The organism is Pseudoxanthomonas sp. PXM02 (assembly GCF_014851805.1).
Lineage (GTDB): Bacteria > Pseudomonadota > Gammaproteobacteria > Xanthomonadales > Xanthomonadaceae > Pseudoxanthomonas_A.
The window spans coordinates 260,149-317,591 of record NZ_JACVAK010000003.1 but is presented as its reverse complement, the minus strand read 5'-3'; the positions used below and the strand labels follow the sequence as shown (position 1 = coordinate 317,591).

The following is a 57,443-nucleotide window of genomic DNA, read 5'->3' as shown; positions in this document are numbered from 1 at the left end:
CCAGCGAGGCCGATACCGTGGCGAAGTCATCCTGGTAGAAGTTGTCGGTGCGGCTGACGCCGGCGTAGAACGAACTGCGGTAGCTGTAGTTGACGCGGGCGTTGAAGCGCGCGTTCTCGTACCAGGCCGAGAAGTTGTAGGTGTTCTCGGACGTGCCGTTAAGCGGCTTGCCGCCATCTGCCTCGCCATCCACGTACGTGTAGTTGGCGTTGATGCCGAAATTCTCGCCAATCGGCTGTTCGTAGGTCAGTTCGAGGCCGCGCGCCTTGCCGTTCGAGTTGACCGGGATCGACACCAAGTAGTCGCTGTAGACATCGGTGCCGGCATCCTGGCTTGCCTGCTGGTCCTTGTACTGCACGACGACGTTGTCGAAGTCGACATAGCCGTCCATGTCCATCGAGAACACGCTGGCGGACAGCAGGGCGCGCGGAGCGAAGTACCACTCCAGCGAGGCGTCGAAGTTGGTGGAGACCAACGGATCGAGGTTCGGGTTGCCGCCGCTGCCTTCGTGCGTCAGATCGTTAAGCGTCAGCGAGCCGGCCAGCGCCGAGAAGTCTGGACGGGTCATGGTCTTGCTGCCCGACACGCGCGCCACCAGGTTGTCGGTCAGCTCGAACTTGAAGTTCACGCTGGGCAGTAGCTCGTTGTAGTCGTTGTTGACCACGACAGGCAGGTAGTCGCCGAAGGCCGATCCCACCACTGCACCGGGAATGCCGGAGTTGGGCAGAAGTCCCTGGTTGTAGTGCACGTCCGTCTGCGTCTGCACGTAGCGCAGGCCGGCGTTGCCGCTCCAGCGGTCGCCGCGGAAGTTCAGCTGCGCGTAGACGGCATTGATGTCCTCGTTCACGCCGTACACGTCAGAGAAGTAGAAGCGCTCGGGGTTGTTGCGGTTGGCGAAGCGGGCGTTGATCTCCGCCAGCTGGGCGGGGGTGTAGTACCAGATACCCGACGGCACGTTGCCGCCCACGCCGAAGTCGCCGGGATAGGAGCCGCCCGCCCCCGGATAGGCGGTGATGTCCTGCCAGTTGCTGGCCCAGTTCGGCCCTTGCGCGAGCGAAAAATCGTTGCTGCGCTCATGGGTGGCGTAGCGGTAGCCGAAGTCGAGCGAGGACAGCACGTCGGACTGGAAGAAGAACTGGCCATCGGCCGAGGCCCAGTCTTCCTTGTCCAGCACGTCGATGCCCTGGGCGCCGAAGATCCAGCCGCTCTGGGGCAGGTGATTGGCCGCCGTATTGGTGCCGCCAAGCGACCAGTCGATCGGATTGCCCACGCCATTCATGCTCCAGCTCGCACCGGCGTTGCCGGCGATGCCGGTTTCCAACACGTCCTGGGTCGGGCTGGAGCCTGAGCCCTTGGTGGTGCCGGTCTGGAACACGAACTTCAGCGCATCGCTGGCATTCCACTCCGCGTCGAGCGCGATGTACTTCGAGGTGGAGACCGCGCCGGGCCGCGAGATCATGTCGTACACGCCGTACGGCGTGACCGTGCTGCTGGTGACCGGGTCATAGGTGGCGCTGGTCAGCACGCCATTGCGGACGGTGTAGCTGCTGGGCGTCTGCGAATTGACGAACTGGCTGGCCCACATCATGTAGTTGCGGTTGTAGTTGTCCGCTTCCAGCTTCGAGTAGAACGCGTTGACGTTCAGGGTCAGGTTGTCGGTGACCTTGGCTTCGATGTTGGCCACGCCACCCTTGCGCTTGCGCACCTGCTCGAACAGCGCGGCGCCGATCAGGTTGGGGTAGAGGACACCATTGAGCTCCGGATTGGTCGAGGTGATGGTGCCATAGCCGCCCACCACTTCCTGGCCATCGCGACGCAGGCTGCGCTCCTCATTGAACACCTGCACCATGAAGCCGGCGGTGCGCTCTTCGTTGCGCCAATTGAGCAGCGCATCGAGCTGCGGCTTGGTGTCTCCCGGCAGATCCGAATGCACGGCGCCGATCGAGCCCTGGATAGTGAGAGGCTCGGCGAACTGCAGCGGGCGACGGGTGATGATGTTCACCGAGCCGGCGGTGCCGCCTTCGACCAGTTTCGCTTCGGAGGTCTTGTGGACGACGACGCGGTCCACGATCTCGGATGGATACAGCGAATAGCTTACGCTGCGGCCGACGTTGCCTACCTGGCTGAGCACGAACCAGTCACCGGTGCCGATGGTGTGGCCGTTGACCAGGGTCTGGGTGAGGCTGGGGTTGGTGCCGCGCAGGCTGACGCGGTCCGCTTCGTCGAAGCCGCCTTCGCTGGCACTGGAGGATGCGATGTTGACGCCGGGCAGCTGGCGCAGCGTGTCGGCCACGTTCTTGGCCGGCAGCTTGCCCACGTCCTCGGCGGTGACGACTTCCACGTGCGTCGCAGCATCGCGCTTCGCATCGAGGGCTTTCTCGATGCTGCCGCGGATACCGGTCACGACGATGGTGTCGAGCTCGGTGGCGTCAGGCGTGGTGGCAGCGGGAGCGTCCTGTGCCTGCGCCTGTACGGCCATGCCAAGGCAGGTGACGATGGTGGCCGAAAGGATGGATCTGCGGTACTTCATGGTGTCTCTCCGATCTGCTTGAGTGTCGGCAGCCATCGCTTGCGCTGTTCCGCCGTGCCTGGTGTCGCGTTGTTCCATCGACGGCGTGCCAGCCCTGGCATCGCCGCTACCGCATGCGCCTGTGCCGGCGCCTCTTCTCACTCGCCCTGCTGGTGCTCCAGGTACCACCGTGCCGCACCGATCACGCCCAACTGCCCGTGTTCGACCAGCTTCACGGGAATGCGCTCAAGCGCTTCGCGCATCGATCCCTTGTTGAGGAACCGCGGCACGAAGCTGCTGGCAATCAGGACATCGCGGATCTTCGGCAGGATGCCGCCGGCGAGATACACGCCGCCTTGCACGCCGTAGAGCAACGCCATGTCGCCGACGACGCTGCCCAGTAGTCCGCAGAACACCTCCAGGCTCTCGCGCGCCAGCACGTCTTCGCCCGACTGCGCGGCGGCGGTGATCTCGCCCGGATGGGTATAGGGCGCCGGTGCCGTACCGCGTACGGCGCAAAGCGCGGTGTACAGGTTCATCAGGCCGGGACCCGACAGCGCCTGCTCGACCGGCACGTGCGTACGGGTCTTCAGCATCTCGCCGAGCAATGCCATTTCCAGCGCGTTGCCGGCGGTCAGTGCGGCCTGGCCGGCTTCCGTCGCCAACACCACGGCGCGCTTGCCGGTAGGAATCCACACGGCGGCGCCGAGGCCGGTGCCCGGGCCGAGGATCAGCGTGGGGCCATGCTTCGGTGCGATGGCGGGCCCGGTCAGCTGCAGCACCTCGCTGGCATCCATCTGCGCGGCGGCGTGCGCCACGGCTTCGAAATCGTTGACCAGGCGGACGTCGTCGAAGCCCAGCTGCGTGCGCAGCGCGGCCGGCGACAGGCGCCACGGCAGGTTGTTGGTGATGACGGTGCCGTCTTCCAGCGCGTAGCCGGCGCTGGCGATGACCGCGCGCGCCACCCGGGTCGCGCCCAGGCCGGCAATGAAGTCGGCCACGATGTCGCCGAGGCCGGCGTAATCGGCGCAGGCGTACTTGCGGTACTCCAGCACGTTGACCGGCGCGCCGGGGTCGCGGCTGCCGCGGACCAGGCCGATCCGGACATGGGTGCCGCCGACGTCCGCCGCGATGAAGGCGTCTTGCGCCCCGCTGATGGCATCCGTCGGCATTGGATTCGCTATGGCGACCACACGTCTCCCCACATGTTCGCGGCCGGGACTCCCGCATCCCGATATGGCCGGAGTGTGGAAAGTGTTTGACAACGTTGTCAAGGCTCTGTCATGAAATAGCCGTCCGGCAGGCGATGGGATGTCTTGAAACGGAAACAATTGCCGTATTCAGGAGATCATTGCTCGCAGGAATGGGGTTAATCATTGAATCGGAAGGGACATTCCGGGCTAGTCCGATGGGACTTGATGCTGCAGCGCACGACGCCTTCACAATCACATTGAGGATTGCAGGGGGTCATGGGCGGCGGCATTTCCCGGGTTGTCCGATTGGCTTTGACAACGTTGTTCCCGATGCCTGACGCTCTGGCGCCCGGTATCGCCAGCTCAAAGGGGAATCCATGACCACCGCAGCCGGTTCCAGTCCGCTCCGCTCGCTCGCCATCGTCGGCGTGCTGTTTTTCATCATCGGCTTCTTCACCTGGATCAACGGGCCGCTGATCACGTTCGTGCAACTCGCCTTCGACCTGGACGAAGTGAACGCCTTCCTGGTGCTGATGGTGTTCTACCTGTCGTACTTCTTCCTCGCCCTGCCCGCAGCGGCCTTGCTCAAACGCACGGGCATGAAGAAGGGCCTGGCGGCCAGCCTGTTCGTGATGGCGGTGGGCGCGGCGATGTTCGGCGAGTTCTCGACACAGCGCTGGTATCCCGGCGCGCTGTCCGGCCTGTTCGTGATCGGCGGCGGCCTGGCGTTGCTGCAGACGGCGGTGAATCCGTACGTCAGCATCCTCGGCCCCATCGAAAGCGCCGCCCAGCGCATCGCGCTGATGGGCATCTGCAACAAGGTCGCCGGCATGTTGGCGCCACTCGTGCTCGGCACGCTGGTGCTGCACGGCGTGGGCGACCTCGCCGCGCAGGTCGAGGCCGCCGATGCCGCCGGCAAGGCGGTACTGCTGGATGCGTTCGCGGCGAAGATCCACCTGCCGTACCTGGTGATGGCGGGCGTCCTGGTGGTGGTCGCCATCGGCATCCTGTTCTCGCCGTTGCCGGAGGTGAAGCCGTCGGAGGTCAACGCAGCGCCCATCGCAGGCGCCGCCAATGACGAGCGCGGCCTGTCGCGCTTCCCGCACCTGTGGCTGGGCGTGCTGTGCCTGTTCCTCTACGTGGGCGTGGAAGTATTGGCGGGTGATGCGATCGGAACGTATGGACGCGGCTTCGGATTGCCGCTGGACCAGACCAAGCTGTTCACCACCTACACGCTGTTCGCGATGCTGGCGGGCTATCTGGTCGGACTGGCGTTGATCCCGCGCGTCGTGTCGCAGGAGCGTTACCTGGCCATCTCCGCGACGCTGGGCGTGCTGTTCGCCCTCGGCGCACTGCTGACCCACGGCTACGTCTCGGTCGGTTTCGTCGCGGCGCTCGGCTTCGCCAACGCGATGATGTGGCCGGCGATCTTCCCGCTGGCGATCAAGGGACTTGGCCGGCATACCGAAACCGGCTCGGCGCTGCTGATCATGGGCATCGCCGGCGGGGCCGTCCTGCCGCAGGCCTTTGCGGTGCTTAAGCAGCACTACGACTTCCAGGTGGTGTTCGCCGGACTGGCCATCCCGGGCTATCTCTACATCCTCTATTACGCGCTCGCCGGGCACCGGGTGGGCACCGCGAAACGGGCGGCGACGGACGTCCCGGAACGCGGCATCATGGCGGACTCGCCTCCATGACGGAAACGCCCATGCGCCGACCCACCATCAAGGACGTCGCCGAACGCGCGAAGGTCTCGCTGAAGACCGTGTCCCGGGTCATCAACAACGAGCCATCGGTGCTGCAGGGCACGCGCGCGCGCGTGCTGCACGCGATCGCCGAGCTCGACTACGAGCCGGACCAGTCCGCGCGCAACCTGCGCAGCGGTACGCCGTTCGTGATCGGGCTGGTGTACGACAACCCCAACCCGTACCACATCATTGGCGTGCAGAACGGCGTGCTGGCGGCGTGCAAGGAAACCGGCTTCGGCCTGCAGATCCATCCCGTCGACTCCACCTCGCCGCTGCTGGCGGAGGAACTGGTGGAATTCGTGCAGCGCTCGCGTCTGGCCGGCCTGGTGTTGACCGCGCCGATGTCGGAGCGCGCCGACCTGGTCACCGCGCTCGCCGCACGCGGCGTGAAGCTGGTGCGCATCATCGCCGCCACCGAAGATCCTGACGACGGCCTGCCGTGCGTCTACGTGGACGACCGTGACGCCGCCTACGAGATCACCGAGCATCTGATCCAGCTCGGCCACCAGCGCATCGGCTTCCTGTGGGGCGGACTGGCGCACCGGTCGAGTACCGAGCGCTACGCCGGTTACGAGAAGGCGCTGAAGGACTACGGCATCACGCTCGACAAGCACCTGGTGGTGCCGGGCGACTACACCTTCGACGACGGCTTCCGCGGTGCGCGCCGACTGCTCGCGTTGCGCGAGCCGCCCACGGCGATCTTCGGCTCCAACGACGAAATCGCTGCCGGCGTACTGGCAGCGGCGAAGTCGGCCGGCATGAACGTGCCCTACGACCTGTCCATCGCCGGTTTCGAAGACAGTCCGTTCTCCAAGCAGTCGTGGCCGCCGCTGACCACGGCCAAGCAGGCCACGCAGGACATCGCCAAGCAGGCCGCGCGCTTGCTGATCGCCGGCCTGCGCACCGACGCCTACGACGACAATCCCACGCCCGTGCACAACCAGGGCTTCGTGCCGCAACTGGTGGTCCGCGGCTCCACTGCACCGGTCCGGCCGCGCGCCGACCGACCCGAACCCGCCTCGCCATGACCACATCGCTTCCCGCTCCCGCCGACACCCTGATGCACCAGGAGGCCGCGCAGGCGTCCTCGATCATCGCCGACCAGTACGCACGCAACGCCGCCACCGTGCAGGCCTTGGCCGCCGACCTTCGCCGCGCGCCGCCGCCGTTCGTCGTCACCTGCGCGCGCGGCAGTTCCGATCACGCCGCCACGTATGCGAAATACCTGTTCGAGACACAGCTCGGCGTGGTGACGGCGTCTGCTTCGCCCTCGGTCGGATCCGTGTATGAAGCGCGGCAACGACTGGAAGGTGCGCTGTACGTGGTGATCTCGCAGTCGGGCAAGAGTCCGGACCTGCTGCGCAACGCGACGGCTGCCAAGGAGGCTGGTGCACGCGTGGTTGCCATCGTCAACGTCGCGGATTCGCCGCTCGCGCAGCTGGCCGATACCGTGCTGCCGATGCACGCAGGTCCCGAGCGCAGCGTGGCGGCGACCAAGAGCTATCTCGGTTCGCTGGCGGCGATCCTGCAGCTGGCGGCGTACTGGAAGGACGAAGCGCCGTTGCACGATGCGGCCCTCGCGTTGCCCGGCGCGCTGCAGCGCGCGTGGCAGTCCGACTGGTCGCCGCTCACCGATGGGCTGGTGGAGGCACACAACCTGTTCGTGCTGGGCCGTGGCCTGGGCCTCGCCGCGGCGCAGGAAGCCGCGCTGAAATTCAAAGAGACCTGCGGCCTGCACGCCGAGGCCTACAGCTCGGCCGAAGTGAAGCACGGACCGATGGCCCTGGTGGGTCCCGGCTTCCCGGTGCTGTGCTTCGCGCAGCCGGACGAAACCGAAGCCGGCACGCTGGCGCTGGCGCAGGAATTCCGCGGCCGCGGGGCGCAGGTGTGGGTCGCGTCGCGTCAGGGTGATCTGCCGCTGGTGGAAGCGCCGCATCCCGCGTGCGCACCACTGTTGACCATCCAGAGCTTCTACCGCGCGATCAATGCGCTGGCGTTGCGTCGCGGACACAACCCCGACGTGCCGCCGCACCTCAACAAGGTCACCGAAACGGTATGAACACCCCGCATCCCGCCACCGCCCTCTGCAATGCGCGTGTGCTGACGCCCGACGGCTTCGTCGAGGGGCTGGCGGTGCTGATGCAGGGGGGCTTGATCGTCGATCTCGTCGCCGATGCCGCGCTGCCTGCCGATGCCGTCCGCCAGGACCTGCAGGGCGCGACGCTGGTACCGGGCTTCATCGATGCGCAGGTCAACGGCGGTGGCGGCGCACTGTTCAACAACGACACCAGCGTCGACGCGATCCGCACGATCGCCCAGGCGCATCGCCGCTTCGGCACCACCGGCCTGCTGCCGACCCTGATCAGCGACGATGCCGACGTGATGGCGCGTGCCATCGCGGCGACACGCGATGCCATCGAACAGGGCGTGCCCGGCGTGCTGGGCGTCCATCTGGAAGGTCCGTACATCGCGCCCGCGCGCAAGGGCACGCACGATGCTGGTAAGTTCCGCGTGCCGGATGCGGACGAAGTCGCCATGGCCACCTCGCTCGACAACGGCGTGACGTTGGTGACGCTGGCGCCGGAGCAGGTGCCGGTTGACACCATCCGCACGATGGTCGCGCGCGGCGCGATCGTGGTCGCCGGCCACACGGCGGCCACCTACGAACAGATCCGCGCCGGCATCGAGGCGGGCGTGTCGGGCTTCACCCATCTGTACAACGCGATGTCGCCATTGCAGGGACGCGAGCCCGGCGCGGTCGGCGCCGCGCTGGAAGAGGATGGCTGCTGGTGCGGCGTGATCGTGGACGGTGTGCATGTGCATCCGGCCAGCCTGCGCGTGGCGCTGGCGGCCAAGCCGTCCGGCAAGGTGTTCCTGGTGACGGATGCGATGCCGATGGTTGGCTCCGACGACCCGGCCTTCGATCTCTATGGCGAAACCATCACCGCCATCGACGGGGTAGTGCGCAACGCGGCGGGGTCGCTGGCGGGCTCTGCGTTGGACATGGCCACGGCCGTACGCAACAGCGTGCGGTTGGTCGGCCTGCCGCTGGAAGAGGCCGCGCGCATGGCCTCGACCTATCCCGCGGAATTCCTCGGACTCGGCGACTCGCACGGGCGCATCGCGCCCGGCTATCGCGCCGATCTGGTGGCGCTGGATGACGACCTGCAGGTGATCGGAACCTGGATCGGCGGCGAGTGACGGGCGCGCGATGAGTGCCGCGCCCCTTCGCTTCGCTTCGGTCGATGCCCTTCGCGGGCTGACCGTGGCGGCGATGTTGCTGGTCAACACGCCGGGTGACTGGTCGCATGTCTATGCGCCGCTGCTGCACGCGGAGTGGCATGGCATCACGCCGACCGACCTGGTGTTTCCGTTCTTCCTGTTCATCGTCGGCGTGTCGATTGCGCTGGGCGTCGTGCCGCGCGCGGAAGCGGGCGTGCCCCGGCCGGCGCTGGTGCGCGCCGTGCTGTGGCGGGCGGCAAAGATCATGTTGCTGGGGCTCGCGCTGCATCTGCTCGCGTTCTGGTTGCTGGATCGGCCTGCGTTCCGTCCATGGGGCGTGCTGCAGCGGATCGGTCTGTGCGTTGCGATCGTCGGCGTGGCGGTGTTGTATCTGCGGCCGCGTGCACAGTGGGCAGGGATCGTCGCGCTGCTCGCGGGCTACTGGGCGCTGATGGCGCCGTGGGGCTACGCACCGTTCACGAACCTCGCCGCGCGCGTCGACACCATGCTGTTCGGGCCGTGGCTGTACCAGTGGGATGCGGCGCTGGGACGCGGGCAGGATCCGGAAGGCCTGCTGAGCACGCTGCCGGCCATCGCCACCACGTTGCTCGGCGTGCGCATCGGCACGTGGCTGCGTGCGGGCGCGATCTCCATGATCGTGCGGACCGCCATCGGCATGATCCTGCTGGGCCTGGCATGGTCGCTGGTGTTCCCGCTGAACAAGGCGCTGTGGACCTCGTCGTACGTACTGGTCACGGCAGGCTGCACAGCGCTCGCGCTGATCGTCGCGCATGTCCTGGTCGACAGGCGCGGGTGGCCGGCGATCGGCCGGCGGTTCGGCGTGAACGCCATCGCGGCCTACGTGGGCGCCGCGGTCATGACGTACGTGCTACTCGGCGTTGGCCTGATGGGGCCGCTGTACGAGCAGGGCTTCGCGGCATGGATCACGCCCCGCTTCGGTCCCCAGGCGTCATCACTGGCGTTCGCGCTGGCGTTCGTCGGCGTGTGGTGGCTGGTCGTATGGGCGATGGATCGCCGTGGCTGGTACGTGAAGGTCTGAAGGCCGGCGGACCGTCACGCTTTTCTTCACGCCGGCGGCGTACAAAGGCAGCCACACCCGCCGGAGCCGCCCGCATGAGAGTGCCGTTGCTGCTTGCCTGCTGCCTGTGCCTGACGGCGTGCCAGCGCGCCACGCTCACGGAAGAGGGCGCGCACGTTGTGCTGGCGTCATCCGCCGAAGTGCCCACGCACGTTGCGGGTGCCGCGCCTGCCGTGGCCGCCGCCGAAGGACCGCGCGTCACCGGTGGCACGCAGCCTGCGCGCGCCGTGCCCGATCCCCCGTTCACCAGTACGCCGGTGGCCACGTTCAACGAGCCCTGGGCGATGACCTTCCTGCCCGATGGCCGACTGCTGGTGACCGAAAAGTCCGGCAAGTTGCGCCTGGCCAACGTGGCGACCGGACAGGTCGGCGAGATCGTTGGCGTGCCGGCGGTGGCGTACGGTGGGCAGGGCGGATTCGGCGATGTCGTGTTGCATCCACGCTTTGCCGACAACCGTTGGGTTTACCTCAGCTATGCGGAAGCTGGCAGTGGCGGTACACGCGGCGCGGCAGTGGCGCGTGCGACGCTGCAGCTCGATGCCAGCGGCAATGGCGGCAGCCTGTCCAACCTGCAGGTGATCTGGCGCCAGTTGCCCAAGGTCAATGGCGAAGGCCACTACGGGCACCGGCTTGCGTTCGGCGCGGATCGCAAGCTGTGGATCACCTCCAGCGATCGCCAGGCGATGACGCCGGCGCAGGACCTGCAGTCCGCGCTCGGCAAGCTGATCCGGCTCAACGACGACGGCAGTGTGCCACCCGACAATCCCTTCGCCGCGCAGGGCGGCATTGCCGCACAGGTGTGGACCCTGGGCCATCGCAACATGCTCGGCATCGCTTTCGATGGCGCCGGCCGGCTGTGGACGCACGAAATGGGCCCGGCGGGAGGTGACGAACTGAACCTGATCGAGCGCGGCACCAACTACGGTTGGCCTGTCGTTTCGAATGGCGACCATTACGGCGGGGAGCCGATCCCTGATCACCCGACCCGCCCAGACTTCAACGCGCCGGAGGCGTGGTGGACGCCGGTGATCGCACCGGCGGGCTTCGTCATCTATTCGGGCAATCTGTTCCCGTGGTTCCGCGGCAAGGGCTTCATCGGCGGCCTGGCGTCGCAGGCGCTTGTCGAGATCGAGTTCGATGGCACGCAGGCGCGCGAGGCGCGGCGCTATCCGATGGGCCGACGTATCCGCGAGGTCGAGCAGGGACCGGATGGCGCGCTGTGGCTGCTGGAAGACGGCGGTGGCGGACGCCTGCTGAAGCTCACGCCGAATCCCAGCTGATCAGCGCGCCGGGTGTCCCGGCACATCGCCCGACGCGAGCCGCTGTTCGCGGCCATGACGCACGTCGAGATACAGGCTGTACGCCGCAGTGAAGGCGGGCAGCAGGTTCTGCAGCACGCCCACCGCGTCCTGCTTCGACGAGAACAGGAAGTAGCTCAACGCCATCAGGCTGCCCGCCAGGCTCATGTACCAGAACAGGCGCGGGATCACCGGCCGTCGCGCGCGACGCGACGCGACGAACTGCACCAGCCAGCGTGCCCCGAACAGCGCCGCGCCGGTCAGGCCGATGAGCTTCCACGGCGTCATGTGCAGGCCGGTCCAGCCCAGCCACAGGATTTCCTGGTCCATCGCACTCATGGCTTGCGGCCGACGTTGAGCTCACTGATGGGCGTCACGTGGCTGCGCTGGATCAGCCAGGACACACCCATCAGATCGCGGATGCCGACCAGCGCTCGGCCGAGATTGGTGTACTTGGACTGTCCGGTGCCGCGCGGCCGATGCGAGACGGGCACGCTGACGGTCTTCCAGCCTGCACGCTGCATCAGCGCAGGCAGGTAGCGGTGCATGTGGTCGAAGTAGGGCAGTTCGAGGAACGCGGCGCGCTCGAACAGCTTGATGCCGCAACCGGTATCCGGCGTGTCGTCGTGCAGCAGGCGCTGGCGGATGCGGTTGGCCCAGCGCGACGCCCAGCGCTTGCTCGCCGTGTCCTTGCGCTCGACACGCCAGCCGGCGAACAGCTTGGTCTGCGGATCGCCGGCATCGCGTGCCGCCAGCAGCTTCAGGATATCGGCGGGATCGTTCTGTCCATCGCCGTCGAGGGTCGCGATCCATGGCGACAGCGCCTGCTTGGCGCCGGTACGGACAGCCGCGCTCTGGCCACTGCGCTGCTGGTGCACCAGCACCCGCAGCTCGGGGACTTCGGCCTTCAATGCCGCGAGTACGTCACGCGTGTCATCGTCGGAATGGTCGTCCACGCAGATCACGTCGAACGCCACGCGGCCGCGCAGGTGGCGCACGACCTCATGCACCAGCGGACCGATGTTGCCGCGTTCGTTGAAGGCCGGAATGACGACGGACAGGCTCATGACGGAAGGGGTTGGCGTGTTCAACATCAGCGTGCGCTCCTGCAGGTCAGGAAAATGTCGTAGTCCGGTCGGTACAGCGTTGTCTTCACGTCGGTAAGGCCGAGTACGGTGTGGAACAGGTCGTCGTGGGTACGTTCGCCGCGTGCCTGCTGCTGCAGGCAACGCTCGTCCAGGTGCGTGGATCGGCGCCAGCCGTCGGAGAACCACGCGACCATCGGGACTTCCAGCTGTTCGCGAGGGGCGATGGAGTACGGCATCCCGTGCAGGTACAGCCCCTTTTCGCCCAGCGATTCACCGTGGTCGGACACGTACAGCAGGGCAGTGTCGTAGCCGTCCAGGGCAGCCAGCCGGTCGATGGCGGAGGCCACTACGTGGTCGGTGTAGCGCAGCGCGTTGTCGTAAGCGTTGGTGATCTGCGCGCGTGAGCAGCGCCCAAGGTCGGAGGTCTCGCAGACCGGCTCGTAGGCCTTGAAGGAGGACGGGTAGCGCTCGGAGTAAGTCGGTCCGTGGTTGCCCAGCATGTGCAGCACCACGACCTGGTCGCCGTGATGGCGACGGACGGTGTCTTCCAGCCCGGACAGCAGGATCTCGTCGTAGCAGCGCTTGCCGTTGCAGAGATCCGCATCGGTGCGCGCATGCAGATCCTCGACGGCCAGGCCATCGCAGACACCCTTGCAGCCCGACTGGTTGTCGCGCCACAAGGTCTGCACGCCCGCCCGCTGCAGCACGTGCAGCAGCGACTGGTGGCTGCGGATCTCCGCTTCGTCGTAGTGCTCCCTGCCCAGCGGCGAGAACATGCACGGCAGCGAGACTTCGGTGCTGCTGCCGCAGGCGGTGACGTGCGGGAAGTTGAGCACGTTGCGCCTGGCGAGTTCCGGCGTCGTCTGGCGCGCATAGCCGTTGAGGCCCCAGCTCGCGGCGCGGGCGGTCTCGCCGACCACCAGCACCAGCAGGCGCGGCCGGCGCATGGTGGCCGCGGGCGACTGCACGGCGTCTTCGCCGATCGGCTGCAGAACGCGCTTGCGGCCGGGCGGATCCTCGCTGACCACCTTGGCCAGCGAGACCAGCACGTTGGCAGGCGTCACCAGGTAGCGCACTTCGCGCTGGTTGCGCAGGAACGCGGTCAGCTGCTGCGTGGACGGCAGGACACCGACCACGCCCGTCGCCACCATGCCGGCAAGGAAGACCAGCCTCACGCCGAACGTCCGAGACCAGCTTCGTTCCTTCAGGCGCACGCGCCAGATCAGCAGCAGGGCCGGCGCGGCGGCGAGCAGCGGCACCAGGATGTCGATGCCGGCCAGGTCGCTGGCCTCGCGCCAGTCGGTATGCAGCACGTTGCGGACCATGTCGGCGTCGATGTAGATGCCGTAGCTGGCCATGTAGTGACCCGCGAGCGCGGCCACCACCACCAGCGCGGACAGCACCACGCGTGCCGTGCGCCGCCACACCAGCAGCGACAGCCATACGCCGTGCACGCAGGTCACCAGCAGGAACAGCGAGAGCGTCCATCGCCACTGCGACCAGGGTTGCGGTGTGGCGGCCCGCCAGAAGGCCGCATTCGCGAACACGCTGAAGTACAGGCAGGCGACGAGGATCAACGCCTCGGAAGAGATCAAGGGACGTACGCCCAGCAGAGCGCGGATGCGCTGCCAGCGTGATGGCGTCGCCGCGCGACCGAGGACTGAAGCGTTCATGCCCGCCCCTCCGCCCCGGTCGCGGAGGCACGCCACGCGCCGACGCGGTCGACGATGCACGCGACCGTCCAGCAGATCGCCAGGCTGGCAATGTCGTGCGACAGGAAATGCGCGCCGCGCAGTTGTTGCGCCATCCCGAAGACGGCGCCCGCCAGCAGTCCCGCGGCCAATCCCAGGTGGCGCCAACGCGGTGCGGCCTGCAGGAAGAAGAAGTACAGCGCCACCCATGCATAGCCACTTGCGGCATGCGCGGCCGGAAAGCAGGCCGGCATGCCGAGCGTTGCCGGACGGTGTTCAAGCAGCGGCACGAACGGGCGCTGCCCACCGAAGCCGACGAGATCCCACGGACAGTCCATGTGCGTCGTCGCTTTCAGCACTGCCACGCAGGCGGTGGAGGCAAGTACGGCAATCAGCAGTCGCGCCGCGGGTCGGGTCCACCGGTCTGCGGCTCGCGTGCGCCACTGCGTCAGCGTGGCCACCAGCAGCCCGACCCAGGCCAGCTGGCTGAGCAGACGGCCACCCCGATGCAGCACGGTTTCCAGCACGACGCTGTGCTTCAGCGACCAGGCCTCTCCCTGCCAGCGGAACAGCCACGACGCCAGCGGCTGATCCAGCGACTGTGCGGCCATCCAGGCCGCCACCAGCAGGATCACCGAGACAGGAAGCAGACCGGAGAGGCGCTGCTCCGGCACGGCGGAAAAAGAGGGCGACGGTGCGGACATGCGGCGCGGGCCAGTGAGGGTGCGCGCATGCTCGTTGCCGCGATGTCGTAGCACGGTCGGACAGGTGTCGGAGCCGTGTTAAACGCCGGAGGTGCCGGCGTGGCGTTGTTCGAGGTTCAGTCTTCGCTGACGTCGGCGGACCAGGTGGAGGGCACGTCGCACCCTGCGATCCAGGCATCGCCACGCGCCAGGATCCACGCGCGCCGGTTGGACGCGCCGATGTCGATGACCTTGGCGGGGTCAAGACAAGGTCCGATGGCATCCTTGCGCAGGAACAGCCAGCGCTTGTCCGGCGCCGCCAGCAACCACGCATGCGCGTGCTGCCACTGGTCCACCCAGGGTTGCTTGAATCCGAAATCGGTCACCAGCCGGTCGGCCTGCAGCAGATGCTGCTCGCGCCAACCGAGCATCGCCAGCTCGGCGTCGGGACCGATCCGTTCGCCGACGCGCTGCATCAGCGCCCGGGCAGAACTGTCCGGGCTGATCGCGGGCATGAAGCCCATGCCATAGGCCGTCCACAACGCCCCCGTCACCGCGACCAGCGCGACCGCCACCCGCCGCCGTGCGGCGAGCATCACCGCGATCGCGACGACCGCGAAGCCGAGCAGCCATCGGCTCAGTTGCGCGACCGTGGCCATGTCCATGCCGCGGCCGTCGACCAGCGCATGCACGCGCTCGGGCGATGCTGTCAGCAGCCACAGTCCGAGCGCGCCGGCGACCGCCACCAGCACCGTCATGTAGGCCCACAACGTCGCACGCACGCCTCGGCGCCGCAGCAGGCCTGCCAGCAGCGGCGATGCTGCCACCGCGAGTGCAGGCAACATCGGGAAGATGTAGACCTCGCGCTTGCCCGGGCTGGCGCTGAAGAACACCAGCACCAGCAGCGCCCACACGAGCAGCAGCGCATAACGCGCATCGACGCGCCGCAGCCGTCGCCACCACGCGGGCAGCAGCCATGGTGCGAGCAGTACACCGGGCAGCCACAGCGTCAGCATCGTCTGCAGGTAATACCAGGCCGGCTTCACGTGATGCCACGCATTGGCGTAACGCGTGCCGGTCTGCTTGAACAGCATCTCGCGCGCGTAGGTATGCAGGGCGGGATCGGACGAGGACAGCGCGACGGACAGCATCGGTACCAGCCAGACGCCGGCACCCAACAGGAAGCCGGCCACGCCCGCCAGCGCATGCACGCCGCGGTGCGCGGGCAGGTCCTGTGCCGATTTCCACCGCACCCACAGCCACGGGATGAACACCAGCAGCGGCAGGAAGCCGACGCCCTTGGTCACCGTGCCCAGCCCGGCGGCGAACGTGCCCAGCGCGAGCAGCCACGCACTCGGCGTCTCCAACAGATAACGCAGCAAGGCCCACAGTGACAGGGTGGTCATGCCCACGAGCACCATGTCGATCTGCGCGCGCTTGGCCTGCAGGGCGAACTGCAGGCAGACGAACAGGCCGAACACCGCGTAGGGCACCGCACGGCGTCCCCACAGGCGACGTGCGAGATCGCCGGACAGCCACAGCGTCAGCAGCGCCGCCAGCAGCGACGGCAGCAGGAAGGCCACGTCCCAGCTGCGCACCAGCAGATAGCTGGTCGCCTGCAGCCACATGAACGTCGGCGGTTTCTCGGCGTAGAGCTCGATGCCGCGGTGGGGGAACAGCCATTGGCCCGTCTCCACCATCGTCTGCGCGGCGAGCACGAAGCGCGGCTCGTCGGCCGGCATCGGTTCGCGCAGGCCCAGCCCTGCCAGCAGGGCCCACACCATGAGGGCGACCAGCAGCGGGGTCTGCCAGCGGGAGGCGTGTCGGGAGCGCGCGGAAAGCATTGGCAGGGTCGGCCAGTCTGCAGGCGGGCGCACGATGGTGGATCATGGGGCGTAGGAGATTCGTCGGAATTCCGACGGTGCTTCGACGTCCGGCCTGCGATCCTGCCGGTCCTCCCTATTTGGCGCGGATGCTTCCGATGCGGCTGCTGGTGATCGAAGACAACCGGAACCTGGTGGCGAACCTGTTCGATTACTTCGAGGCGCGCGGCCACACGCTGGACGCCGCGCCCGACGGCGTGACCGGGCTGCACCTGGCGACGACGCAGACGTACGACGCCCTGGTGCTGGACTGGATGCTGCCGCGACTGGAAGGCCCCGAGGTCTTGCGTCGACTGCGCGAGGAGCACGACTCCAGCCTGCCGGTCATCATGCTGACCGCGCGCGACGAGCTGCCCGACAAGATCGCCGGCTTTCGTGCCGGCGCCGACGACTACCTGACCAAGCCCTTCGCGCTGCCGGAACTGGAAGTGCGGCTGGAAGCGTTGATGGTGCGTACGCAGGGCCGGCAACGGCGCAAGGTGCTGGAAGTGCACGACCTGAAGCTCGACCTTGCCACCCTGGAGGTCACGCGCGCTGGTCAAGCGCTGCACCTGTATCCCGCGTGCCGCAGGCTGCTGGAGACGCTGATGCAGGCCAGCCCCGCAGCAGTCACCCGGCAGCAGCTGGAGCACGCACTGTGGGGTGAGGATCCGCCCGACGGCGACATGCTCCGCTCGCATATCTATGAATTGCGGCGCAGCGTCGACGGCCCGTTTCCGGTCAAGCTGATCCAGACGCTGCCGCGTACCGGTTACCGGCTGGCGGTCCCGCACGAGGCACGCGACGCATGAAGGCCCATCGCAGCCTGCACGGGAAAATCCGGCGCCTGCTCGGCGGTTATGCCGTGCTGCTGGCGGCCGTCATCCTCCTCGTCTTCGCGGATGACTTTCTCGAGGACAGGGTGTGGAAATCGCTGCTCCAGCGCGAGATCGCAGAGCACGTGCAACGGCAGGCCGACGATCCGGCCTACGCATGGCGGGATACCGACACGCTGCAGATCTACCGCATGCCAGGTCGTCCACCGCCGCCCGAGCTGTCGATGTTGCCTTCGGGCGTCCACGATGATTTCTGGTTCAAGGGGCGGGAGAACGTCGTGCTGGTCCAGCGCCAGGGCGACGTGGACTATTTCGTCGTGCGCGACATCACCGGCATCGAGACGGTCGAGGACGCATTGCTGCTCGGATCGCTGGGACTCGCGGCCGTCGTCTTGGTGATCATCGGCGTGCTGGTCGCCCGCGGTGTACGCGACGCGCTGCGTCCTTTGTCGGACCTGGCCAGTGACATCGGAAAGCTGGCCCCCGACCATGCCGGCCAACGCGTGGCCGTGGCGGACGACGCCAGTTCCGAGCTGCACGTCATCACCAATGCCCTGAACGACTATCTTCGCCGCCAGGATGCCTTCGTCGAACGCGAGCGCGTCTTCATCGATACGACCAGCCACGAACTCCGCACGCCCATCGCCATCATCGCGGGTGCCAGCGAACTGGCGCTGGGTCGCGACGATCTGCCCGGCTCTGCACGTCAGCAGGTGCAGCGCATCCACCGGACCGCACGCGACGTGGAACAGCTGATTGCCCTGTTGCTGACCCTCGCCAAGGATCCCGCGCGCCTCTCGCGCAGCAACGAGGTCGTGCCGCTGCACGAGTTGCTGCCGGACATCATCGACGACCATCGCCACCTGATGGACGGCAAGGACCTGTCCGTCGTCATCGACGACCTTGCGCCGTGCAGCGTGTCCGCGCCGCTGCACATCGTGCAGGCGGCGATCGGCAACCTGCTGCGCAATGCCATCGAGAACAGCGACAACGGCGGGATCCACGTGAGCCTGGATGCGGATGCGACGGTGGTCGTGCGGGATCCGGGCCACGGCATGACGCCGGAAGAAATCAGTCGCCTGTACGCGCAGATGGCGCGAGGCGGCGGCCGCGAGGGCGGCGGCATCGGCCTCGACCTGCTGGCGCGCCTGTGCGAGCACCTGGGCTGGACGCTGTCGATCCAGTCGGCGCCAGGTCGCGGCACGATCAGCCGCCTGCGCCTGTCGCGCTGAAGGTCGCCGTCACGCCATCGGCGCTAGCATGCGCGCACACCCGTGCCGGAGGCTGTCGATGAAAGCGCCCCTGTCGTGCATCGTCCTGTTGCTGCTTGCCGGCTGCAAACCCGAGGGGGCCCCGCCGGTGGCCAACGCACCCGCCCCATCGTTGGCTGACACCACGCCGGCGGCGGCTCCCGCCGGCCCGGCCAACGCGGCGACGCCTGCAATAGCGCCACCCTCGTTCGACTGCGCCAAGGCCGCGAGCGAAGCGGAGAAGCTGGTGTGCAGCGATGCCGAACTTGCCGCGCTCGATCGCCGGCTGTCGGCGCGCTACCGCGAGGCCAAGGACGCGGATCCCGCGATCCAGCGGGGCTGGGCGAAGGGGCGGGATGACTGCTGGAAGGCGCAGGATGCGCGTCTGTGCGTACTGGAGGCGTACCAGACCCGCCTGGCCGAACTGGCCATCGCGGCACCCGGCATGGCAGTCCCGAAAAAGGTGGAGTACCGCTGCAGCGACAACCGCGCACCGTTCACCATGACGTACTACAACGATCTTGACCCGCCAGCCGCCATCATGGCGCTGGGCAACGACCAGGCCATCGTCTTCCCGCAACCGGCGGCCAGTGGTGCGAAGTATGGGCGCGTCGGCGTCGAGTACTGGGAGCACCAGGGCGAGGCCAGCGTCGATTTCTTCGGCACCAGGCTGAGCTGCACGCCTTTGCCGTGATCGCGATGCCGGTCGAGCGCGATGCGCGCCCGACCGGTCCACTAGGCACGTTACCGCACGCGGCGGTAACGCACCTCGTTCTGGCGGTCGCCTACCTGCGAGGTGACCAGTCCCTCGCGCGACTGGTCGATGTCGAACGTGGTGTCGCCGACATTGAGTCGCCCGTCGTTGATCCAGCCGTTAATCGTCTGGCCGCGTGATCGCGCGGTGGCACGTCCACCGGATTCGATCGTCAGGCTGACGTCCGCATCGTAGAGCGCGTTGTAGCCCTCGAAGGTGCCGATCATCCAGCTGGGCACATACGACGTGTGGCGCGCACCCTGGTAGCGGTCGTCGTCGTACTTGTCGTCCTTCTTGTGGGCGTTCGACGCGATGGCGCCCAGGATCGCGGCGCCGATCAGCATGCCGGCGGCCACCTTCGCATCATGATCGCTGTCGTGATGCCCCGACGAACTGGTGTGCACGCGGAAGCTCGCGCGGCAACCGTCATCGACCCAGATCTCGCGGCGGGTGTAGTCCCAGGTGCGACCCTGCGTGCAGGCGGTGCCGGACAGCTGGCGCTCCAGGGTGACGTAGCCGGCGGTGACGAGGGGGCAACTCTGGTAACGGTCGTTGCGGCTTTCGCAGGTGACGGTGTCGTCGGCCCGGGCCTCGAAGCCCCAGAGCCCGGCGCCGGCCAGGCAGGCATACAGCAGGGTGCGCGTGCAGTCCATGTCGATTCCCTTGCAAGGTGGCGTGCGGTGGCGCGGGGACCCGCGCCGCGAACGCGACGATACCCCGTGCGGGATCACGGCAGTGCGTGCGGATCAACCGCCGGTCTGACGGGCGCGATGCACCGCCGCCACGCGCGCGGCCTGTACCGCGGCCCCGATTTCCGGGCCGGTCATGCCGTCGCGGACGACGTCACGCGCACCGACCGCGCAGGCGGCCTCGTGCAGGCGGATCAACTCCCGGCCCTGCGGGTAGTCCGCTTCTTCGTTGCCGCCGCGGCCGCGCTTGTCCGCCTCGCAGACGGTCGCCAGCCATGGGATGCGTTCCGGCCGACGGAACGCGTCGCAACGGGCGAGCAGGTCGACCACGGTGGCATCGCGCAGCTCGGCAAGGCGGTGCACGTTGAGGTGTTCGCGGCAGGCCATCACCGCCAGTTCGCGATGATCGGCGGGCACCTTGAGCCGTTCGCACAACGCGATCACGGGTTTCACGCCGGCGTGTTCGTGGCCGATGTGCCTCGGCAGCACGTCGGCCGGCGTCAGCGCCTTGCCCAGGTCGTGCACCAGCGCAGCGAAGCCGATGAGTGCATCACCGGGCGCCAGGCGTGCCGCCATGTCGCTGACCATCTGCTGATGGATACCCGTGTCCACTTCCGGGTGGTACTCCGCGCGCTGCGGCACGCCGTACAGCGCGTCGACTTCGGGCAGCACCACGGCCAATGCATCGCAGGCGCGCAAGGTGGACAGGAAAGCCGACGGCGTCGCCGACGCCAGTGCGCGACGCAGCTCCTGCCAGACGCGCTCGGGGACCAGCGTGTCCAGCTCGCCACTGGCGACCATGTTCCGCATCAATGCCATGGTTTCCGGCGCGACCGTGAAGCCGAGCGACGCGAAGCGCGCCATGAAGCGCGCGGCACGCAAGACGCGCAGCGGGTCCTCGACGAAGGCGTCGCCCACATGGCGCAGCACGCGTGCGTCGATGTCGCGCGCGCCGCCGTAGGGATCGATCAGCCTACCGTCTTCGTCCTGCGCGATGGCGTTGAGGGTGAAGTCGCGACGCTGCAGGTCTTCCTCCAGCGTCACCGAAGGATCGGCATCGACGACGAAGCCGCGATAGCCGCGGCCGCTCTTGCGCTCGGTGCGCGCGAGGGCGTATTCCTCGCCGGTCTCCGGATGCAGGAGTACCGGAAAATCGCGACCCACCGCCTTGAAGCCGTCCGCCTCCATCTGCGCCTGGGTGGCGCCAACCACGACCCAGTCGCGATCGCCGGGCGCAAGGCCCAGCAATCGGTCACGCACCGCGCCGCCGACGAGATATGTTTTCATGGCCGCATGATGCCGGATAGGTCCCGCCAATGTCTGCGATGCGTGATGTGGGAGCGACGTGAGTCGCGAAGCGGGTACCCATGCCGCCATCGCGACTCACGTCGCTCCCACAAGAAAGCTGATCTTTGCTTCAGCTCTTCGGCATCTGCGCCGTCGGGCAGGTGAATGCCTTGCGCTTGGCCTGCACACGGCCCATCAGGCGGTCGCTGACCGGCAGTGCCGTGCCGTTGAGGCGCCAGTCGTAGATCACGCTGAAGGCAAGCACGCGTGCCACGTACTCGCGGGTCTCCTTGTAGCTGATCGTCTCGATCCAGATATCCGGATCGAAGCCCGGACGCTGCGACTGCCAGCGGGCGGTGGGCGCCGGGCCCGCGTTGTAGGCGGCGATGGCGACGTAGGGCACGCTGTACTTGTCCTCCATCTCGCGCAGGTACGCCGTACCGATGGCGATGTTGGTGTCCGCGTCGTACAGGCTCGCCGCACCTGCATACGGGATGCCCTGCCGCTGGGCAACGCCGGCTCCGGTGGAGGGCAGCACCTGCATCAGGCCCATCGCGTTCGCGCCCGAGCGTGCCTTCGGGTTGAAGATGCTCTCGGCGCGGATTTCCGCGGCGACCCAGGCCGGATCGATGTTCTGCTTCGCCGCTTCGCGCCGGATGGTGTCGCCGTGGTGCAACGGGAACCGCAACTGGTACAGGCGCTGTTCGTCAGGCTGCTTGCCCAGCGAGAACACCGCGCGATCGAACCAGCCGTTGTCCTGCGCCACTTCCACGGCGATGCGCCGCTGGGTGTCGTCGAAGCGCGACAGCGCGTCGTTCCACTCTGCCGTGGCCCAGCCCGGGCGTTCCAGCTGCCACAGCTCCATCGCGCGCACGATCGCGGGATCGCGTGCGATGGCTTGCTTCGCCGTCGAAGGATCGTTGGGGATCCAGGCGCACAGCGCGTACGGCTGCTCCAGGCGGTCGGCCGCCAGGAAGCCGTGGAAGGTCGGGCTGGACGCGGTTTCGCGGAACAGGCGCTGCGCACCGGCGCGATCGCCCGTCTTCTCGCTCATGCGCGCTTCGAAGTAGCGCCAGCGAGAATCGTTGCGCTGCGTCGGCGGCATCTTCTTCAGTGCAGCGAGCGCCGCTGGCCAATCGCCGCGCGACAGCGCCTCGCGCACGCGCCATTCGTGCAGGCGCTCGTCGTATGCCGACTCGGGCACGTTGCCCAGCCGGCGCGCGGAGTCCGGCCCATAGGAGGCGACCGTCCACAGCGCGATCTGGTACAGCACCTGGCCGCGTTCGGCTTCGCCCATGCCCAGTGCGTCCGCGTACTGCGGCAACAGGCGCTCTGCGGTGTCGGGATCGTTCTGTGCGAGTTTCGCCAGGCCGCGGGCCGCCATCCGCCGGCTGCGCTCGGTCCTGGGCCAGTTCATCGCGCGCGGATGGATCGCATCGATGAAAGCGGCATAGTCGTTGGCCAGCGCGGCCTCGTCGGCCGGCAGGCCGCGCGCCGCGCTGCGCATGACACCGGTCTGGCGCTCGGCAGCCGCGGCCTCGATGCGCTCCCAGCGCAGCGCCGGTGCCAGTGCGCCCTGGCTGGCCAGTACGTTGAACACCGGATCGCAGCCATCGGGCAAGGACTTGGCGCCCTTTCGCCAGATCGCCTGCGCCTGTTCCGTCCATGCCGCATCGGTGCGGCCGCTCGCCTGGCGCGCCTGCAACTGCGCGCATTGGAGCGCGATGCTGTCCGTCGGCTTCCAGGCGGCGAGGAAGGTCGTCCAGTCCTGGCGCCGGGCCAGTGATGCCAGCCACAGGTTGCGGAACTGGCTGGCGACGGCCTGGCCTTCATAGCGCGTGAGGAAAGCCTGCGCCTGCGTGTTCGACACCGCATCGGGATCGCGACGCAGGGCGGCGAACTCGATCCAGCCATACAGCGGGTGGCGGACCAGGGATGACGAGGCGGCGGCATCGAAGCGACCGGCTTCCGCCGCCGCGAGCGCATCGCGCACCGCAGGGCGCTGCGCGTCAAGCGACTGTGCATGCAGGACGGGTGCGGCACACAGGCCAGCGAACGCAGCGAGTACGATAACGGGAGAGAGACGGATCATGCCGGGACTATACCCAAGCCGCCTGAACCGACCCGTAGACAAGCCGTGGCAACGAGGTGGCGAGTGGAAGGTGTGTGGATTTTTCCCGTGCTTGGTGTACTGGCCGGTATTCTCGCGGGCCTGCTGGGCATCGGTGGTGGCCTGGTGCTGGTGGCTGCGCTCGCGTGGATCCTTCCCCTGCACGGCATTCCGAAAGAAGCGGCAATGCATGCGGCGTTGGCGAGTTCGTTGGCCAGCATCGTGTTGACGGCGACGTCGTCGGCGTATGCACACCATCGCCGTGGCAGCGTCCTGTGGCCCACGGTTGCATGGATGGTGCCGGGCCTCCTGCTGGGGGGCTGGCTCGGCAGCGGCCTGGCGGTGTATCTGGATGACGACATCCTGCGCTGGATCGTCGCGGGCTATTGCTTCATCGCGGGGGCGCAGATGGTGTTGGGTGGCAACGCGCATCCGGAGGGGCGAGGTGTGCCCGCGCCGCGCGGGCCGGTCATGAGCGCCGCCGGATCGTTGATCGGTGCCGTATCGGCTGTCGTCGGCATCGGCGGCGGCAGCATGACGGTGCCGCTGTTGGTGGCGCGAGGTGTCCAGCCGGTGCGCGCTGTGGGTACTTCCAGTGCGTGCGGCGTCGCCATCGGCATCGCCAGCGCATTCGGTTATGCCCTGCATGCGCCACCGGGTGCATTGCCGTCGCATGCGATCGGCTACATCTATCTGCCGGCGGCCATCGGCGTCGCGATTGCCTCGGTGCTCGCGGCGCCCTACGGCACCAAGCTCGCGCACCGGATCGGCGGCAAAGCGTTGAAGCGCGTGTTCGCCGTCTTCATGGTGGTCATGGGCATGGCCATCATCGCGAGTGGTTGATGATGGCTTCACGCGTTTAGCTGTTAACTCTCGTGAATATCGTGTGTAGAAACTTCGGGTAATCGTATTTAGTTGCGGATAATCGCCATTACCATCTTCAAAATGGTGACTTGTTTCCGTTGTCGCCGTTTTACCGATTCTTTACAACGAAGGACAAGCCGCTTTAGGCGTTTGCCGTGCGGCCCCACACCCTTTGGAGAGAGAATCATGAAAGTGCGCCGCCACACGCTGGCTTCGGCCATACGCATTGCCGTACTCCTCGCCCTGCCCGTCACCGCCGTGGCCCAGGAAGCCACCACGCTGGATACGCTCACCGTCACCGGCAGCCGCATCAAGCGAGCCGAGATGGAAGGCCGCGTTCCCGTGCAGACGCTGTCGCGCGAGGACATCGAACGCACGGGCATGACATCGATCGGCGAAATCCTGCAGGAGCTGACCGGCTCCGGTTCCGCGCTCAACACCAAGTTCAATTCTTCCGGCAACTTCGGCTTCTCGCCCAACGGCGACGGTGTGGGTGCGGGTTCGGCGCAGGTGGATCTGCGCAACCTTGGACCGAAGCGCGTGCTGGTGCTGGTCGATGGCATGCGCTGGGTCAACGAATCGTCCGCGTCGGGCGTCAGCGCGGCCGTGGATCTCAACACCATTCCGCTCGCGTTGGTTGAACGCATCGAAGTGCTGGAAGACGGCGCGTCCTCGCTGTACGGTTCGGACGCGATTGCGGGTGTGGTCAACATCATCACGCGCCGCAACTTCGACGGCGGCCAGGTCACGCTGAACTACGGCCAGTACGACAAGGGCGATGGGGAAATCACCGGCGCAGACTTCGCCTGGGGATTCGACAGCGACCGCAGCGACCTGTTTCTCAGCTTGAGCTACACCGAGCAGAAGGAAGTCAGTTCGGCAGACCGGCGCATCTCGGCAATCCCCATCCAGGGCGGCAGCTCACGTGTGCCCGGTGGCTTCTTCCGGTTCCGCGATCCCAATGGTGTGGAGTATCTGTTGACCTCGAATGCCGGGCAGACGAATCCCATCTACACGCCTGGCCTGCCGGACTGCGCCTCTGGCGTACCACGCACTGACGGCTTCCATTGCCTCGACCTTGGCACGGAGGCCTACAACTATGCGCCGTTCAACATGGTGATCACACCATCGAAGCGGATGGGTGTATTTGGCCAGTACCGGTTCGCCATCAGCGAACAACTGAACTTCTATGCAAAAGCGCTCTACAACCGGCGTGAATCGACCAACCGCGCCGCTCCCGAACCGATCGATCTGGGCCCCGGTGCGGGCAGCACCTACACGGCGAACCTGGTGATTCCTGCCAATCATCCTTTCAATCCGTTCGGTTTTGCGCTTGATGGCAACGAGGGAGGAAACCTGATCAGCTTCCGCCGCCGTCCCTATGAAGGCGGGCCACGCATCTTCGAACAGGAGGTCGACACGCGTTATGTCGCGGCGGGACTTGAAGGTTCGTTCGGCGGCGAGCGGCAATTCTTCTGGGACATCAACGCCGCGCACAGCAAGAATGAAGCGGAGCAGATCAATCGCGGCAGCTACAACGCGCGCAACATCGCCATTGCGCTCGGCGATCCCGCGGTGTGTGCAGCAACCAATGGCTGCACGCCGCTCGACATTTTCGGCTTCGACACCATCACGCCGGCGATGCTGGCCTACATCAGTCCGTTGTTCCGCGACCGCAGCGAGCAGAAGCTCACCCAGGTCACCGCCAACCTCAGTGGTGCGCTGTTCGAAGCGTGGGCGGGCGATATCGAGTTCGCCGCCGGCTACGAGTACCGCAAGTACGAAGGCAGCTACAACCCGGATCCGCAGACGGTGGCGGGCGAGTACAACGGCGTACCTTCCCTTCCGACATCGGGTGAGTACGACGTCAACGAGGCGTACCTCGAATTGAACGTGCCGTTGTACGCGCAGCAGGACGGTCCGGGCAGGTTCGACCTGAGCCTGGCAGGCCGGTACTCGGACTACTCCACGTTCGGCGGCGAGTTCACGCCCAAGTACGGCCTGCGCTGGCAGGTCGCGGAAGACCTGCTGCTGCGCGCGACGTACGCGGAAGGTTTCCGTGCGCCGTCGATCGGTGAGTTGTACGGCTCGCAGAGCCGCTTCGACGCGCAGCTCACCGATCCCTGCCTGGTGCAGCCCACTGCGCCCCCCGGCTCGGTCGCACCGGTTGCCTGTCCGGGCGTTCCTGTCGGTGCGCTCCAGAACGATCCGCAGATCCCGGTGCTGACGGGTGGCAACCCCGCATTGCAGCCGGAGACCGCGCGCAGCTTCAGTGCGGGATTGGTGTTCAGTCCGTCGTTCGCCGAGAACGTCACATGGTCGGACAAGCTGGACTTCGAAGTGACCTACTATCGTCATGACCTCGAGGGCCCGATCCAGGCCATCGATGCGCAGACGCAACTGAACCTGTGCGCCACCACGCAGGACCCGCAGTACTGCACCGGCATCAGTCGCCTCGCCTCGGGCGAGATCGACACGTTCGCCAATTTCCTGGTCAACCTCGGTTCGATCAAGACCGACGGCTGGGATGCGGACGTGTTCTGGACGCTGCCGGAAACCCGCGCTGGCCGTTTCAAGCTGAGCTGGCAGAACACGTTCGTGACCCGCTATGAGGCGCGTGGTGCCGGTGGCCAGGTGCAGCCTCAGGGTCCTGGCATCGTGGTGACCGACACCGCCATTCCGGAATGGACCTCCACCGCCACGCTCGACTGGAAGCAAGGAAACTGGAATGCCGCCTGGAGCGTCCGTCACCTGTCCGAGATGGAGGAGGCCTGCGCGGCGGTGGATACCGCGGCGTACTGCAGCAGCGCCACCACCAATACGCTGGCCGCGACCACGTACCACGACCTGCAGCTGGGCTACGACTTCGCCTGGTTCAAGGGCCTGCAGCTGACCGGGGGCGTCAACAACGTGTTCGACGAGGATCCGCCGGTCTGCACGTCCTGCTCCCTAAATGGCTACGAGGCCTCCACCTACGACATCCCGGGTGGCCGCTTTTTCTACGTGAGGGCAAACCTGCGGTTCTGATCCCCAGCGAGGGATCGACGAAGAAGCCGGCGAAAGCCGGCTTTTTTGTGTTCGACGGCGCCCTGATGCAAAGGGTTGTCCGGGCTGCCCAGCGAATCTGAACAGGAGAGCCGCGACGATCGGTCGCGGGCGCTACATTGCACGAAAACTTGAAAAATAAGACTCATTCGCATCTAATTTGCGGCTGAACGGAAGGGCCGGAGCGCCTGACGCCGTGATGTGCCGTCAACGTCCAGGCCATGCAGGCCGTATTGCGGGTTGACCACTTACCTCCCCCATCGTCCAGGTCCCCCATGCGTCGTCTGCTTCTGTCCCGCCCGTCGTCCGTTCTGATTCGCCCGTTGGCCGCACCGCGAAACCCTGGTCGTCTGTCGGCGGCCATCGGACTTGCGCTGCTCTGCGTGTCCGGGACGCTGTTGGCTGGCCCCCAAGAAGGGACGACTGCAACGCCGTCGGGTACCAGCGCCACCGATCTGGACGCGGTCCTCGTCGTAGGCCAGCGCGCCAATCGCGTCAGCAACGGTGCCACCAACCTGGACCTGGCCATCAAGGACACCCCGCAGTCCATCAGCGTTGTCAGCAACGAGCAGATGACGCAGTTCGGCACCGACAATCTCAACGACGCGCTGCGCCTGTCCACCGGCATCCAGGTGGAGGAGTGGGAAACCAACCGCACCAACTACCTGGCGCGCGGCTTCGAGATCAAGAGCACGCAGATCGATGGTGTGGGCATGCCGAACGACTGGGGCATCGCGACCGGCGCCATGGATGCGTTCGGCTACGAGAAGCTCGAAGTCATCCGCGGTGCCAATGGCCTGCTGACGGGTGTTGGCAATTCTGCCGGCACCATCAACTACGTACGCAAGCGTCCCACCAACGAAGCGCAGGGCGAGGTAGGCGTGAAGGTGGGGTCGTGGGGCAAGCGCCGCGTCGAGTTCGATTACTCCACGCCCTTTACCGAGACCGGCAGTTGGGCCGGCCGAGTGGTCTTCGCCCGCGAAGAGGGTGACTCGTACCTGCGCGATCTGGAAAACGAACGCACCTACGCCTACGCCGTGATCGACGGCCAGGTGGGCGAGAACGGTGCACTGGCGTTCGGCTACTCCTGGCAGCAGGCCGACACCACCGGCAACATGTGGGGCGCGCTGCCGTTCGTGAATATCGACGGCACGCAGCCGTCGTGGGACGTGGGCGCGTCGACCACGGTGGACTGGACCTACTGGAACACCAATACGCAGACGGCCTTCGTCGAGTACACGCACCAGTTGGGTGACGACTGGTTGCTGAAGGCAACCTACAACCACCGCAAGGGCGACAACGACGACGAGCTGTTCTTCGCCTATTCGTTCGCCGGCCTCGACCCCGTGACCGGCGTTGGCCTGCTGGGTTGGGCCTACAAGGGCCAGGACGAACTGACCTCCGACTTGGTGGACCTGACCGTCAATGGCCGCTTCGAGCTGTTCGGCCGCGAGCATGAAGCGATGTTCGGCATCAGCCACGCGGAGAGCGAGCAGCGCTACTGGTTCAATCCGGCGCCGGATGACTCGCTGGCGTTCGGCCCGCTGCCGGCATTCCCCTACGCGGGCGATGCCGTGCCGGAGCCAGCATGGGGTGCGCAGGTCGCCTCGAGCGCGTTCAATCAGCGGCTGAAGCGTGCCTTCGGTGCGACGCGCCTGGCGCTGACCGACGACCTCAAGGCGATCGTCGGCGTGAACTACGCGGAATACCATCGCGACGGTAACAACGATGGCGTGCCCTTCGCCGAAACCGAAAGCAACACCAGCCCGTACGCCGGCCTGACCTACGACTTCACCGACAACCTCCTCGGTTACGTCAGCTATTCGGACATCTACCAGCCCCAGGACCAGCGCGACTTCGATGGCTTCTACCTGGCGCCGTCCAAAGGCGTGAACTACGAGGTCGGCGTGAAGGCGGAGTGGTTGGACAAGCGTCTGCTGACGACGCTGGCCTACTTCAACGCCGAGCAGGATGGGCTGGCGACGTTCGCAGGCTACAACAACGAGACCTTGTTGAACTACTACGTCCCGCTGGACGTGGAATCGAAAGGCTGGGAATTCGAAGCCACGGGCAAGCTCAACGAGTACACCGACCTCGTATTCGGTTACACGCACCTGAAGATGGACGGCGAAGAGGGCGCGTTGACCTACAACTGGGTGCCGCGCCGTACCGCGAACCTGATGCTCAGCGCGCGCTTGCCGAGCTACGAAGCGTTCTCGTTCGGCATCGGCGGTCGCTGGCAGAGCGCCATCTCCAACGTTGAGAGTTACAGCGGGCAGACCGTGCGCCAGGGCAGCTATGCCGTGCTCAACGCGTTCGCGGCATGGGATTTCCTGGAGAATGCGACCCTGCGTGCGAACGTTGGTAACCTGACCGACGAGAAGTACATCAACACGCTGTACCAGATTGGCTACTACGGCGCGCCGCGCCATTGGTCGCTGAGCTTGGAATACCGGTTCTGATGTCGTCCCGCAGCGTCCTGTCCTGGTAGCCGTCGCCACCATGTCCACGATCACATCTTCGACCACGTCCCGTTCGTCGCGCCTCAGTGTCGCGTCCCGCATCGCCGCCGCGATCTTCGGCGGCTATGGTTTCGCCTGGGGCATCGTGGCGGCGGGGGCCAGCCTGATGTTTGCCGCTGGCATGGATTTCCACGATGCCGAGTTCCTCGCCAGCCTGCTGGGCGTGCTGGCGTTCCTGGTGGTGTTCCTGTGGGCGTTCGCGGCGCGTCGCCTGTGGGTAGTCTGGACGGTACTGGCCGGTGGCGGCGCGGTGCTGGCGGCCACCGGCTCGTTCGTGCAGTCGCTGCTGGTATGAGGCGGAGGACGTCACCATGATGCAGAGCTTCCGCCAGGCGATGGCCTGGCTCCATACCTGGTTCGGTCTGGTCCTGGGCTTCGTGCTGATGGCCGCGTTCTTCTTCGGTGCGCTGTCGGTGTTCGACCGCGAGATCGATCGCTGGGCCATTCCGTCCACGCGCTTCGAGCCGCAGCCGATGCCGTCGTACGAGAAGATCCTTCGACCGGCATTCGAGCGCATGCAACCGTTGCCGGCGACCATCGACGCGATGCGTCCACGCGTGAACGGTCCGATGCCGGAGCACTTCGATACGGTGGTCAGCTGGAGTGCGTACACCACTCACCGTGACCCGGTGCTGCAGCTGTTCGCCGGCTACGAAGTGCCCAACGCGAAGGACCCGGAAGAAGCCATCTGGGCCGACATCACCATCGACCCGCGCGATGGCACGCCGCTTCCCAATGACCGCCTGAAGGTCGGCAGCGGATTCTTCTATCCGATGCACTACGGCCTGACCCTGGACTGGAAGAACCTGGGCATCTGGATCGTCGGTTTCTCGGCGCTGATGATGCTGGTGGCGCTGGTCACCGGCGTGGTGATGCATCGCAAGATCTTCCGCGAGTTCTTCACCTTCCGCCCAGGCAAGGGCGGCTTGCGCAGCGTGCTGGACCTGCACAACCTGACCGGTGTGGTCGCGCTGCCATTCCACTTCTTCTTCGCCTTCACCGGCCTGCTGATCTTCGCGGCGGCGTACTACTTCCCGCTTGGCCACACCCAGTTGCACGAACTGCACGATATGCATGCGGAAGTCGAGGCGAGGGAAACCGGCCTGCCGCACGAGCGTGCGGGCGTGCCGGCGGGGCTGGCTAACGTCGATGCGATGGTGGCCGACGCGCAGCGCCGCTGGGAAGCCAATGACAAAGCGGGTGATGTCGGATTCCTGGTGCTGCAGCACGTGGGCGATGCGAATGGCTACGTCAGCGTCTATCGCGCCGGTACGGATCGCATCGCGCTGGTCGGTGACGGCATCCACTTCAAGGCATCGACGGGCGAGCTGATCCGCGAAGATCCGGCGCCGACGACGACGGGCCGCGTGGCGGAATTCCTCACCGGTCTCCATCTCCAGCACTTCCGTCACTGGCTGCTGCGCTGGATGTACGTGCTGGGCGGATTGCTCGGTGCCGTGTGCATCGCCACGGGTTTTCTGTTCTTCGTCGAGAAGCGTAAGCGGCAGCATGCGAAGCAGGGACAGCAGGGCGCGCGCGTGGTCGATGCGCTGGCCGTGACCACCGTGACCGGCATGGTGCTGGCGGCGCTCGGCATCCTGATCGCGAACCGGCTGCTGCCCGAAGCCCTGCCCGCACGCGGCGACTGGGAACGCTACGCCTTCTGGGGCACGTGGTCGCTGGCGCTGCTGCATGCGGCATGGCGTAGTGCGCCAGTTGCCCGCGGGCTGGCCAACCCGGCATGGCGTGAGCAGTGCGCAATGATTGCCGTGCTGGCCGTGAGCGCCGTGCTGTTGAACTGGATCACTACCGGTGACCACCTGCTGCGCACGATCGGCGCGGGCTACTGGCCGGTCGCAGGCGTCGACCTGACGCTGCTCGTCGGTGGCCTGATCGCCGCATGCACCGCGGTCACGCTGAAGCGCCGGGCCATCCTGTCGTCGACATCACCGGTGACGCGTGCGGAGACGACGCATGCATGAGTCCATGACCGCGCCGCTCCTGCTGCTCGCGGCGCTGCTTGCCAGCGTGGCCGGCATGGGGTGGCTGGCGTTGTCGATGCCGATCCACGCGCAACAGGTGTGGGGCGCTGCGTTGTCGGCCGGCACGGTGCGGGTGCTGCGCGTTGTCGGCGCGCTGGCGCTGGCTGCGGCACTGGTGCTGTGCCTGGCCGTGGACCACGCCACCATGGCCAGCCTGGTGTGGGTGATGGGCCTGACCGCTGCGGCGGTGTGCGTGGCGATGACCCTCTCCTGGCGGCCGCACTGGTTGCGGTGGCTGGCGCCCTGGGTAAGCGCGCGCACCGCGGATCGCTGAGGCGCCAAACCTGCGCCTACCGCGGCCATGCCGTGACTTCCCCTCTCGCAGGAGTACGATGCGACGGGGGAGGATGCCTATCGAATGGATGCGCCCGTCGACAATTCGCAGGCCGCGGGGTGGCCCGGCGTGATGGAGCACCGGCGTCGTCGCCGGGCTTTCCACCTGCTGTTGGCGACCGGGATCATCATGGCGCTGGTGGGGCTGGGATGGGGGGCGTTCTTCGCGTGGCGCGGTGAATGGGCCGTGGCGGCCATGGAACTGGCCATGGCGACGCTGGGCGTTGGCGTGATCGTCATGGCGCGCCTGCGACGCACGCGCGCGGCGTCGTGGGTGGCCTTCATCGGCCTGGCCAGCGTGCTGTGCTTCTTCTCCGCATTCCTGGATGTGCCGACGGCACAGGTGCCCAGGACGAGCCATGTCTTCCTGCTGGTACTCGCGCTGTGTGCCCACCACGTATTCCGCGATGAGAAGTCGTGGCTGCGCTACGGACTGGTGGTCGTGTTGATGGCCATGTTCATGGTGTTTGCGGCGACGCCCGTGATGACGCCATCGCCGCTGGCGATCTCCGAAGACGTTAGGCGCGTCGGCATCTGGATCAACCTGGCGACGGCGGTCGCCAGCCTGCTGGTGGTGCTGCGCCTGGCCGACACCGACATCGCCCAGCATCGCGCGCTGCATCGCGCGTTGCGGGATGCGCTGTCGCAGCGCCGCTTCGTGCTGTTCTACCAGCCTCAGGTCGACACAGAAGGCCGGGTCGTCGGGGCGGAAGCGCTGCTGCGATGGCGTGATGCGAAGGGTGGCCTGTTGCGTCCGGCCGACTTCATGCAGGCGGCAGAAGACACGGGCTTCATCCTGCCGCTGGGGCATTGGGTCCTGCAGGAAGCCTGCCGGCAACTGGCGACGTGGCAATCACAACCGGCGCAGCGCCACCTGCGCCTGTCGGTGAACATCAGCGCGTTGCAGTTGCGGCAGCCGGACTTCGTGCAGCAGGTGGGCGACGTGATCCTGCGCAGCGGTGTCAGCGCGGAGCAGCTGACCCTGGAGCTCACCGAGAGCGTGCTGGTGCACGACATGGAGGACGCCGTCGGCAAGATGCGCGCGCTTCATGCGATGGGCGTGCGACTGTCGCTCGACGACTTCGGTGCGGGTTACTCCTCGCTGTCCTACCTGCGGGAGCTGCCGTTCGCCGAAATGAAGATCGATCGCGCATTCACCCGTGGCATCGTGCGCGATACGCATGCGGCCAGTATCAGTCGCAACCTGCTGCAACTGGGACGGGACCTGGGCATCGACGTGATTGCCGAAGGCGTCGAGCAGGAGGACCAGTTCGCGCTGCTGGGCGAGCAGGGCTGCGGATTGTTCCAGGGCTACCTGTTCGGGCGCCCGATGGAGGTCGACGCGTTCAACCAGCGTCTCCTCGCTGCGCCGTGAGCCGTCAGCGCAGTGCGCTGTCCGGCACGTCGATGTCCATCGCCAGCGCCAGATGGTCCGAGTTGGCCGCGGGCATGGCGCGGGCGTTGTCTCCGCGCAGGCCTTCGCTGAGCAGGATGTGGTCGATCGCGCGCTGTGGGCGCCAGCTGGGGAACGTGGGCACGCAGAACGCCGGCGGCCGCAGGCGGGTGCGCTTGTAGAGCAGCTCCATCTCCGGCGTATCCGGCACGCAGTTGAAGTCGCCCATCAGCACCGCGTGGGGATGGTCCGACAGCAGTTCGCCGATGAAAGCCAGTTGCGAACGTCGCGAGTTGGCACCCAGCGACAGGTGCGCCACGGCGACGGTCAGGCCTTCGTCGCCATCGCCGAAGCGCGCCATCAGCACGCCGCGGCCGCCGATGCGGCCGGGCAGGCTGTGGTCGGTCACTTCCACCGGTTCCAGCCTGCTGAGCAGGCCGTTCGCGCTGCCGGCGACGCGGGCGACGTTGCGGTTGGGCTGGTGCGTCCAGTAGTCGAAGCCGGCGCGCTCGGCCAGGTAGTGCGTCTGGTTGGTGAAGCCCGAGCGCAGGCTGCCGGGGTCGGCCTCCTGCAGGCCGACGATGTCGTGCTCGCCGGCCAGTTGCGCGATCGCATCCAGGCTGCCGCGCTTGTTGCCCGCCGGCAGCGCGTGCGACCAGCTGCGGGTCACGTAGTCGCTATAGCGGCGGGTGCTGGAGCCTGCCTGGATGTTGGCGCTGAGCAGGCGCAGCCGCCGCGTGGCGGGGGAACCGGTCATGGAAGTGGGGGCTTCCGTGGACTTCAGCGCTGCGCGCGTTCCGTCGCGATCAGGTGATCGGCGATGCGCAGCACGTCGGCGTAGGTCTGGCCGCCGGTGATGCGGTACTTGCCGTTGACGATGATCGTCGGGGTGCCTTCCACGCCGGTGTTCTTGGCGAACTGCATGCCGCGCGCGATCTGCGAGTTGGTGCCGAAGCTGTTCATCAGCGACACGAACTCCTTCGCATCCACGCCGTACTGCGAATACCACTGCGCGATCTGCGCGGGGTCCGCCGGCGGCTGGCCTTCGCCCGGCAGCGTGCGCTGCAGGTGGATGGCGCTGAACACCGCGTCATGGGTCTTGTCGACCAGGCCCTTCGCCTGCGCCGCGTAGAACGCCTTGCCGTACGGCGCCCAGACGGTGCCGAACACGACCGGCACATAGGACACGCGCACGTCGGCGGGCTGCTTCTTCTTCCACGCAGCGATCTCGGGTGCGAAGCGCGCGCACGCGGGGCAGACATAGCCGAACACCTCGACCACTTCGACCTGGCCGTTGAGCGGCGCGTACGGCTGGCCGTTCGGGATCACGACGTAGTCCTTGCCCTCCACCGGTGCCGGACCCTGCGGCGGCAGGATCGGGTTGGTGTTGGCGGCGGCATCCGCGCTTTCTGCCGGAGTGGCCGGAGCCGCGTCAGCGGGGGCTGCCGATGCATCCGTGGCGGGCGTGGTGGTGGCGTCAGGGGTCGTCGCCGCAGGCGCTTCGGCGGTCGGCGTGGTGTCGGTGGACGGCTTCGGGCCACAGGCGGCCAGCAGCGGCAACAGCAGGGACAGCATCAGGACGTGGCGGGATTTCATCGCGCGGACTCCAGTGGATCTGAGGAAAGGGGGATGCCGGCAGGGCCGGGAGGACGACACATTCTGCATGGCGGCCGGGATGGTCGCCATGACGCGGTCGTCACTTGCGAGCGCGTTCGCGGGCGATCAGGCGGTCGGCGATCTTCAGCATGTCGCTGTAGTTGCGGCCGCCGGTCACGCGGTACTTGCCATTGACGATGATCGACGGCGTGCCTTCGATGCCGGCCGCGCCGACCCAGTCGCGGGCCTTGGCCAGCTGCGCGTCGACCGCAGGACCGCGCAAGGCCGTCATGAAGGCTGCCCGATCGACGCCCTGGCTCTCGTAGAAGCCGGCGATCTCGTCGGCGGACGCATTCTGGATGGGCAGGCTGCCGACCTTGTGCAGCGCGTCGAACACCGCCTGGTGGGTGCGTTCCTGCACGCCCAGCTGCTGCGCGGCAAAGAAGGCGCGCGCGTACGGGATCCAGTAGCCACCGAACGCCGCCGGCACCGGCGTCAGCTGCACGTCGCGTGGGAGGGTCTTCTTCCACGTGGCCAGGGTGGGTTCGAGGTGGGCGCAGTGGATGCAGGTGTAGCCGAACACTTCGACCACTTCGATCTTGCCCTTGGCCGGCGCGAACGGCTTGCCGTCCGGGATCACCACGTAATCCTCGCCTTCGACCAGCGGCGCGGGAGCCGGCGGTGCGGCAAGCGTGGTGGCCGGCAGCAGGGCCAGCAGGGTGATCAGCACGGGCAGCAGACGCGACACCATCGGGACTCTTCCTCTACGTGCGGGGCCCGCCGGTCGGGCATCGCGGAAAAAAGAAACGCCGGCCATGGTGGGGCCGGCGCTATGAACAGGAGCTTGAACTTCCGGCCGCAGGTCGCGGCGGATGCCCGGGATTACTTGCTGCCGGCCTTGGCGGCGGCCACGTCGTCGGCGCGGGCGTGCAGACCCTGCAGGTAGCTCGCGAGCGCCTGGATTTCCTGCTCGGTCAGCGGGCCGGCAACCTGCGCCATGATGTTGAAGTGGGCGGCGTCCTTCAGCGTGGTGGTGCCGGCCTTGTACTCGGTCAGGCGACGCACGGTGTAGTCCTGCATCTGGCCACCGATGTGCGGATAGGCCGGGCCCGGATTGCCGGCGCCGGTCGGGCCGTGGCACGCCATGCAGGCCGGCACGCCGCGCTTGGCGTCGCCGTTGCGGTACAGCTGCTGGCCCACTTCGTAGAACTTCATGTCCTTGTACGGACCGTCGGCGACGACGCTGTCGTCGGCCAGGCCGGCGCCCGACTTCTGGGTGGCGAAGTAGGCGCCCACGTCGCGCATGTCCTGCGCGCTGAGGGTCTGGGCGAACGGGGCCATCACGGCCGCCATGCCGGTGTTGCGCTCGCCCGAGGCGAACAGCGCCAGCTGCTGGGCGACGTAGCGCTCGCTCTGGCCGGCGATGCGCGGGTACTGCGGGTCGCTCGGGTTGCCATCGGCGCCATGGCAGGCGGCGCAGGCAGCCGCCTTGGTCTGGCCGGCCTTGGCATCGCCCCAGGTGGTCTTGGCCAGGTTGATCTCCAGCGGGGCGGTCTGGACGGGTGCGTTGTCCGGCACCGGAACCACGGTGGTCTGTGCAAAGGCGACTGCGCCCACGGCCAGTACGGCCAATCCGGCAAGTCCCATAACGCGAGCGTGGCGCATGCTAAAGCTCCGAAACCCTTGATTGATGCGGCACCCGAGGGAGCCGCGAAACCGCCGAATTATCGTCGCGGCGGCCCGTTGCGGTCAATTCAGCATGGCAGGAGCCCCCGCCCGTGCGATCCTAGCGCCATGTCGAACCCCCTGAATTCCGCAACTTACCTGCTCTCCGCCCACACCCCGCGCCAGTTGCCGGAGGACGGCGGGTTCGAGGTGGCCTTCGCCGGCCGCTCAAACGCCGGCAAGTCGAGCGCCCTGAACGCGCTGGTCAACCACAACCGCCTGGCGCGGGTGTCAAAGACGCCGGGTCGCACGCAGCAGCTGGTGTTCTTCCAGGTCCAGCCCGAGCGCTACCTGGTGGACCTGCCGGGTTACGGCTACGCCAAGGTGCCGCAGGACCTGCAGGCGCACTGGCAGGCCTTCATCGATCGCTACTTCCGCACCCGCGAGGCGCTCAAGGGCCTGGTGGTGGTGATGGACATCCGCCATCCGCTGAAGGACTACGACCGCCAGATGCTGGGCTATGCCGTCCAGCGCGGCCTGCCGGCCCATGCGCTGCTGACCAAGGCCGACAAGCTGGGCCGCGGCCAGCAGGCGCAGGCGCTTCAGGCGGTGAAGAAGGATCTGTTCTCGTCCTTCGGCGACACCGTCAGCGTGCAGACGTTCTCGGCCGAGTCGAAGCAGGGCGTGGATGAGGCCCGCCTGGTCGTGGGCAACTGGCTGGGACTGTAAGCGTCCGCCTGGCGGGTCGTCCGCTGCCGGCCCTGTTCGTCGCATAGACCCCCACCTGGCATCCCGCCGTGGAGGAGTCCGTCATGCGTTGCATTCCCCTGTCCTCTTTCGTCCTTTTCCTGATTGCGGGTGCGGCCCTTGCGGCTCCCCCGTCGACCTCGCCCCCCTCCGTGGTCGCCGAACAGGCCCAGGTTCAACTGTCGGGGAGTACCGAGATCGGAGGCGGTGCGCAGCTGCGCTTCGCGCAGGTGTTCCAGTTACCCCGGGAGGGCTATCTCAGCCACGTCATGTTGCCGGTCAACTGCTCGCGGGCCACGGCCATGCAGGTATGGATCGGACTGGCGGTCGGCGGCGTACCCACGGGCGTCGTGGTGGCGACCGAAGACATGCGCAGTGCGTCGCTCGATGCCCATGTGCAGGCGAGGACGGTGGGCATGCGCATGATCGAGTTCACCCAGCCTGCGCTGCTGCCCGCCGGCGAGTACGCCTTCACCCTGATCGTGCCGGCCGGTCGTCGCGGGGTCCACTGCACGCTGTGGCTCGGACCGTCCGGCGACACATACACCGGGGGCAGGGCGTTCTTCAACGAACGGGGCAACATGCCGCGCTGGAGTGAACTGCTCGATACGACAGGCGCTCCGCGCGATCTCGCCTTCCAGGTGTTCGTGCGCCCGCTCTGACGCACGGGCAAGCGCGATCGCGACCATGGATGGGATGCTGCGGCGTTCCCGTGGCGATGAACGCGTGCGGGTGGTCACGTTATAGTGCCGGCCTTGCAGCGCCGGCCGCCGGCGTGGCGTTCCCCCTTCGCGAGTCCCGCCCTTGTCCAGTCCCAGCCACGTCGCCGACACGCTGATCACCGACCGTACCCAGCTGGTCGACTACATCGCCTCCGGCGAGAAGCCGGTGCAGGACTGGCGCATCGGTACCGAGCACGAGAAGTTCGGCTTCCGCCTCGACGACCTGCGTCCGCCGACCTTCGATGGCGACCGCGGCATCGAAGCGCTGTTGAAGGGTCTGACGCGCTTCGGCTGGGATCCGGTCGAAGAGAAGGGGCACGTGATCGCGCTGACCAAGGACGGTGCCTCGGTCACGCTGGAGCCTGCGGGCCAGCTCGAACTGTCCGGCGCCGCGGTGGAGACCATCCACCAGACCTGCGTGGAAGTCGGCAGCCACCTGAAGGAAGTGAAGCAGGTCGCCGATGAACTGCGGCTCGGTTTCCTCGGCATGGGCTTCCAGCCCAAGTGGCGCCGCGACGAGATGCCGTGGATGCCGAAGGGCCGCTACCAGATCATGAAGTCGTACATGCCCAAGGTCGGCCAGCTCGGCCTGGACATGATGACGCGCACCTGCACGGTGCAGGTCAACCTCGACTACGCGACCGAAGCGGACATGGTGAAGAAGTTCCGCGTGTCGCTGGCGCTGCAGCCGATCGCGACCGCGCTGTTCGCCGATTCGCCGTTCACCGAAGGCAAGCCGAACGGCTACCAGAGCTACCGCTCGCACATCTGGACCGATACCGACGGCGACCGCACCGGCATGCTCGACTTCGTGTTCGAGGATGGCTTCGGCTACGAGCGCTACGTCGACTACATCCTCGATGTGCCGATGTACTTCTCCTACCGCGACGGCATCTACCACGACGCCAGCGGCAAGTCGTTCCGCAAGTTCCTGCGCGGCGAACTCGACGTGCTGCCCGGTGAATTGCCGACGCTGCGCGACTGGTCCGACCACCTGACCACCGCCTTCCCCGAAGTGCGGATGAAGAAGTTCCTGGAAATGCGTGGTGCCGATGGCGGTCCGTGGAACCGGCTGTGCGCGCTGCCCGCGTTCTGGGTGGGCCTGCTGTACGACGATGCCGCGCTGGACGCCGCGTGGGACCTGGTGAAGGACTTCTCGCTGGAAGAACGCCATGCCCTGCGCGACGGCGTGCCGAAGCACGCCCTGAAGCTGCCGTTCCGCGCGGGCACCGTGCGCGACCTGGCCCGCGAGGCGGTGAAGATCGCCATCGGTGGCCTGCAGCGCCGCGCGCGCCTCAACAGCAAGGGCGTGGACGAGAGCGGCTTCCTCGATGCGCTGGTCGAGATCGTCGAGGCGAACGAGACCCCGGCCGAACGCAAGCTGGCGCTGTTCCACGGTGAATGGAATGGCGATATCGACCGCGTGTTCCGCGAGTTCGCCTACTAGCACCAGACGGGTGCGCGACGGCGGTCCGTAGGAGGCGCTGTCCTCGCCATCGGCGTCTTTGCGTTCATTCCTGTGATGGGCCGGACCGGCAGGTGATCTGCGCTCCGGTCACAGGGGGAGGCGGCGCGGAGCGTCGCCGTGGTGCGTGTCGGATTCGGCGAGCGGCGCATGGATCAGGTTCCCGTAACCCAACTGCTGAAGCGTGCGCGCGAAGGGGATGTCCGCGCCGCCGATGCCGTGTTCGCCAGCCTCTACGACGAGCTGAAGCGTGCCGCGCACCTGCAGCTGCGCCGGCACCGCGACAGTCTCGACACCACCGTGCTGGTGCACGAGACCTACCTGAAGATGGCGACCGGCGAGCGCCTGGCGGCCAACGACCGTGCGCACCTGCTGGCGATGTCGGCGCGCGCCATGCGGCAGGTGTTGGTGGACCACGCCCGCATCGCACACGCGCAGAAGCGCGGCGGCGGCGTGGACGCGTTGACGCTGACGGCAAGGCTGGGCGGCGATGAGCGGGCCGTGGTCGAAGTGCTGGCGCTGGACGAGTTGTTGAACGCGTTGCAGCAAGCCGACGAACGTGCGGCGCAGATCGTCGAGCTGCGCTATTTCGGCGGTTACGAGGAAACCGAGATCGCGCAGATGCTCGGTGTCAGCGAGCGCACCGTGCGCCGCGACTGGCGTACGGCCCGGGCCTTCCTGCTGGCGGAACTGGGCAAATGAGTGACCACGATCTCGAACGCAGGCGACGGGCGTTGGCCTTGTTCCGCGAGGCGGTCGAGATCGCGCCCGCCGAGCGCACCGCATGGCTGGAGCACGCGTGCGGCGACGATGCCGACCTGCGTGCCGCGGTCGATGCATTACTGGCGGCGGACGAAAGCAGTACGGAGCCGTTCGCCGGTGATGCGCTGGCGTGGGGCCGTGCGTTCCGCGACGAACACAGCGACGTGGCGCGCGACGCGCTGGTCGGGCGCAGCATTGGTCCGTGGCGCATCACCGGCATTCTCGGCCATGGCGGCATGGGCGCGGTCTACCGCGTCGACCGCGACGATGGCGCCTACACACAGCACGCCGCACTGAAACTGATCCGGGCAGGGACCGATTCGCAGGCCGCGCGCGAGCGCTTCCTGCGCGAGCGGCAGATCCTCGCCCGCCTGCGTCATCCCAACATCGCCACCCTGCTGGACGGCGGCATCAGTGGCGATGGTGATCCGTGGTTCGTGATGGAACTCGTGGACGGACAACCGATCGACCGCTGGTGCGACGCGCGCCAGCTCGGCCTCCGCCAGCGCATCGTGCTGTTCCTGCAGGTCGTCGATGCGGTCCGTCATGCGCATCGCAACCTGGTGGTGCATCGCGACCTCAAGCCTTCCAACCTGCTGGTGGATGCGGAAGGCCGGGTGAAGTTGCTGGACTTTGGCATCGCCAAGGAACTGGCCGAGAAGCAGCACACGGTCACGCTGGATCGCGCGCTGACCTTCGAATACGCATCGCCCGAGCAGCTGCTCGATGCGCCCATCACCACCGCTACCGACCTGTGGCAGTTGGGTGTGGTGCTGCATCGCCTGCTGTCGGGTTCGCACCCGTTCGGCGTGACGCGGGAGACGCCAGTCGCGCGCCAGTTGCAGCAGCTCGAGCGCGAGCCGGAACCACTGACGCGTGCCGCGTCGCAGGCCAGCGACGAACAGGCCTCGCAGCGCGGCGGCCACTCACCGTCCTCGCTGGCGCGCGCGCTGCGCGGCAACCTCGCACAGATCGTGCAGGCCTGCCTGCGGCGCGATCCGGAAGCACGCTATGCCTCGGCCGATGTGCTGGCCAACGACCTGCGCGCCTGGCTCGATGATCGCCCGATCAGTGCGGTGCGGCTGTCGCGCACCGATCGCGCGCGCCTGTGGCTGCGGCGTAATCGCGGTCTGGCTGCGGCCGCCGGCATCGTGACTGTGGCATTGCTGGCCGGCACGGGCGTGGCGGTGTGGCAGGCGCGCGAGGCACGTGAGCAGGCGCGCATCGCCGAACGCGAATCGGAGAACGCACGGGCAACGTTGACGTTCCTCGCCGACACATTGGCGGCAGCGGCGCCCGAGCAGGCAATGAGCACCGAAGTCAGCGTGCGCCAGCTGCTCGACCAGGCGCGCGACAAGCTCGACCGGCGGACGCTCGAACCGCAGGTACGGCAGCCGGTACAACGGATGCTGGGGCGCCTCTATCGCTCGATCGGCGATGACCAGCAGGCGGTGGAGTTGTTCTCGGCAGGATTGAAGGATGTTGCTCCGCAGACGCGAGAGGAGGCCTTGGCGTTGGCGGATGATCTGGTGGCGTATTCCGACGAGTTGGGCGACCTGGAGCGCAACGCCGAGTCGTTGGCGGCCGCCGAGCAGGCCGTGATCCTGCGCCAGCGTTTCGCCCCGGGCGACCCCGAACAGGAACTGCGCGCGATGGCGCACCTCACGCTTGGCCACGTGGAGAAGTACGGACTGGAGGTGTGCAGGAAGCGGGCCGAATCCTCGCTCGCCTTCGCCAAGCGCATGCCGTCGCCGCCCGTGGATGTGGTGCTGGACATCTACTCGGACATCAGCACGGCTGCGAACTTCCAGAACGACCGGCAGCGCCTGCTGTCGGTGAGCCGCGAAGGCCTCGCGTACGCGGATGCGCACGGCATCGCGGCGGACTCGCCGGTGCGGCGCACGCTGGTCAGGAGCCTGGTGTCCGGGCTGATACTCGAGGGCAAGCCGGCCGAGGCGGAGCGCGTGGTCCGCCAGGCGATCGCCGACAGCGAGAAGACCGGTGGCTACGGCGGCACCAGCGCGACGGTCTGGTACCAGACGCTGGCGGACACGCTGCTGGGCCAGGGGCGCTACCGCGAAGCGCGCGAAGCCACCGACCGGAGCTATGAGCTGTCCAGTCGCCGCGGCGAGGGGCCGCGAAATCTGGCGATGGCGCTGGCCAACATCACCGCGATCAACCTCATGTACGGCGACTACCCGACAGCGCTGGCGCGATCCACGCAGGGCGTCGCACGACTCGATGGCGCACACGTCCCCCACGATGACGCGTTCCGCCGCACGATCGATCGCGTGCACGCGCGCGCACTGGTGGCCAACGGAAAATTCGAAGACGCCGCAGCGAGACTGGAGGATCTGCGGGCGCGGGCGCTGCGACTGGATGGCGATGCCTCGGATGAGTATGCGCAGGTGCTCGGTGACCAGCTGAATCTCTATCTGCGCACGAGCGACGTCGCGCGCGCCACTCCGATGCTGGCCGAGCTTCGCACGCGCATGCGCCAGCGCGGGGTCGCCGATGACCATGAGCAGTTCGCGTACTTCTACGCCATGGAAGCCACGCTGGATCGCCTGCGTGGCGATACGGCCGCAGCCGAGCAGCATCAGCGTGAGGCGATCCGACGGCTGGAAACCAGCGCGAGCGACGTCGATGTGGCGGTCGCCCGTGCCACCCTCGCCGAGGATGTCGCCGCACGTGGCGCCAGGGCGGAGGCGAAGAAGCTGCTGGATCAGGCGCTGCCTGTGATGCGCGACGCACTGCTTCCGGCCGAGCGCAACCTCGCCAACGCCGAACGGCTCGCTACCTCGCTGTGAGCTCGCGCTACTGCTCGCAGGGCGCGATCGGCGTGAGCGTGTAGCGCTCGGTACCGTTGTTGCAGCGCGTGCCGAACGGCGTCTTGACGCAGCCGTTGCCGGTGCCGGTGATCTTGCCGCCCTTGTCATCGGCGTTGGCCGTGTACGTGCCGTTGCCGTACACGCCGATGCCGCCCATGTTGCCCTGGTAGCTGTACGAACCGCCGTTCTCGTTGCTGGGCGTGAAGGTCACCGTGTTGCCGCCGCCGCTGATGGTGAAGGGTTCGGCGAGGTTGCAGATCGTTCCGGTGCCGTGGAAGTCGTCCAGGCCGCCGACCGCCGTGTAGGCCTGCGGTCGCTTGGTGTCGAACTCCAGCGTCGCTCGTCCCACGCCGCGTTTGCTGCGGGCCTCGAACTTGATGGTGGCCTCTTCGTTCTTCTTGTCCGGCCCGGCGTAGGCGTACTTCGCGTCCGCCGGCACCTTGCCGGTGGATGGCTGCAGGCTGGCGCCACCGCTCAGCGTCGCGGTCACGGTGCCCCCTGCGGGTGCGCCATCGGATTTGGCACGCGGCATCGCATCGATGTCGAACGCGGTGCTCGGACGGATGCCCTTTCGCTTGCCCGGGTTGCTGGTGACCTTCAGCTCCACGCAGCGGCCGCTTTCCCAGGGCGCCTGCTTGCCCGAGCCGCGCAGCATCATTTCCGCGAACAGCGTCTGGATCAGCTGCGCGCCCTGCATCAGCTGTTGGGTGCGTTGAACCTCGTCGGGCCGGAAGATGCTGAAACCCTGTTCCCCCCGGTTCTCGAAGGTCTCGCGACCACCGCGCGACCAGCCGGCACTGATGTCGACGTGCTGCGAGGCATAGTTTTCGTAACCGCCCATCCTCAGGTCCATCTTCGACGACGATCCGTCGGGCCCCTGCATCAGCTGTGCATCATCGTCCAGCCAGCGTTCGTAGACGAAGTGCGAGCGGGCATAGCCACCGGTGCCCTCCTTGCTGGTGACGCGTACGGATGAGTCGACGTCCGATACCACGGTGACCTTGCCCTGTGCATCCGGGCAGGCGTCCATTCTCATCTTCATCTTGATCTTGCCGGTCAGGCCGTCAGCGATCTTGCCTTCGTACGTGTACTCCTGGCTGATGCTGCCGTCCGAGCCGATGGTGACCTGCGCACCGCCCTCCTTGCCGCCGAACTTGATGGGCCCTTCCTTCGCCAGTTCGGCCAGCTTGTCGTCGGATGCGTCGGCGACCATGCCGGACAGCAGGCCGCCGGTCATGAGCCCGCCGAAGGTGCCCATGCCCAGGCCCAGGAAGCCACTGGACATCCCTTCGCCAGTGAAGGCAGCGGGAATCATTTTCGGCACCTGCGCCTGTGTGCCGCGGGCCTGGCGTTCGTAGTCTTCCGCCAGCGCCTTGAGCGCGGCCACGGCCTGTGCTTCGCCACCGAGGGCTTCCTCGACACCAGTGGCCTGCATCAGGCGGTAGTGCAGCCAGTAGTCGAGCGGGCGCAGCGCCTGCAGCGAAGGCTCCGGGCCTTCAGCCACGAACGCGTCCAGCTGCGCCTGCGTCGGTATCCGCGAATCCGTGGGGGGGGCCGCCGTCAGGTCTTCGTTGCCTTGCGTGCATGACGCCAGCGACAGGGCAAACACGACGAGCGCGGAAAGCCCGGAAACGCGAACATACTTCGATGGCGTCACTTGCGGTTCTCCCGTGATGTCAGTGTGCGGGTGGCATTCGAGGCGATCAGGGACTCGCGGCCAGCAGCGATGCCGGCGCATCCGCGGTGAGCTTCAGCAACGCCGCCCAGTCCTGCCGGTTGAGATTGCAGTGCGCAGGCACATCGGGACTGCAGGGTGCGTCGCCGGTGTTGCGCGTGGGCAGGTCGGCGAAGCGGCCCGCTTCATCCAGCCGCAGCATCCGCAGCGCGACGGTCTGCTGCACGTTGCCGCCGACCAGCCAGGCGATGCCGGCCTGTGCGGCGACCACGATGTCGCAATGCATCGGCAGGCCCGCGCCCCCTGCGTCCAGTACGTTCAACAGGCCTGCGTGGCCCAATGCCCGCGATTGCCCGCGCACGTAACACAGCATGTCGCCGGGCGCGGGTGCCGCGGCCTGCGGTGCGACCAGCCGGTACGGACCGGAACCCGATCGCGCCGCGGCACGCACGTAGTCCACGTGGCGGGACGAGACGGTGAATCCCGGCACGCGTGCCTGCCGCATGACCCACGACACGAACGCTGCCGACCACGGCGTGTCCACCACGAAGCTGCGGCACGCCACGCCGGCCGTCCCGCACCCACTGCCCAGGCCGCTGCCGTTCCAGTACATGGCGACCTTGCGCCACGCCTGCGCGCCGTCGGCGAGGGCATCGTTCTCGGCTTCGTACACCGCCTGCCCCCCGGCGCGCCCATCCGCATCGATGAACGAACGGAACCACGCATGGTTCTCCTGGCAGGCGATGGCGGCGATGCGCGTGGCGACATCGGTCGATGCCAGCCGCGTGCGCAATTGCGGGCATGGATCGGTCGCATGGGCCGGCAAGGCGCACAGCAGAGCGGCGAGGGCGAACAACAGCAGCAGGGTGGGTTTCATGGGGGCGTCATCCATGGCGGGAGCGGGCAGGCACGCAGCCCGCCCGCGTCAGCGGTCAGAAGTTGCGCATCAGGCCGCGCAGCAGTTTCTTGGCTCCGCCTTCTTCCTTCTTCTCGGGATCCTGCTTGCCGTCGCCATCGCCTTCGTCGGCGGGCATGCCCCCCATGTCGCCGAAGTCCATGCCCAGCATCGCCACCGTGGTGGCCTTGGTACGCACGCGCACGTTCCACTCCGGATCCCACGGCTGCTTCGGGTCGGTGGGCTTGGGCGGCCAGGTGATGTTGGTTTCGGGGCCGTAGGCGATCATGTTGAGCGAGGCGAAGCCGCCCTGTTGTCCGGGCTTGGCGGTGCCCTTGAAGATGCCCTGCGGAATCGCGCAACTGGTGGTGGACGGTGCGAGCAGCACCTTCTGCTTCAGCCATTTGTCGATGTACGAGCCCGTCAGGTAGTTGACCAGCTCATGGCCGGCACCGGGCACTTCGGCGCTGCTCCACATGGTGAAGTTGCGTTCGTCCTGCATGGCGATCGCATTGAGGAAGTAGGCCTTCGCGCGATCCACCGGCTGCCAGCTCAAACCGATGCTGTCGGTCAGTTCGCCGCGCGTCTGCAGCGCGATCTTCGGCATGAAGTCCGCGTTCTGGCCAAGGTCGAACTGCAGCGACGCCGGTATGCCGTCACCGGTGATGCGGTGCTGGCCCACCATCGACGAACGTTCGCCGACGCGCTTGTTGTTCTTCAGGTTGGGCCACAGCGCGTAGCTGGGATTGACGTCGATGTCGCGGTCGGGGACGAACAGGCCGGGCGCCAGCGCCCCGTTCTGCTGGAACTGCCCGTTCTTGATCTTCAGCGTCATCACCTTCGGCTGGCCGGGGCGCACGGTGGCACCGCAGCCCCAGTACTGGCGGATGGTCACCTCGATATCGCGGATCTCGTGCTCCCTGGGTTCCTCCACGTTCTTGCCGGGAGGCGGGGGCAGCAGCGAGAGCGATTTGCCCACCGCCAGCCCCGCCGGCACCGCCTGTTCCGCTGGCACGCCCGGCTTGAGGCGGTTGTGCAGGGCGATGTCGAGCAGCCGGCCCTGGGTGGCGGGAATGTGGCGCGACTGCGGATAGCCCTGCGGTCCCTTCTCGCCACCCATCATCCGGCCCGCCAGGCCGCCCAGCATGCCCATGTCGGGCATGCCGGCCATCGAATGGGTGGCGACGTCGATCCAGACCTGCGTTTCGGGTCCTGCAGGGGGTGCGCTGCTGGCAGGCAGGGCGGTGACCAGTACGGTGGCGAGGGCGAGTGTCAGCGGCGTGCGGCGCATGGCATGGAGCTCCTGAGGAAGGCGATGGGGTGGTATGCGAAGGAAGGCACCCACAGCGGACACGCGCCGGCGGGTCCGGATCGGCCTGATCGGAGGGGCAATGTTGGGACCCGCTGTAAAGGCAAAGTCTTGCCCTGAACGGCTCTGACGGATCCAACTTTGGCCACGGGCCGGATCATTGTTGAGTCCGGGGGGCTTTCTGGCCCGCCATGGGGGGCGGCGGGAACCACGTAGAATGAGGCTACGAGGTTCTAGAAAGGAGATCGCGATGGTGCGCGAATCAAACAGGGTGCTCTACGAACTGGCCCGTGATCTCATTTCAGGGCATATGGCGCTTTTATCGAGCCAGCTTTGGCAAGAACGTGACAAGCCAAATCGGGACGACGCTTTGTGTGGCGCCATCCAGGCGCAAAGCACCCGCTTGTTCATTGAGCGTGACTCACTATCTTCCTCTGATCGAGCCTCCTTAGAGGCCTGCATCCGCAGATACGCGAAGTCTCCTAGCGGGGCAGAGCAAGCAATCGCTGCTGTTGACGAGCTTTATAGCGCGAAAGACAAGTAGTCCGCCGTGTAGTGATTGTCGCCGGAGCTAGAATCGGGAAAGCTATCGCTTCAGGTATCGAAGCATTGCAGTCTCGCCAGCTAGTCTGATCACTTCAAAAGTAGGTCTCAGTCGGAGCGGGCTGTTTGCGATTCTGGGCGTGAGCCCACATTGAGGGCACGCGTGGTCTCGCGAGCGAGCCATTAGTCGACGGTTGGCTTCGTACACTGCCTCAATAGAAATATTCCTCGGCATCACAGCGATCCTTCCTCAACTTGAGATGGTTGAAGCCTGATGCCTGAGATTTATACGCTTCAAGGTCTAGCAAATCTACGAAATACGTCCGACGATCTGCGGGGGCCGAAACAGCGGTCGCTGCCTTGGCACCAGTAGCTATCTCGGAGTGTTGGGGGCATATCTATGTCCGCAATCGACCTTGGATTCAACCGATCGACGCAACAGTTTGTCGATATCGTTCTGCCGGTGTCTCGTAGCCGAGCGTCTTGCGTGGTCGTTCGTTGAGCTGGCGTGCAACGGCGTCCAGCTTGGCCTGCGTGACATCGGCCAGATTGATCCCCTTCGGAAAGTACTGCCGTAGTAGGCCGTTGGTGTTCTCGTTGGTACCGCGTTGCCAAGGATGATGCGGGTCGCAGAAGTAGACCTGGATGTCCGTGGCCAAGGTGAAGCGGCGGTGTGCCGCCATCTCCTTGCCCCGATCCCAGGTCAGCGACCGGTACAGCTGCTTCGGCAGGCGACGTGCGTTCTTGATCAGCGCGTTGACCACGGTCTCGGTGTCCTTGCCTGCCACCTTCACCAGCATCAGGTAGCGGGTCTGCCGCTCCACCAGCGTAGCGATCTGACTGTTCCGGTCACCGAACAGCAGGTCGCCTTCCCAATGCCCTGGCACGGCCCGATCTTCGGCACTGGCCGGCCGCTCGCTGATCGAGGCGGTGTCAGCAATCCGGCCGTGGTTCTCTGTCTTCTGGGTGTGATGTCGTGAGCGACGCATCGCCCGCGTGCGCCTCAGATGGGCGAGCAGTTCCTGCTTCAGCGCCCCGCGCGACTGGATATAGAGCGTGCGATAGATGGTCTCGTGGGACACCTGACGGCTCGCATCATCGGGATAGGTGCGTTTGAGCCAGCCGGCCACCTGCTCAGGCGACCACTGCCGCTGGATCTTCTCTGCCACGCGAGCAGCCAAGGCTCGATGCAGCGCCAGCTTACAGGTCTTGGGGCGCCGCGCTCGGTCCCAGGCAGCCAGGTCGGCTTGGTTGGCGCGGTAGCCTTCAGCGCCTTCGTTGCGCCCGATCTCGCGGCTGACCGTGGATGGCGCCCGACCCAGCAACAAAGCGATCGTGCGGATCGACCGTCCCGCCGCCAGGCCGCGGGAGATTTCCTCGCGCTCGACCAGGCTCAGCACCCTCGGAGATCGTCGCCGCACCGGCGGACGAATCCCGCCATGCTCGGCCAGGATGTTCCGCACCGAACTATGGTGCCGATCGAACAAGGATGCGATCTGGTGCAGCGACTCGCCCTGCTGCCAGCGATCCCACATCAGTGCCTTCTGGGTGTCGGTGTAGTAGATCCTCTTCCTGCGCTTCATCTGCAACACTCCCGCTGCTTGTGCAGCTATCCGTGTGTTGCATCGATCATATGAATCCGCGACCCGAAGCGGACATTCGCCTAAGCGCACGCTCTGCGTCCTGCTGGGTCCGGTTATACATCGGCTTGTTAGCCGGACCCAGTCGCCCTAAGATCGAGCCATATCAAGGGGATAGCGCGCCATATGGTGCGCTGTGGAGAAGCCGTATAACCGGAGCCAGGGATCCGGCTATTAGGTAGTTATGCATCAGGCCCAGGTTTCAGGGGGGAGCATGTTCACAGCAATTGCTACAACAGTCATTGGGGCTCTGCTGATCGCGGCGATTCTGGCGGCCGTAAAAAGCCGTTGGCTGTACGTCGTCGCCCCAAAGCTCTACCTAAACACACCGATCAGCGATGGTCAGATCATCTCAGTACAGGTCTACAACGCTGGCCTAACCCACGAAGAGGACATCGCGGTCACGTTTAGAAAGGCGTGTAAATTCGAGCTTATCGGCACCTCGAAAAGTACACTCACCGTGGTTGGCAACACGCTCTCTATACCTAAGCTTTCGAGGCTCGAGTCAATCACAGTTGTTCTGTTGATTGAGGGCAAATCGTTTGATCCAGTCGACATTGAAAGCATTGAGTCTAAATCTGCGAAAGGCAAGGTCGTTGAAAGCAAGGAGAAAGCAACCGCTATATGGCAGAACTTTGTGGCGATACCGATAGTCCTCGCCGTCCTAGTCGTGCCCTTCCTTTTCGGCACAGTCGTGGGTGCTGAAGAGGAGACATCAGCCATCGATTACGTGGATGCAAAGCTTGATGTGTTCCGCGAGCGAAAACAGCTTGCGGGATACAAGGTCACCGTTCAGGAGTCCACAGCGGATGAGTCGCTCATTGGGGCAGTAAAAAAGGGCAACATTGCGATTGAGGCAACGGAGGTTCTTCGGCATGGCGACATCCTCACAATCAAGACCCGCATCAAGAACAACATGAAAGAGCCGTTTATGGTGGAGGGCTCTCTCAAGACCTCTGCCGGAAAGGACGGGCCAGTTGATTTCTATGATCGTCGTTTCGAGAACGTCGCTCTAGGGCCAGGCGAAAGCCGAACGGTCGAGCAGAAGGCTTACCTCCCCGAGGAGCTTCAGACAAAGTTTGTCCTGAACCGGGTGGCTGTGGAGAACCTCACGGGGAGTTCCATGTACATCTCCTACATCATTCAATTCGACTGATGCCAAACAATTCGTTCGAGCCGGGGTTGCTTCGCGGCGCGGCTTAACTTAAGTGTTGGACGTCATTGGGGAGATTCCGTGGGACTTCTTGCAGACATTCAAGGCGCTGTTCTTCAGGAGCAGTCGGACATCGCACCAATTTTACTCAAGCTAAGAATGCTAGCTGCGCGACTCGGTAGTGAGTCGCTTGCAGAATGGGTAAAGCATGAGTCGGAGGGGTACCCACAAGAAGTTGAGGTTCCCGACTACCGCATCCTAGGGGTTAGCTACAGAGCCACCTTCTCTGGCCCGTTCGGCTCAGGAATCAACAATGCGCCGATTTCACCCTATCTGATCGAAAAGTACGCTGGCAGACAGTGGACTCGCTATGAAATGCGGCAAAGCATCGCTGCGGTAGATGAGCTGCTGTCCACCTCGGAGAAAGGTGGCTCGTTGCAGATTGAAGCTTCGAATCTCATTCTTCTCTTGCAGGGAAAGGTCTATGAGGACTACGCCTGCAACTCAGTCACCGGTACGATCTCGCGCGCATCCTTGGCCGCCATTAGGCACGCTGTTCTGAATCGAATTCTTGAGTTGACACTTGAGATTGAAAAGTCTGTTCCAGAGGCGGCAAACGTTTCACTAGCAAACCCCGGCGATCTATCCGGGAGTGCAGCAGGGGTTACCACTCAGATCGCGCAACAGATCATTTACGGCAACTACACCTCTGTGTCGGCCCAAAGCGGCGCCGTCGTTTCTATCTCGATCGACACGGGCAACAAACAAGCACTGTCTCAGTATCTAGTTCAGGCCGGCATTCCTGCAGATGATGCAGGTGCTCTCGCAGATTTGGCCTCTTCTGAGAAACCTGAGAGTGTGGCCGAGCCGATGGGACCCAAGGTCAAAGATTGGCTTCTCAATAATCTCAAGAAGGCTGCTGGTGGCACCTGGAAGATCGGCTTGTCCGTCGCCACGGACGTAATCAAGGAAGCGCTCTTGAGGTACTACGGCCTAAAATAGTTTCTACAATTCACTTAGGCGACGCCGCTTCGCGGCACAGCTTGATCCAAGCCTTCAATGTCCGCTTCTGGCCGATTGCAGACATCAAGTAAGCATCGTTTCGGCGATATCGAGCAGAGCTCTTAGCCGATCCATGTGGCGCAGATCTTGGTGGTAACCCACCCAGACGTCTCTGCTCGGAGGGTCGCCGAACAGATCGATGCGATGAAGCCCGTCCACGCCGTCACCCAGGGGCCTTGGCAATACCGCAACGCCTAGTCCTCGACGGCACATCTGGGCCTGGACGCTTCGGCTGGTGCTGGCGAAAGCACGTCGAGAGTGCGGGAATCGATCCAGCAGCCAAGCGACATCCGGGAAGTGAGCTTGGGCCGAGTTCATGAGAATCAAGCTCACAGACCCCGGGTCGTTGGTCACCGCGTGCACCGTCGACGCCGATCCGTAGAGCCCGTAAGGCATGGTCATCAATCTGCGCTGGACGATATCCGGCTCACTGAACGGGACGATGCGGAAGGCCACATCGGCTTCGCGACGGGATAGGTCGAGCAGGCGGTAGCTCGCGATGACCTCGGGTACGACGGCGGGGTGAAGGCGCCCCAGTTCGACAAAAACGGGCGCCAGGACATAGGCAGCGAACCAGTCCGCCGAGGATATCCGCAGGAGGCCTTCGAGCCGCTCATGGTTGCCCGCCAGGCGCCTTTCCATGGACAGCGCCGATGCTTCCATGGATTCAGCGAGCGACAGCACCGCGTCTCCGGCATCCGTGAGCACCAAGCCGTCTTTCGTCCTGCGGAAGAGCGGTTGCTCGGCCTCATCTTCGAGCGCCTTTATCCGACGCCCGATGGTGGGGTGGCTCACGCCCAGGCTGCGAGCCGCCTCGCCGAGCGATCTGCCGCGGACGACCGCGAGGAATATCCGGATATCACTCCATTCCATCCCGCGATTACCCGTTCAAAAATGTACGCGGAATATGCAGGAATGGCAGTCCACAAACAATCCTGTCGACTTCACCCTGCTCACCCCAGCACTGATGGTCTGGCGTCTGCGGTCCGACCCGCAGGCGACCCCGGCGTACTTCGGGAGATCTCGGTGGGCGGGTACACGCCATCCCTGGCAGGTTGGCCCATACCGGGTCAGCCTCATCTGGAGTTGAACGACATGAGCAAGTTGAACGGGAAAGTCGCCCTGGTTACGGGCGCATCTAAAGGTATTGGTGCCGGCATCGCCCGTCGGCTGGCGAGTGATGGCGCCAAGGTGGTCGTCAATTACGCCTCAAGCGCATCCGAGGCAGAGAAGGTGGTTGCCGGGATCGAAGGCGCCGGCGGAACCGCCGTCGCCGTGCGCGCCGATGTGCGCAGTAAAACGGAAGTGGATGCGCTCGTCCGGACGGCCGTCGACCATTTCGGGCCGCTGGATATCTTGGTCAACAACGCGGGCATGTACCAGTTCGCAAAGATCGAGGACACCACCGAGGATCGGTATCGCCAGCAGTTCGACCTCAATGTACTCGGATCGTTGCTCGTCACGGCAGCCGCGGTACCCTTGTTGCGCGAAGGCGGCAGCATCATCAACGTCGGTTCCTTCGTCACGCGGATCCTGCCCACCCAAAGCGCGATCTACAGTGGAACGAAAGGCGCTATCGACGCCATCACCGGCGTTCTCTCGCGGGAACTGGGTCCACGGGGAATCCGTGTCAACGCGGTGAACCCCGGACTGATCGAGACAGACGGTACGCACGCCAACGGCGTGATGGGCTCGGAGTTCCAGGCCTGGAACGAGCAGCAGACGCCGCTCGGCCGGATCGGGCAGGTGACGGACATCGCGTCGATCGTCTCCTTTCTTGCGTCGGACGACGCGGGCTGGGTCACGGGCGAACACATCATCGGCTCGGGCGGCATGCGCTGATCCGCGGCGTTCCGAGGATGAACCTCTTGAGCATCGATCCGAATCCGAACACAACGGACCCGCGCCGCTGGCCCGCCTTGGCCGTGCTCCTGTCCGGCACGCTGCTGCCTCCGCTTGATTTTTTCATCGTCAACGTCACGTTGCCGAGCATCCGCGCCGATCTGCAGGCATCGGCCGACGTCGCGCAGCTGGTCGTGTCGGTCTATGCGATGGCCTACGCCGTCACCCTCATCCTGGGCGGTCGCCTGGGCGATCTCTATGGACGCCGGCGTACCTTCGTGGCCGGCATGTTCGGGTTTGGGCTGGCGTCGGCTCTATGTGGATTCGCAACGTCGCCGAGTGTGCTCATCTTCGGCAGATTTCTACAAGGCATCTCGGCCGCGGTCATGGCACCGCAGTCCTTGGCGTCCATCCACGCCATGTTTTCGATGAGCGAGAAAGGTCGCGCGCTTGGTCTGTACGGGGCGACATTTGGATTGGCCTCCGTCGGCGGACAGCTTTTGGGTGGGCTGCTGGTTTCCGCTGATCTGTGGAATATGGGCTGGCGCAGCGTGTTCCTGATCAACCTTCCTGTCATCGCCTTGGCCATTCCCGCTGCGTTGATCTCGGTGCGTGAAACCCGAGGAAAGGAAGCGGGCCGCATGGATTTCGGCGGTGCGATCCTTCTGGCTCTGGGCGTGCTGGCGCTGGTGGTTCCGCTGATAGAGGGTCGCGAACACGGGTGGCCGTTGTGGAGCCTGGGCGTGCTGGCATTGAGCCCAGCACTCTTGGCCCTCTTCTGGCGCTATGAGAAGAATCGGGAGCGCTTGGCTGCGTCGACGCTGGTTCCGCCCTCGGTCATCTCGGCAACCCGTGGATTGGCTCTTGGTCTGCTGGCGGCGGTCCTGCTGTATGCCTTGGCGGCGTTCTTCCTGACGTTCGCGGTGTACCAACAAGCCGGGCTGGGTCGCGGTGCGCTCGCAGCGGGCTTGGCGATTCTTCCACTCGGTATCGGACAGCTGTTGGGGCCGACGTGTGGCCTCCGCCTCTCGCGTTGGTTGGGTTCGCGCGCAGCGACCTTCGGCATGAGCCTGGAAGCCCTCGGTCTGGTCCTGGCGGCTGGGGCGGCGGCGATCGACCGGCCGTCGTGGCTTTGGGTACCGCTGCTGGTGGTGGGGATCGGACAGGGCATCGCGCTGCCGGCGCTGGTGCGACTGAACGTCGATCTCGTGGAGCCACGCTGGGCAGGCTTGGCGGCCGGCATGGTCAGCGCCGCGATGCAGCTGGGCGCTGCGCTCTCCGTCGCCTTGGTGGGCGGTGTCTTCTTCTCGCTCGCGCCGGATGGAGCAGGCGTCGAAGACGTGGCATCCGGCTTCGCGGCCGCCTGTCTCATGATCGCCAGCGCCATGGCCATCGCCGCCGTTCTCAGCAGGAGGCTGGCGGTGACCACCATGAGGCGGACGCCGGGCTCAGCAAACGAGTCGCCCGTGGCGCAGCGACCCCAGACAACGACGCCGCCCGCAAACCGGACGCTCCCGGTGCAAACCACCCATCGGTCGGCATGAACCCGTCCATCCGATGCCACTCCATTGCGTTATCTACCTACTAATAGGTAGACTCACCCAACTTCAGCAAGGAACTCCTCATGGGCATATCTCCAATCGGTTGGCTCCACACGCTGGGCAGCCTCCCCGCGATCCCGCTGGCGGTCTACATGCTGGTCAGGCACGGGCGGATCGCTCCTGAGACTGCTGCCGGCCGCGCCTACTTCTGGTTCATGCTGCTGGGCATCCTCACGGTCTATCCCATCGCGCACCAGCCGGTGAGCTCGATCATCGCGACGATCACCCTGGTGTTTCTGCTGGTCGGATACGGCATCGCGCTGTGGCGGCCGGCGAAGCGACTGTGGGCGTATGTCCAGACGATGTCGCTGAGCGTAACGGTGTTCCTGCTGATGGTCCCCACGGTGAGCGAAAGCCTGCGCAGGCTTCCTGTCGGCGATCCGGTGGTGACAGACTTAAAGGATCCGCTGCTGCTGGGTGTCCAGGGCGCGCTCTTCCTGGCGCTCATCGTGGGAATTCCACTGCAAATGCGAGCGCTTTATAAGCAGCGTCCCTATCGAGACCAGGTAACCCGTTGATGTCGTCCGCAGAAGCCCAGCCTCAGTATTCACCCAAGGCCCAAGAGATCATCCAGCGGGCCAACGAGCTGCTGGCTTCGGGTGGGTATAACGGCTTCAGCTATGCTGACATTGCCGAACTGGTGGATGTCAGGAAGGCCAGCATCCATCACCACTTCCCGGCCAAGGTGGACTTGGTTAAGGCGACCGTCGTTCAGCACCGGCAGGCGATGCGGCGAGGACTGCAGTCACTCAATGAATCGATCCCTGATCCGTACGCGCGACTGGTCGCCTATAGCCGCTATTGGGCGGACTGCATTCAGGAGTCGAATCCTCCCATCTGCATCTGCGCACTGCTTGCGGCTGAATTACCCAGTATCCCTGCAGAAGTAGCCGAGGAGGTCACGGGCCACTTCAACGATCTACAGACTTGGCTCGAAAAGACCATGACGGAGGGCGAGACGAAGGGCGTGATGCGCTTAGTTGAGCCGCCTGCTGGAGAAGCCGCGATGTTCATGGCCTCGATCCACGGGGCGATGCTCTCTGCTCGAGCTACTGGCAACGCATTGTTGTTCTGGCAGATCGCGAAGCTGTCTACAGATCGACTGAAAATCGAGTAGTACATCGTGCGATGTGCCTTTGAGTCGAAAGTGACCTAGCTGAGCTCCCTAGCACCTCTTAACTGAGGCGACACAGAGGCAGTTAGAGCCTCTCCATCCCACCTCGGGATTGGAGAAAGCCATGAAGCGAAGTTCAGGCCGCTCAGCGGCACGTCCTGCTTGGAATCTAGGCAAGCTTGTGGGACAGAAGGCGCCCCTAAAGCTCAAGGAGATCTGGTCGATTCGAGTCAGGCTTCAGCTCAAGGGCGATAGTCGGCAGTTGGCGCTCTTTGATCTCGCCATCGACAGCAAGCTTCGCGCGTGTGATCTGGTTGGGCTGCGGGTCCGTGACGTCGCACATGGCATGCACATTGGCTCAAGAGCATGCGTCATCCAGCGCAAAACAAAGCGTCCTGTCCAGTTTGAGATAACGCCGCAGACTAGAGAGGCATTGGTCGCTTGGATCGATAGTCAGAAGCTTGGCCTCGACGATTACCTCTTCCCCGGCAGGCAGCGAGGCTCAACCCACCTCTCCACGCGCCAGTACGCCCGCTTGGTGAAGGCCTGGGTGCGCAGTATCGGTCTGGATCCAGTGGGCTACGGTACGCATTCCATGCGTCGCACCAAGGCATCGCTCATCTATCAACGTACCAAGAACCTGCGCGCCGTCCAGCTGCTGCTTGGGCACAGCAAGATCGAGAGTACCGTCCGCTACCTGGGGGTCGAAGTGGATGATGCCCTTGCGCTGGCAGAGCAGACCGAGGCATAGCGTTCCTCCGAAAGCGGCTTTAGAACGGCCGCTTTCGACCCAAAACGGACGTCGCGCCTTCATGTGTAAGAGCCGAGTTAAAACTGCAATTGGTCAATCGCGCACCGCAAACCTGGTTCATTCGTAGCAGACATCGAGAGCATCTCTCTCCACGGGGTGTCGTCTCGGTGTGGCCGCGCTCAGCTCTAGCCCGACTTTCTCTGTAGTCGCTGGAGGAAAGGGAGTTCGCGGCAGTTTCGTTCTAGTGCCCACAACATCTGGAGCGAATCTGCTCCTGCCTGTTCCAGCAATTCTGCGGAAGCCTGCTCCATAACGACGAGCGCTTCCCGAATACGGACCAATTCACTTTTTCCCTTTGTCGTCAGAGCGATCAAAGTCCTACGCCGATCGGCGGGATCGTCACGGGACTTCACCAGTGACAGACGGGTTAGTTCCTTGATCCAGACAATCACGAGCGGGTGCGACTGCCGCAGCAGCCCTGCGAGTTCTGTCACTCCCAGCGGGCCATGCTCATCCAGTGCCAAGAGCGTGGATATGGTACGCGGCGGCGCG

Annotated in this window: 49 protein-coding genes (2 of these 49 only partly in view); 29 read left to right on the top strand and 20 right to left on the bottom strand. The window is 65.8% G+C overall.

What is annotated here, in order from left to right:
* Nucleotides 1-2,530, bottom strand: the 5' portion of a protein-coding gene (locus IB225_RS15475; protein WP_192312163.1) for a TonB-dependent receptor. 164 nt of this gene lie to the left of the window's left edge; the window shows 2,530 of its 2,694 coding nt (coding positions 1-2,530); its start codon is at nt 2,528-2,530; its stop codon lies off the left edge, out of view.
* 137 nt (nt 2,531-2,667) lie between these two features.
* Complete coding sequence (locus tag IB225_RS15470; protein ID WP_192312161.1) at nt 2,668-3,681, bottom strand: glucokinase family protein; 1,014 nt, start codon at nt 3,679-3,681, stop codon at nt 2,668-2,670.
* A gap of 398 nt (nt 3,682-4,079) precedes the next feature.
* Here IB225_RS15470 and IB225_RS15465 point away from each other — a divergent pair, with 398 nt between their 5' ends.
* The 6 genes from IB225_RS15465 (at nt 4,080) to IB225_RS15440 (ending at nt 11,051) form a co-directional block, all read left to right on the top strand.
* Complete coding sequence (locus IB225_RS15465; protein WP_192312159.1) at nt 4,080-5,399, top strand: sugar MFS transporter; 1,320 nt, start codon at nt 4,080-4,082, stop codon at nt 5,397-5,399.
* Nucleotides 5,400-5,410: 11 nt separating this feature from the next.
* Complete coding sequence (locus IB225_RS15460) at nt 5,411-6,478, top strand: LacI family DNA-binding transcriptional regulator (protein ID WP_192312157.1); 1,068 nt, start codon at nt 5,411-5,413, stop codon at nt 6,476-6,478.
* Nucleotides 6,475-7,509, top strand: coding sequence for an SIS domain-containing protein (locus IB225_RS15455; protein WP_192312155.1), 1,035 nt, complete (start codon nt 6,475-6,477; stop codon nt 7,507-7,509). Before IB225_RS15460 ends, IB225_RS15455 begins: the two co-directional genes overlap by 4 nt.
* Entirely contained in the window at nt 7,506-8,651 is a 1,146-nt protein-coding gene (nagA, locus tag IB225_RS15450; RefSeq protein WP_192312154.1) for an N-acetylglucosamine-6-phosphate deacetylase, read from the top strand. The genes IB225_RS15455 and nagA overlap by 4 nt, the downstream gene beginning before the upstream one ends.
* A 10-nt stretch (nt 8,652-8,661) precedes the next feature.
* Nucleotides 8,662-9,732: a DUF5009 domain-containing protein gene (locus tag IB225_RS15445; protein ID WP_192312152.1), complete on the top strand. Its 1,071-nt coding sequence runs from the start codon at nt 8,662-8,664 to the stop codon at nt 9,730-9,732.
* A 74-nt stretch (nt 9,733-9,806) separates the two neighbouring features.
* Nucleotides 9,807-11,051: a PQQ-dependent sugar dehydrogenase gene (locus tag IB225_RS15440; protein WP_192312150.1), complete on the top strand. Its 1,245-nt coding sequence runs from the start codon at nt 9,807-9,809 to the stop codon at nt 11,049-11,051.
* Here IB225_RS15440 and IB225_RS15435 read toward each other — a convergent pair whose 3' ends face one another.
* The 5 genes from IB225_RS15435 to IB225_RS15415 form a co-directional block, all read right to left on the bottom strand.
* Nucleotides 11,052-11,408 carry a lipid-A-disaccharide synthase N-terminal domain-containing protein gene (locus tag IB225_RS15435; protein WP_192312148.1) on the bottom strand — a complete coding sequence of 119 codons (357 nt, stop codon included), beginning with the start codon at nt 11,406-11,408 and terminating at the stop codon, nt 11,052-11,054.
* On the bottom strand, nt 11,405-12,163 hold the full coding sequence (locus IB225_RS15430; RefSeq protein WP_192312146.1) for a glycosyltransferase family 2 protein: 759 nt from the start codon (nt 12,161-12,163) through the stop codon (nt 11,405-11,407). The genes IB225_RS15435 and IB225_RS15430 overlap by 4 nt, the downstream gene beginning before the upstream one ends.
* Nucleotides 12,163-13,830, bottom strand: coding sequence for a phosphoethanolamine--lipid A transferase (locus IB225_RS15425; RefSeq protein ID WP_192312144.1), 1,668 nt, complete (start codon nt 13,828-13,830; stop codon nt 12,163-12,165). Before IB225_RS15425 ends, IB225_RS15430 begins: the two co-directional genes overlap by 1 nt.
* Nucleotides 13,827-14,552, bottom strand: coding sequence for a phosphatase PAP2 family protein (locus IB225_RS15420; RefSeq protein ID WP_192312143.1), 726 nt, complete (start codon nt 14,550-14,552; stop codon nt 13,827-13,829). Before IB225_RS15420 ends, IB225_RS15425 begins: the two co-directional genes overlap by 4 nt.
* A gap of 116 nt (nt 14,553-14,668) precedes the next feature.
* On the bottom strand, nt 14,669-16,375 hold the full coding sequence (locus IB225_RS15415) for a glycosyltransferase family 39 protein (RefSeq protein WP_192312869.1): 1,707 nt from the start codon (nt 16,373-16,375) through the stop codon (nt 14,669-14,671).
* Between the two features lie 137 nt (nt 16,376-16,512).
* Between IB225_RS15415 and IB225_RS15410 the strand changes: the two genes are divergently transcribed.
* Genes IB225_RS15410 through IB225_RS15400 form a run of 3 tightly spaced genes read left to right on the top strand, consistent with a single transcriptional unit; the run spans nt 16,513 to nt 19,173 of the window.
* A complete protein-coding gene (locus tag IB225_RS15410) occupies nt 16,513-17,205 on the top strand; it encodes a response regulator transcription factor (RefSeq protein WP_192312141.1) in 693 nt (230 codons plus the stop codon).
* Nucleotides 17,202-18,461, top strand: a complete 1,260-nt coding sequence (locus tag IB225_RS15405; RefSeq protein ID WP_192312139.1) for a HAMP domain-containing sensor histidine kinase — start codon at nt 17,202-17,204, stop codon at nt 18,459-18,461. The genes IB225_RS15410 and IB225_RS15405 overlap by 4 nt, the downstream gene beginning before the upstream one ends.
* A 58-nt stretch (nt 18,462-18,519) precedes the next feature.
* Nucleotides 18,520-19,173, top strand: coding sequence for an MliC family protein (locus IB225_RS15400; RefSeq protein ID WP_192312137.1), 654 nt, complete (start codon nt 18,520-18,522; stop codon nt 19,171-19,173).
* Between the two features lie 50 nt (nt 19,174-19,223).
* Here the strand turns inward: IB225_RS15400 and IB225_RS15395 are convergent, their stop codons facing one another.
* From IB225_RS15395 to IB225_RS15385, 3 genes are all read right to left on the bottom strand, one after another.
* Nucleotides 19,224-19,886, bottom strand: coding sequence for a DUF3011 domain-containing protein (locus tag IB225_RS15395; RefSeq protein WP_192312136.1), 663 nt, complete (start codon nt 19,884-19,886; stop codon nt 19,224-19,226).
* A gap of 93 nt (nt 19,887-19,979) precedes the next feature.
* A complete protein-coding gene (locus IB225_RS15390; RefSeq protein WP_192312135.1) occupies nt 19,980-21,209 on the bottom strand; it encodes a multifunctional CCA addition/repair protein in 1,230 nt (409 codons plus the stop codon).
* Nucleotides 21,210-21,339: 130 nt separating this feature from the next.
* Complete coding sequence (locus IB225_RS15385; RefSeq protein WP_192312134.1) at nt 21,340-23,301, bottom strand: transglycosylase SLT domain-containing protein; 1,962 nt, start codon at nt 23,299-23,301, stop codon at nt 21,340-21,342.
* An 87-nt stretch (nt 23,302-23,388) separates the two neighbouring features.
* On the opposite strand from IB225_RS15385, the gene IB225_RS15380 reads away from it, so the two are divergent.
* From IB225_RS15380 to IB225_RS15350, 7 genes are all read left to right on the top strand, one after another.
* Nucleotides 23,389-24,162, top strand: a complete 774-nt coding sequence (locus IB225_RS15380) for a sulfite exporter TauE/SafE family protein (RefSeq protein ID WP_345776630.1) — start codon at nt 23,389-23,391, stop codon at nt 24,160-24,162.
* A gap of 207 nt (nt 24,163-24,369) precedes the next feature.
* Entirely contained in the window at nt 24,370-27,210 is a 2,841-nt protein-coding gene (locus tag IB225_RS15375; protein WP_192312132.1) for a TonB-dependent receptor, read from the top strand.
* Nucleotides 27,211-27,626: 416 nt separating this feature from the next.
* Nucleotides 27,627-29,690 carry a TonB-dependent siderophore receptor gene (locus IB225_RS15370; RefSeq protein ID WP_225583908.1) on the top strand — a complete coding sequence of 688 codons (2,064 nt, stop codon included), beginning with the start codon at nt 27,627-27,629 and terminating at the stop codon, nt 29,688-29,690.
* Between the two features lie 40 nt (nt 29,691-29,730).
* Nucleotides 29,731-30,045: an iron uptake protein gene (locus tag IB225_RS15365; RefSeq protein ID WP_192312130.1), complete on the top strand. Its 315-nt coding sequence runs from the start codon at nt 29,731-29,733 to the stop codon at nt 30,043-30,045.
* Between the two features lie 16 nt (nt 30,046-30,061).
* On the top strand, nt 30,062-31,732 hold the full coding sequence (locus IB225_RS15360; RefSeq protein ID WP_192312129.1) for a PepSY-associated TM helix domain-containing protein: 1,671 nt from the start codon (nt 30,062-30,064) through the stop codon (nt 31,730-31,732).
* Nucleotides 31,733-31,736: 4 nt separating this feature from the next.
* A complete protein-coding gene (locus tag IB225_RS15355) occupies nt 31,737-32,066 on the top strand; it encodes a DUF3325 domain-containing protein (RefSeq protein WP_225583904.1) in 330 nt (109 codons plus the stop codon).
* An 84-nt stretch (nt 32,067-32,150) separates the two neighbouring features.
* Complete coding sequence (locus IB225_RS15350; RefSeq protein ID WP_192312127.1) at nt 32,151-33,500, top strand: EAL domain-containing protein; 1,350 nt, start codon at nt 32,151-32,153, stop codon at nt 33,498-33,500.
* A gap of 4 nt (nt 33,501-33,504) precedes the next feature.
* Here IB225_RS15350 and IB225_RS15345 read toward each other — a convergent pair whose 3' ends face one another.
* The 4 genes from IB225_RS15345 to IB225_RS15330 form a co-directional block, all read right to left on the bottom strand.
* On the bottom strand, nt 33,505-34,275 hold the full coding sequence (locus IB225_RS15345; RefSeq protein WP_192312126.1) for an endonuclease/exonuclease/phosphatase family protein: 771 nt from the start codon (nt 34,273-34,275) through the stop codon (nt 33,505-33,507).
* Nucleotides 34,276-34,298: 23 nt separating this feature from the next.
* Nucleotides 34,299-35,114, bottom strand: coding sequence for a thiol:disulfide interchange protein DsbA/DsbL (locus IB225_RS15340; RefSeq protein ID WP_192312125.1), 816 nt, complete (start codon nt 35,112-35,114; stop codon nt 34,299-34,301).
* 100 nt (nt 35,115-35,214) lie between these two features.
* A complete protein-coding gene (locus tag IB225_RS15335) occupies nt 35,215-35,865 on the bottom strand; it encodes a thiol:disulfide interchange protein DsbA/DsbL (RefSeq protein WP_192312124.1) in 651 nt (216 codons plus the stop codon).
* A gap of 131 nt (nt 35,866-35,996) precedes the next feature.
* Nucleotides 35,997-36,779, bottom strand: a complete 783-nt coding sequence (locus IB225_RS15330) for a c-type cytochrome (protein ID WP_192312123.1) — start codon at nt 36,777-36,779, stop codon at nt 35,997-35,999.
* A gap of 129 nt (nt 36,780-36,908) precedes the next feature.
* On the opposite strand from IB225_RS15330, the gene yihA reads away from it, so the two are divergent.
* The 5 genes from yihA to IB225_RS15305 all read left to right on the top strand — a co-directional run bounded on the left by yihA (nt 36,909) and on the right by IB225_RS15305 (nt 43,285).
* Nucleotides 36,909-37,508, top strand: coding sequence for a ribosome biogenesis GTP-binding protein YihA/YsxC (yihA, locus tag IB225_RS15325; RefSeq protein WP_192312122.1), 600 nt, complete (start codon nt 36,909-36,911; stop codon nt 37,506-37,508).
* Between the two features lie 83 nt (nt 37,509-37,591).
* A complete protein-coding gene (locus tag IB225_RS15320; RefSeq protein ID WP_192312121.1) occupies nt 37,592-38,188 on the top strand; it encodes a hypothetical protein in 597 nt (198 codons plus the stop codon).
* A gap of 142 nt (nt 38,189-38,330) precedes the next feature.
* On the top strand, nt 38,331-39,695 hold the full coding sequence (locus IB225_RS15315) for a glutamate--cysteine ligase (RefSeq protein ID WP_192312120.1): 1,365 nt from the start codon (nt 38,331-38,333) through the stop codon (nt 39,693-39,695).
* Nucleotides 39,696-39,863: 168 nt separating this feature from the next.
* A complete protein-coding gene (locus tag IB225_RS15310) occupies nt 39,864-40,415 on the top strand; it encodes an ECF-type sigma factor (RefSeq protein ID WP_192312119.1) in 552 nt (183 codons plus the stop codon).
* Nucleotides 40,412-43,285: a serine/threonine-protein kinase gene (locus IB225_RS15305; RefSeq protein ID WP_192312118.1), complete on the top strand. Its 2,874-nt coding sequence runs from the start codon at nt 40,412-40,414 to the stop codon at nt 43,283-43,285. The genes IB225_RS15310 and IB225_RS15305 overlap by 4 nt, the downstream gene beginning before the upstream one ends.
* Nucleotides 43,286-43,292: 7 nt before the next feature.
* Here the strand turns inward: IB225_RS15305 and IB225_RS15300 are convergent, their stop codons facing one another.
* Genes IB225_RS15300 through IB225_RS15290 form a run of 3 tightly spaced genes read right to left on the bottom strand, consistent with a single transcriptional unit; the run spans nt 43,293 to nt 47,167 of the window.
* Nucleotides 43,293-44,963, bottom strand: a complete 1,671-nt coding sequence (locus tag IB225_RS15300) for a hypothetical protein (protein ID WP_192312117.1) — start codon at nt 44,961-44,963, stop codon at nt 43,293-43,295.
* Between the two features lie 46 nt (nt 44,964-45,009).
* The gene (locus IB225_RS15295; RefSeq protein ID WP_192312116.1) at nt 45,010-45,858 is read right to left on the bottom strand and encodes a DUF2272 domain-containing protein; all 849 of its coding nucleotides are present in this window, start codon (nt 45,856-45,858) and stop codon (nt 45,010-45,012) included.
* A gap of 55 nt (nt 45,859-45,913) precedes the next feature.
* Complete coding sequence (locus tag IB225_RS15290; protein WP_192312115.1) at nt 45,914-47,167, bottom strand: hypothetical protein; 1,254 nt, start codon at nt 47,165-47,167, stop codon at nt 45,914-45,916.
* Nucleotides 47,168-47,435: 268 nt separating this feature from the next.
* Here IB225_RS15290 and IB225_RS15285 point away from each other — a divergent pair, with 268 nt between their 5' ends.
* The gene (locus tag IB225_RS15285; protein WP_192312114.1) at nt 47,436-47,729 is read left to right on the top strand and encodes a hypothetical protein; all 294 of its coding nucleotides are present in this window, start codon (nt 47,436-47,438) and stop codon (nt 47,727-47,729) included.
* Nucleotides 47,730-48,150: 421 nt separating this feature from the next.
* Here IB225_RS15285 and IB225_RS15280 read toward each other — a convergent pair whose 3' ends face one another.
* The gene (locus IB225_RS15280) at nt 48,151-49,311 is read right to left on the bottom strand and encodes an IS30 family transposase (protein WP_192312865.1); all 1,161 of its coding nucleotides are present in this window, start codon (nt 49,309-49,311) and stop codon (nt 48,151-48,153) included.
* A gap of 271 nt (nt 49,312-49,582) precedes the next feature.
* On the opposite strand from IB225_RS15280, the gene IB225_RS15275 reads away from it, so the two are divergent.
* Together IB225_RS15275 and IB225_RS15270 are read left to right on the top strand one after the other, a co-directional pair.
* Complete coding sequence (locus tag IB225_RS15275) at nt 49,583-50,524, top strand: hypothetical protein (protein ID WP_192312113.1); 942 nt, start codon at nt 49,583-49,585, stop codon at nt 50,522-50,524.
* A 78-nt stretch (nt 50,525-50,602) separates the two neighbouring features.
* A complete protein-coding gene (locus IB225_RS15270; RefSeq protein ID WP_192312112.1) occupies nt 50,603-51,523 on the top strand; it encodes a hypothetical protein in 921 nt (306 codons plus the stop codon).
* Nucleotides 51,524-51,607: 84 nt separating this feature from the next.
* Here IB225_RS15270 and IB225_RS15265 read toward each other — a convergent pair whose 3' ends face one another.
* The gene (locus tag IB225_RS15265) at nt 51,608-52,456 is read right to left on the bottom strand and encodes a LysR family transcriptional regulator (RefSeq protein WP_192312111.1); all 849 of its coding nucleotides are present in this window, start codon (nt 52,454-52,456) and stop codon (nt 51,608-51,610) included.
* A gap of 222 nt (nt 52,457-52,678) precedes the next feature.
* Between IB225_RS15265 and IB225_RS15260 the strand changes: the two genes are divergently transcribed.
* The 5 genes from IB225_RS15260 (at nt 52,679) to IB225_RS15240 (ending at nt 56,891) form a co-directional block, all read left to right on the top strand.
* A complete protein-coding gene (locus tag IB225_RS15260) occupies nt 52,679-53,425 on the top strand; it encodes a glucose 1-dehydrogenase (protein ID WP_192312110.1) in 747 nt (248 codons plus the stop codon).
* 26 nt (nt 53,426-53,451) lie between these two features.
* Nucleotides 53,452-54,969, top strand: coding sequence for an MFS transporter (locus IB225_RS15255; protein ID WP_225583903.1), 1,518 nt, complete (start codon nt 53,452-53,454; stop codon nt 54,967-54,969).
* 80 nt (nt 54,970-55,049) lie between these two features.
* Nucleotides 55,050-55,544, top strand: a complete 495-nt coding sequence (locus IB225_RS15250; protein WP_192312108.1) for a hypothetical protein — start codon at nt 55,050-55,052, stop codon at nt 55,542-55,544.
* Nucleotides 55,544-56,143, top strand: coding sequence for a TetR/AcrR family transcriptional regulator (locus tag IB225_RS15245; protein ID WP_192312107.1), 600 nt, complete (start codon nt 55,544-55,546; stop codon nt 56,141-56,143). Before IB225_RS15250 ends, IB225_RS15245 begins: the two co-directional genes overlap by 1 nt.
* Before the next feature lie 121 nt (nt 56,144-56,264).
* Nucleotides 56,265-56,891 (top strand): tyrosine-type recombinase/integrase, encoded by a 627-nt coding sequence (locus IB225_RS15240; protein WP_192312106.1) that lies wholly within the window; start codon nt 56,265-56,267, stop codon nt 56,889-56,891.
* Between the two features lie 185 nt (nt 56,892-57,076).
* Here the strand turns inward: IB225_RS15240 and IB225_RS15235 are convergent, their stop codons facing one another.
* Nucleotides 57,077-57,443, bottom strand: partial view of a MarR family winged helix-turn-helix transcriptional regulator gene (locus IB225_RS15235; RefSeq protein ID WP_192312105.1) — the 3' portion only. It continues 113 nt past the right edge of the window; only the last 367 of its 480 coding nucleotides appear in the window; its start codon lies off the right edge, out of view; the stop codon is at nt 57,077-57,079.

Excerpts from the sequence above, each read along its gene's own strand:
- IB225_RS15470 (WP_192312161.1), bottom strand. The coding sequence starts at position 3,681 with ATGCCGACGGATGCCATCAGCGGGGCGCAAGACGCCTTCATCGCGGCG.
- IB225_RS15465 (WP_192312159.1), top strand. The coding sequence starts at position 4,080 with ATGACCACCGCAGCCGGTTCCAGTCCGCTCCGCTCGCTCGCCATCGTC.
- IB225_RS15460 (WP_192312157.1), top strand. The coding sequence starts at position 5,411 with ATGCGCCGACCCACCATCAAGGACGTCGCCGAACGCGCGAAGGTCTCG.
- IB225_RS15455 (WP_192312155.1), top strand. The coding sequence starts at position 6,475 with ATGACCACATCGCTTCCCGCTCCCGCCGACACCCTGATGCACCAGGAG.
- nagA (WP_192312154.1), top strand. The coding sequence starts at position 7,506 with ATGAACACCCCGCATCCCGCCACCGCCCTCTGCAATGCGCGTGTGCTG.
- IB225_RS15445 (WP_192312152.1), top strand. The coding sequence starts at position 8,662 with ATGAGTGCCGCGCCCCTTCGCTTCGCTTCGGTCGATGCCCTTCGCGGG.
- IB225_RS15440 (WP_192312150.1), top strand. The coding sequence starts at position 9,807 with ATGAGAGTGCCGTTGCTGCTTGCCTGCTGCCTGTGCCTGACGGCGTGC.
- IB225_RS15435 (WP_192312148.1), bottom strand. The coding sequence starts at position 11,408 with ATGAGTGCGATGGACCAGGAAATCCTGTGGCTGGGCTGGACCGGCCTG.
- IB225_RS15430 (WP_192312146.1), bottom strand. The coding sequence starts at position 12,163 with ATGTTGAACACGCCAACCCCTTCCGTCATGAGCCTGTCCGTCGTCATT.
- IB225_RS15425 (WP_192312144.1), bottom strand. The coding sequence starts at position 13,830 with ATGAACGCTTCAGTCCTCGGTCGCGCGGCGACGCCATCACGCTGGCAG.
- IB225_RS15420 (WP_192312143.1), bottom strand. The coding sequence starts at position 14,552 with ATGTCCGCACCGTCGCCCTCTTTTTCCGCCGTGCCGGAGCAGCGCCTC.
- IB225_RS15415 (WP_192312869.1), bottom strand. The coding sequence starts at position 16,375 with ATGCTTTCCGCGCGCTCCCGACACGCCTCCCGCTGGCAGACCCCGCTG.
- IB225_RS15410 (WP_192312141.1), top strand. The coding sequence starts at position 16,513 with ATGCGGCTGCTGGTGATCGAAGACAACCGGAACCTGGTGGCGAACCTG.
- IB225_RS15405 (WP_192312139.1), top strand. The coding sequence starts at position 17,202 with ATGAAGGCCCATCGCAGCCTGCACGGGAAAATCCGGCGCCTGCTCGGC.
- IB225_RS15400 (WP_192312137.1), top strand. The coding sequence starts at position 18,520 with ATGAAAGCGCCCCTGTCGTGCATCGTCCTGTTGCTGCTTGCCGGCTGC.
- IB225_RS15395 (WP_192312136.1), bottom strand. The coding sequence starts at position 19,886 with ATGGACTGCACGCGCACCCTGCTGTATGCCTGCCTGGCCGGCGCCGGG.
- IB225_RS15390 (WP_192312135.1), bottom strand. The coding sequence starts at position 21,209 with ATGAAAACATATCTCGTCGGCGGCGCGGTGCGTGACCGATTGCTGGGC.
- IB225_RS15385 (WP_192312134.1), bottom strand. The coding sequence starts at position 23,301 with ATGATCCGTCTCTCTCCCGTTATCGTACTCGCTGCGTTCGCTGGCCTG.
- IB225_RS15375 (WP_192312132.1), top strand. The coding sequence starts at position 24,370 with ATGAAAGTGCGCCGCCACACGCTGGCTTCGGCCATACGCATTGCCGTA.
- IB225_RS15365 (WP_192312130.1), top strand. The coding sequence starts at position 29,731 with ATGTCCACGATCACATCTTCGACCACGTCCCGTTCGTCGCGCCTCAGT.
- IB225_RS15360 (WP_192312129.1), top strand. The coding sequence starts at position 30,062 with ATGATGCAGAGCTTCCGCCAGGCGATGGCCTGGCTCCATACCTGGTTC.
- IB225_RS15355 (WP_225583904.1), top strand. The coding sequence starts at position 31,737 with ATGACCGCGCCGCTCCTGCTGCTCGCGGCGCTGCTTGCCAGCGTGGCC.
- IB225_RS15350 (WP_192312127.1), top strand. The coding sequence starts at position 32,151 with ATGGATGCGCCCGTCGACAATTCGCAGGCCGCGGGGTGGCCCGGCGTG.
- IB225_RS15345 (WP_192312126.1), bottom strand. The coding sequence starts at position 34,275 with ATGACCGGTTCCCCCGCCACGCGGCGGCTGCGCCTGCTCAGCGCCAAC.
- IB225_RS15340 (WP_192312125.1), bottom strand. The coding sequence starts at position 35,114 with ATGAAATCCCGCCACGTCCTGATGCTGTCCCTGCTGTTGCCGCTGCTG.
- IB225_RS15335 (WP_192312124.1), bottom strand. The coding sequence starts at position 35,865 with ATGGTGTCGCGTCTGCTGCCCGTGCTGATCACCCTGCTGGCCCTGCTG.
- IB225_RS15330 (WP_192312123.1), bottom strand. The coding sequence starts at position 36,779 with ATGCGCCACGCTCGCGTTATGGGACTTGCCGGATTGGCCGTACTGGCC.
- yihA (WP_192312122.1), top strand. The coding sequence starts at position 36,909 with ATGTCGAACCCCCTGAATTCCGCAACTTACCTGCTCTCCGCCCACACC.
- IB225_RS15320 (WP_192312121.1), top strand. The coding sequence starts at position 37,592 with ATGCGTTGCATTCCCCTGTCCTCTTTCGTCCTTTTCCTGATTGCGGGT.
- IB225_RS15310 (WP_192312119.1), top strand. The coding sequence starts at position 39,864 with ATGGATCAGGTTCCCGTAACCCAACTGCTGAAGCGTGCGCGCGAAGGG.
- IB225_RS15305 (WP_192312118.1), top strand. The coding sequence starts at position 40,412 with ATGAGTGACCACGATCTCGAACGCAGGCGACGGGCGTTGGCCTTGTTC.
- IB225_RS15295 (WP_192312116.1), bottom strand. The coding sequence starts at position 45,858 with ATGAAACCCACCCTGCTGCTGTTGTTCGCCCTCGCCGCTCTGCTGTGC.
- IB225_RS15290 (WP_192312115.1), bottom strand. The coding sequence starts at position 47,167 with ATGCGCCGCACGCCGCTGACACTCGCCCTCGCCACCGTACTGGTCACC.
- IB225_RS15285 (WP_192312114.1), top strand. The coding sequence starts at position 47,436 with ATGGTGCGCGAATCAAACAGGGTGCTCTACGAACTGGCCCGTGATCTC.
- IB225_RS15280 (WP_192312865.1), bottom strand. The coding sequence starts at position 49,311 with ATGAAGCGCAGGAAGAGGATCTACTACACCGACACCCAGAAGGCACTG.
- IB225_RS15275 (WP_192312113.1), top strand. The coding sequence starts at position 49,583 with ATGTTCACAGCAATTGCTACAACAGTCATTGGGGCTCTGCTGATCGCG.
- IB225_RS15265 (WP_192312111.1), bottom strand. The coding sequence starts at position 52,456 with ATGGAATGGAGTGATATCCGGATATTCCTCGCGGTCGTCCGCGGCAGA.
- IB225_RS15260 (WP_192312110.1), top strand. The coding sequence starts at position 52,679 with ATGAGCAAGTTGAACGGGAAAGTCGCCCTGGTTACGGGCGCATCTAAA.
- IB225_RS15250 (WP_192312108.1), top strand. The coding sequence starts at position 55,050 with ATGGGCATATCTCCAATCGGTTGGCTCCACACGCTGGGCAGCCTCCCC.
- IB225_RS15245 (WP_192312107.1), top strand. The coding sequence starts at position 55,544 with ATGTCGTCCGCAGAAGCCCAGCCTCAGTATTCACCCAAGGCCCAAGAG.
- IB225_RS15240 (WP_192312106.1), top strand. The coding sequence starts at position 56,265 with ATGAAGCGAAGTTCAGGCCGCTCAGCGGCACGTCCTGCTTGGAATCTA.